The 56365-nt window shown below is 59.8% G+C and carries 56 protein-coding genes (2 of these 56 cut by a window edge); 16 read left to right on the top strand and 40 right to left on the bottom strand.

Features of this window, described 5'->3' with window-relative positions:
- From nuoL to LRO94_RS17260, 20 genes are all read right to left on the bottom strand, one after another.
- A protein-coding gene (gene nuoL, locus LRO94_RS17355; protein ID WP_099601015.1) for an NADH-quinone oxidoreductase subunit L crosses the window boundary here: on the bottom strand, positions 1-1270 show its 5' portion. Its footprint begins 584 nt before the window's first position; only the first 1270 of its 1854 coding nucleotides appear in the window; its start codon is at positions 1268-1270; its stop codon lies beyond the left edge, outside the window.
- The gene (nuoK, locus tag LRO94_RS17350) at positions 1267-1575 is read right to left on the bottom strand and encodes an NADH-quinone oxidoreductase subunit NuoK (RefSeq protein ID WP_003174727.1); all 309 of its coding nucleotides are present in this window, start codon (positions 1573-1575) and stop codon (positions 1267-1269) included. Before nuoK ends, nuoL begins: the two co-directional genes overlap by 4 nt.
- 2 nt (positions 1576-1577) lie before the next feature.
- A complete protein-coding gene (gene nuoJ / locus LRO94_RS17345) occupies positions 1578-2081 on the bottom strand; it encodes an NADH-quinone oxidoreductase subunit J (protein ID WP_017527176.1) in 504 nt (167 codons plus the stop codon).
- 9 nt (positions 2082-2090) lie between these two features.
- Entirely contained in the window at positions 2091-2639 is a 549-nt protein-coding gene (nuoI, locus tag LRO94_RS17340; RefSeq protein ID WP_003174725.1) for an NADH-quinone oxidoreductase subunit NuoI, read from the bottom strand.
- A gap of 11 nt (positions 2640-2650) precedes the next feature.
- On the bottom strand, positions 2651-3658 hold the full coding sequence (gene nuoH, locus LRO94_RS17335; RefSeq protein ID WP_003174724.1) for an NADH-quinone oxidoreductase subunit NuoH: 1008 nt from the start codon (positions 3656-3658) through the stop codon (positions 2651-2653).
- Positions 3655-6369, bottom strand: a complete 2715-nt coding sequence (gene nuoG / locus LRO94_RS17330) for an NADH-quinone oxidoreductase subunit NuoG (protein ID WP_032889693.1) — start codon at positions 6367-6369, stop codon at positions 3655-3657. The genes nuoH and nuoG overlap by 4 nt, the downstream gene beginning before the upstream one ends.
- 135 nt (positions 6370-6504) lie before the next feature.
- Positions 6505-7860: an NADH-quinone oxidoreductase subunit NuoF gene (nuoF, locus tag LRO94_RS17325; RefSeq protein WP_003174722.1), complete on the bottom strand. Its 1356-nt coding sequence runs from the start codon at positions 7858-7860 to the stop codon at positions 6505-6507.
- Positions 7857-8354 (bottom strand): NADH-quinone oxidoreductase subunit NuoE, encoded by a 498-nt coding sequence (nuoE, locus tag LRO94_RS17320; RefSeq protein WP_179178796.1) that lies wholly within the window; start codon positions 8352-8354, stop codon positions 7857-7859. Before nuoE ends, nuoF begins: the two co-directional genes overlap by 4 nt.
- Positions 8355-8356: 2 nt before the next feature.
- A complete protein-coding gene (nuoC, locus tag LRO94_RS17315) occupies positions 8357-10141 on the bottom strand; it encodes an NADH-quinone oxidoreductase subunit C/D (RefSeq protein WP_095184439.1) in 1785 nt (594 codons plus the stop codon).
- 71 nt (positions 10142-10212) lie between these two features.
- Positions 10213-10887 (bottom strand): NuoB/complex I 20 kDa subunit family protein, encoded by a 675-nt coding sequence (locus tag LRO94_RS17310; protein ID WP_003174719.1) that lies wholly within the window; start codon positions 10885-10887, stop codon positions 10213-10215.
- Between the two features lie 10 nt (positions 10888-10897).
- The gene (locus LRO94_RS17305; protein WP_003219575.1) at positions 10898-11311 is read right to left on the bottom strand and encodes an NADH-quinone oxidoreductase subunit A; all 414 of its coding nucleotides are present in this window, start codon (positions 11309-11311) and stop codon (positions 10898-10900) included.
- Between the two features lie 656 nt (positions 11312-11967).
- A complete protein-coding gene (gene aceA, locus LRO94_RS17300) occupies positions 11968-13293 on the bottom strand; it encodes an isocitrate lyase (RefSeq protein ID WP_010458877.1) in 1326 nt (441 codons plus the stop codon).
- Between the two features lie 485 nt (positions 13294-13778).
- A complete protein-coding gene (locus tag LRO94_RS17295; RefSeq protein WP_032889688.1) occupies positions 13779-14516 on the bottom strand; it encodes a secretin N-terminal domain-containing protein in 738 nt (245 codons plus the stop codon).
- Between the two features lie 211 nt (positions 14517-14727).
- Positions 14728-15150 carry a GNAT family N-acetyltransferase gene (locus tag LRO94_RS17290; RefSeq protein ID WP_032889687.1) on the bottom strand — a complete coding sequence of 141 codons (423 nt, stop codon included), beginning with the start codon at positions 15148-15150 and terminating at the stop codon, positions 14728-14730.
- Entirely contained in the window at positions 15143-16309 is a 1167-nt protein-coding gene (locus LRO94_RS17285) for a ribosomal protein uL16 3-hydroxylase (protein ID WP_032889686.1), read from the bottom strand. Before LRO94_RS17285 ends, LRO94_RS17290 begins: the two co-directional genes overlap by 8 nt.
- An 83-nt stretch (positions 16310-16392) precedes the next feature.
- Positions 16393-17763 carry an adenylosuccinate lyase gene (gene purB / locus LRO94_RS17280; RefSeq protein ID WP_032889684.1) on the bottom strand — a complete coding sequence of 457 codons (1371 nt, stop codon included), beginning with the start codon at positions 17761-17763 and terminating at the stop codon, positions 16393-16395.
- A gap of 125 nt (positions 17764-17888) precedes the next feature.
- Positions 17889-18512: a high frequency lysogenization protein HflD gene (hflD, locus tag LRO94_RS17275; protein WP_027606331.1), complete on the bottom strand. Its 624-nt coding sequence runs from the start codon at positions 18510-18512 to the stop codon at positions 17889-17891.
- On the bottom strand, positions 18509-19633 hold the full coding sequence (gene mnmA, locus LRO94_RS17270; RefSeq protein ID WP_032889682.1) for a tRNA 2-thiouridine(34) synthase MnmA: 1125 nt from the start codon (positions 19631-19633) through the stop codon (positions 18509-18511). Before mnmA ends, hflD begins: the two co-directional genes overlap by 4 nt.
- Positions 19634-19692: 59 nt before the next feature.
- Entirely contained in the window at positions 19693-20139 is a 447-nt protein-coding gene (locus tag LRO94_RS17265) for an NUDIX hydrolase (protein WP_032889681.1), read from the bottom strand.
- A gap of 220 nt (positions 20140-20359) precedes the next feature.
- Positions 20360-22585 (bottom strand): NADP-dependent isocitrate dehydrogenase, encoded by a 2226-nt coding sequence (locus tag LRO94_RS17260; protein ID WP_032889680.1) that lies wholly within the window; start codon positions 22583-22585, stop codon positions 20360-20362.
- A gap of 494 nt (positions 22586-23079) precedes the next feature.
- Between LRO94_RS17260 and icd the strand changes: the two genes are divergently transcribed.
- Positions 23080-24336 carry an NADP-dependent isocitrate dehydrogenase gene (gene icd / locus LRO94_RS17255; protein ID WP_179178797.1) on the top strand — a complete coding sequence of 419 codons (1257 nt, stop codon included), beginning with the start codon at positions 23080-23082 and terminating at the stop codon, positions 24334-24336.
- A gap of 85 nt (positions 24337-24421) precedes the next feature.
- Here the strand turns inward: icd and cspD are convergent, their stop codons facing one another.
- Positions 24422-24700, bottom strand: a complete 279-nt coding sequence (cspD, locus tag LRO94_RS17250) for a cold shock domain-containing protein CspD (RefSeq protein ID WP_032889679.1) — start codon at positions 24698-24700, stop codon at positions 24422-24424.
- Between the two features lie 226 nt (positions 24701-24926).
- On the opposite strand from cspD, the gene clpS reads away from it, so the two are divergent.
- Positions 24927-25295, top strand: a complete 369-nt coding sequence (clpS, locus tag LRO94_RS17245; protein ID WP_010567912.1) for an ATP-dependent Clp protease adapter ClpS — start codon at positions 24927-24929, stop codon at positions 25293-25295.
- A 29-nt stretch (positions 25296-25324) separates the two neighbouring features.
- On the top strand, positions 25325-27595 hold the full coding sequence (gene clpA / locus LRO94_RS17240) for an ATP-dependent Clp protease ATP-binding subunit ClpA (protein WP_032889678.1): 2271 nt from the start codon (positions 25325-25327) through the stop codon (positions 27593-27595).
- Between the two features lie 183 nt (positions 27596-27778).
- Here clpA and infA read toward each other — a convergent pair whose 3' ends face one another.
- The 3 genes from infA to aat form a co-directional block, all read right to left on the bottom strand.
- Positions 27779-27997, bottom strand: coding sequence for a translation initiation factor IF-1 (gene infA, locus LRO94_RS17235; RefSeq protein WP_002553999.1), 219 nt, complete (start codon positions 27995-27997; stop codon positions 27779-27781).
- Positions 27998-28097: 100 nt separating this feature from the next.
- Entirely contained in the window at positions 28098-28805 is a 708-nt protein-coding gene (locus LRO94_RS17230; protein ID WP_032889677.1) for an arginyltransferase, read from the bottom strand.
- Positions 28806-28861: 56 nt separating this feature from the next.
- Positions 28862-29542, bottom strand: a complete 681-nt coding sequence (gene aat / locus LRO94_RS17225) for a leucyl/phenylalanyl-tRNA--protein transferase (protein ID WP_032889676.1) — start codon at positions 29540-29542, stop codon at positions 28862-28864.
- Between the two features lie 497 nt (positions 29543-30039).
- Here aat and LRO94_RS17220 point away from each other — a divergent pair, with 497 nt between their 5' ends.
- Genes LRO94_RS17220 through cysG form a run of 6 tightly spaced genes read left to right on the top strand, consistent with a single transcriptional unit; the run spans position 30040 to position 37538 of the window.
- Positions 30040-32448, top strand: coding sequence for a DNA translocase FtsK (locus LRO94_RS17220; RefSeq protein WP_032889675.1), 2409 nt, complete (start codon positions 30040-30042; stop codon positions 32446-32448).
- A gap of 54 nt (positions 32449-32502) precedes the next feature.
- A complete protein-coding gene (gene lolA / locus LRO94_RS17215; RefSeq protein ID WP_032889674.1) occupies positions 32503-33126 on the top strand; it encodes an outer membrane lipoprotein chaperone LolA in 624 nt (207 codons plus the stop codon).
- Between the two features lie 23 nt (positions 33127-33149).
- Positions 33150-34472 (top strand): replication-associated recombination protein A, encoded by a 1323-nt coding sequence (locus tag LRO94_RS17210; protein WP_032889673.1) that lies wholly within the window; start codon positions 33150-33152, stop codon positions 34470-34472.
- Entirely contained in the window at positions 34472-34846 is a 375-nt protein-coding gene (gene crcB, locus LRO94_RS17205; RefSeq protein ID WP_032889672.1) for a fluoride efflux transporter CrcB, read from the top strand. Before LRO94_RS17210 ends, crcB begins: the two co-directional genes overlap by 1 nt.
- A gap of 16 nt (positions 34847-34862) precedes the next feature.
- On the top strand, positions 34863-36143 hold the full coding sequence (gene serS / locus LRO94_RS17200) for a serine--tRNA ligase (RefSeq protein ID WP_032889671.1): 1281 nt from the start codon (positions 34863-34865) through the stop codon (positions 36141-36143).
- A complete protein-coding gene (gene cysG, locus LRO94_RS17195) occupies positions 36144-37538 on the top strand; it encodes a siroheme synthase CysG (protein ID WP_179178798.1) in 1395 nt (464 codons plus the stop codon). It begins immediately after the preceding gene.
- Between the two features lie 116 nt (positions 37539-37654).
- Here cysG and LRO94_RS17190 read toward each other — a convergent pair whose 3' ends face one another.
- The 6 genes from LRO94_RS17190 to tusD all read right to left on the bottom strand — a co-directional run bounded on the left by LRO94_RS17190 (position 37655) and on the right by tusD (position 41091).
- Positions 37655-38650 (bottom strand): glutathione S-transferase family protein, encoded by a 996-nt coding sequence (locus LRO94_RS17190; protein ID WP_179178799.1) that lies wholly within the window; start codon positions 38648-38650, stop codon positions 37655-37657.
- Positions 38651-38738: 88 nt separating this feature from the next.
- On the bottom strand, positions 38739-39740 hold the full coding sequence (locus LRO94_RS17185) for a glycosyl transferase family protein (protein ID WP_032889668.1): 1002 nt from the start codon (positions 39738-39740) through the stop codon (positions 38739-38741).
- A complete protein-coding gene (locus LRO94_RS17180) occupies positions 39737-40072 on the bottom strand; it encodes a TusE/DsrC/DsvC family sulfur relay protein (RefSeq protein ID WP_032889667.1) in 336 nt (111 codons plus the stop codon). Before LRO94_RS17180 ends, LRO94_RS17185 begins: the two co-directional genes overlap by 4 nt.
- Positions 40069-40347, bottom strand: a complete 279-nt coding sequence (tusB, locus tag LRO94_RS17175; protein ID WP_032889666.1) for a sulfurtransferase complex subunit TusB — start codon at positions 40345-40347, stop codon at positions 40069-40071. Before tusB ends, LRO94_RS17180 begins: the two co-directional genes overlap by 4 nt.
- Positions 40347-40697 (bottom strand): sulfurtransferase complex subunit TusC, encoded by a 351-nt coding sequence (gene tusC, locus LRO94_RS17170; protein WP_032889665.1) that lies wholly within the window; start codon positions 40695-40697, stop codon positions 40347-40349. The genes tusB and tusC overlap by 1 nt, the downstream gene beginning before the upstream one ends.
- Before the next feature lies 1 nt (position 40698).
- The gene (gene tusD / locus LRO94_RS17165) at positions 40699-41091 is read right to left on the bottom strand and encodes a sulfurtransferase complex subunit TusD (protein WP_032890039.1); all 393 of its coding nucleotides are present in this window, start codon (positions 41089-41091) and stop codon (positions 40699-40701) included.
- Between the two features lie 157 nt (positions 41092-41248).
- Between tusD and LRO94_RS17160 the strand changes: the two genes are divergently transcribed.
- Entirely contained in the window at positions 41249-42424 is a 1176-nt protein-coding gene (locus LRO94_RS17160) for a CaiB/BaiF CoA transferase family protein (protein WP_179178800.1), read from the top strand.
- A gap of 96 nt (positions 42425-42520) precedes the next feature.
- On the opposite strand, the gene LRO94_RS17155 is transcribed toward LRO94_RS17160, so the two are convergent.
- Both LRO94_RS17155 and LRO94_RS17150 read right to left on the bottom strand, forming a co-directional pair.
- On the bottom strand, positions 42521-43015 hold the full coding sequence (locus LRO94_RS17155) for a SprT family zinc-dependent metalloprotease (protein WP_179178801.1): 495 nt from the start codon (positions 43013-43015) through the stop codon (positions 42521-42523).
- 128 nt (positions 43016-43143) lie between these two features.
- The gene (locus LRO94_RS17150; RefSeq protein ID WP_032889661.1) at positions 43144-43746 is read right to left on the bottom strand and encodes a Yip1 family protein; all 603 of its coding nucleotides are present in this window, start codon (positions 43744-43746) and stop codon (positions 43144-43146) included.
- 266 nt (positions 43747-44012) lie between these two features.
- Between LRO94_RS17150 and ttcA the strand changes: the two genes are divergently transcribed.
- Both ttcA and LRO94_RS17140 read left to right on the top strand, forming a co-directional pair.
- Positions 44013-44837: a tRNA 2-thiocytidine(32) synthetase TtcA gene (gene ttcA, locus LRO94_RS17145; RefSeq protein ID WP_122753670.1), complete on the top strand. Its 825-nt coding sequence runs from the start codon at positions 44013-44015 to the stop codon at positions 44835-44837.
- Between the two features lie 67 nt (positions 44838-44904).
- The gene (locus LRO94_RS17140) at positions 44905-45576 is read left to right on the top strand and encodes a DNA-3-methyladenine glycosylase I (RefSeq protein WP_032889657.1); all 672 of its coding nucleotides are present in this window, start codon (positions 44905-44907) and stop codon (positions 45574-45576) included.
- A gap of 71 nt (positions 45577-45647) precedes the next feature.
- Here LRO94_RS17140 and LRO94_RS17135 read toward each other — a convergent pair whose 3' ends face one another.
- Genes LRO94_RS17135 through arsC form a run of 3 tightly spaced genes read right to left on the bottom strand, consistent with a single transcriptional unit; the run spans position 45648 to position 47003 of the window.
- Positions 45648-46055: a DUF2069 domain-containing protein gene (locus LRO94_RS17135; RefSeq protein WP_179178802.1), complete on the bottom strand. Its 408-nt coding sequence runs from the start codon at positions 46053-46055 to the stop codon at positions 45648-45650.
- Positions 46039-46653, bottom strand: coding sequence for an NAD(P)H:quinone oxidoreductase (wrbA, locus tag LRO94_RS17130; RefSeq protein ID WP_032889655.1), 615 nt, complete (start codon positions 46651-46653; stop codon positions 46039-46041). Before wrbA ends, LRO94_RS17135 begins: the two co-directional genes overlap by 17 nt.
- Positions 46650-47003 (bottom strand): arsenate reductase (glutaredoxin), encoded by a 354-nt coding sequence (arsC, locus tag LRO94_RS17125; protein WP_032889654.1) that lies wholly within the window; start codon positions 47001-47003, stop codon positions 46650-46652. The genes wrbA and arsC overlap by 4 nt, the downstream gene beginning before the upstream one ends.
- A gap of 115 nt (positions 47004-47118) precedes the next feature.
- On the opposite strand from arsC, the gene LRO94_RS17120 reads away from it, so the two are divergent.
- Entirely contained in the window at positions 47119-47580 is a 462-nt protein-coding gene (locus LRO94_RS17120; RefSeq protein ID WP_032889653.1) for a TlpA disulfide reductase family protein, read from the top strand.
- A gap of 130 nt (positions 47581-47710) precedes the next feature.
- Here the strand turns inward: LRO94_RS17120 and LRO94_RS17115 are convergent, their stop codons facing one another.
- From LRO94_RS17115 to LRO94_RS17100, 4 genes are all read right to left on the bottom strand, one after another.
- Positions 47711-48115, bottom strand: coding sequence for an META domain-containing protein (locus tag LRO94_RS17115; RefSeq protein WP_032889652.1), 405 nt, complete (start codon positions 48113-48115; stop codon positions 47711-47713).
- Entirely contained in the window at positions 48112-48552 is a 441-nt protein-coding gene (locus LRO94_RS17110) for a hypothetical protein (RefSeq protein ID WP_032889650.1), read from the bottom strand. The genes LRO94_RS17115 and LRO94_RS17110 overlap by 4 nt, the downstream gene beginning before the upstream one ends.
- A 71-nt stretch (positions 48553-48623) precedes the next feature.
- On the bottom strand, positions 48624-49613 hold the full coding sequence (locus tag LRO94_RS17105) for a 2-hydroxyacid dehydrogenase (RefSeq protein WP_099601038.1): 990 nt from the start codon (positions 49611-49613) through the stop codon (positions 48624-48626).
- A 48-nt stretch (positions 49614-49661) separates the two neighbouring features.
- Positions 49662-52415, bottom strand: a complete 2754-nt coding sequence (locus tag LRO94_RS17100; protein WP_032889648.1) for a response regulator — start codon at positions 52413-52415, stop codon at positions 49662-49664.
- A 203-nt stretch (positions 52416-52618) separates the two neighbouring features.
- Between LRO94_RS17100 and LRO94_RS17095 the strand changes: the two genes are divergently transcribed.
- Together LRO94_RS17095 and LRO94_RS17090 are read left to right on the top strand one after the other, a co-directional pair.
- Positions 52619-53347, top strand: a complete 729-nt coding sequence (locus tag LRO94_RS17095) for a response regulator transcription factor (RefSeq protein WP_179178803.1) — start codon at positions 52619-52621, stop codon at positions 53345-53347.
- Entirely contained in the window at positions 53337-54704 is a 1368-nt protein-coding gene (locus LRO94_RS17090) for a sensor histidine kinase (RefSeq protein WP_179178804.1), read from the top strand. Before LRO94_RS17095 ends, LRO94_RS17090 begins: the two co-directional genes overlap by 11 nt.
- A gap of 3 nt (positions 54705-54707) precedes the next feature.
- Here LRO94_RS17090 and LRO94_RS17085 read toward each other — a convergent pair whose 3' ends face one another.
- Positions 54708-55223: a DUF2062 domain-containing protein gene (locus LRO94_RS17085; protein WP_179178805.1), complete on the bottom strand. Its 516-nt coding sequence runs from the start codon at positions 55221-55223 to the stop codon at positions 54708-54710.
- Positions 55224-55358: 135 nt separating this feature from the next.
- On the opposite strand from LRO94_RS17085, the gene LRO94_RS17080 reads away from it, so the two are divergent.
- Positions 55359-56365, top strand: partial view of a DNA internalization-related competence protein ComEC/Rec2 gene (locus tag LRO94_RS17080; RefSeq protein WP_233896839.1) — the start only. Its footprint extends 1219 nt past the window's final position; only the first 1007 of its 2226 coding nucleotides appear in the window; its start codon is at positions 55359-55361; its stop codon lies off the right edge, out of view.

Raw genomic sequence — 56365 nt, 5'->3', positions numbered from 1 at the left:
CACCCACCAGGCCTGCGTAGAGCAGGTTCTGGTTACCGCTGGCAAAGGCTTCCCAGAGGATTTCGTCTTTCGAGTAGAAACCGGCGGTCACCAGTGGCAGTGCGGCCAGGGCTGCACCACCGACGATGAAGCTGGCGTAGGCCAGCGGCAGTTTCTTCCACAGGCCGCCCATCTTGAAGATGTTCTGCTCGTGGTGGCAGGCAACGATCACCGCACCGGAGGCAAGGAACAGCAGGGCCTTGAAGAAAGCGTGAGTCATCAGGTGGAAGATCGCCGCGTCCCAGGCGCCAACGCCCAGGGCCAGGAACATGTAGCCGATCTGGCTCATGGTCGAGTAGGCGAGGATACGCTTGATGTCGGTCTGCACCAGCGCGGCAAAGCCGGCCAGCACCAGGGTCACGCCGCCGACGATGCCCACCAGGTGCAGGATGTCCGGCGCCAGGGTGAACAGGCCGTGGGTACGGGCGATCAGGTAGACACCCGCAGTTACCATCGTAGCGGCGTGGATCAGTGCCGACACTGGGGTAGGACCGGCCATCGCATCCGCCAGCCAGGTTTGCAGCGGCAGTTGCGCAGATTTACCCACGGCGCCACCCAGCAGCATCAGGGTCGCCAGAGTGATCCAGAAGTCGCCGACCTGGAATTTCTGTGGTGCCAGCACCAGCAGTTCCTGGATGTTCAGCGTGCCCACCTGTTGGAACAGGATGAACAGGCCGATGGCCATGAACACGTCGCCGATGCGGGTAACGATAAATGCCTTGAGTGCCGCGTTACCGTTGTTGCGGTTGCTGTAGTAGAAACCGATCAACAGGTACGAGCACAGGCCCACGCCTTCCCAGCCGAAGTACAGGAACAACAGGTTATCGCCGAGCACCAGGAACAGCATGCTGGCGATAAACAGGTTGGTGTACGAGAAGAAGCGCGAGTAGCCCGCTTCACCGCGCATGTACCAGGACGCGAACAGGTGGATCAGGAAGCCCACGCCGACGACCACGCCGAGCATGGTGATCGACAGGCCGTCGACGTAGAGGGCGAAGTTAGGCTTGAAGCCTTCCACCGACATCCACTGCCACAGCACCAGGGTGTAGTGACCACCTTCCGGCGGCGCTACGTTGAATTGCCAGATGACGTAGGCGGCCACGATGGCCGACAGGCCAATGGAACCCACGCCGATCAGGGCCGAGAGGTTTTCCGACCAGCGTCCACGGGAGAACGACAGCAGCAGGAAACCGATCAGGGGAAATACGAAAGTCAGAAAGATCATGTTCATCCGCGCATCTCACTGGCAGCGTCGATATCAAGCGTGTGGAAGCGACGATACAGTTGCAGCAGGATCGCCAGGCCGATACTGGCCTCGGCGGCTGCCAGGCTGATCACCAGGATGAACATGACTTGTCCATCGGGCTGGCCCCAACGTGCACCTGCAACGATGAACGCCAGTGCCGCAGCGTTCATCATGATTTCCAGGCTCATCAACACGAACAGAATGTTACGGCGAACCATTAGGCCGACCAGGCCAAGGCAGAACAGGATGCCGGCAACCGCCAGACCATGCTCCAAAGGGATAGCAGGCATCGTCATTGCTCCTTGGCTTCGTTGCGGCCCAAGTGGAAGGCGGTGATGGCTGCCGCGAGCAGCAGCATCGAAGCCAGTTCGACCACCAGCAGGTACGGGCCGAACAGGCTGACGCCCACGGCTTTCGCGTCTACGGTGGTGTGGCCGATGGCCTGGCCGCTCTGGTGAGCGAACAGCACATACAGCAGCTCACCCAGCAGCAGCGCTGCGAGGACAACCGGGCCGAGCCAGATGCCGGGCTTGAGCCAGACGCGTTCCTGGGCGACCGAAGCCGGCCCAAGGTTGAGCATCATCACCACAAACACGAACAGCACCATGATGGCGCCGGCGTAGGCGATCACTTCGAGCACACCGGCGAACGGTGCGCCGAGGCTGAAGAACGTCATGGCCACGGCGATCAGCGAAATGATCAGGTAGAGCAGGGCGTGCACGGGGTTAGTGTTGGTGATCACACGAAGCGTGGACACCACTGCAATACCCGATGCGAAATAGAAAGCGAATTCCATCTTTCTTCCTTAAGGCAGCAAGCTCTTCACGTTGATCGGCTCGGCTTCGTTTTGTGCGGCGCCTTTCGGCTTACCGGCAACGGCCATACCTGCAACACGATAGAAGTTGTAATCAGGGTTTTTACCGGGACCAGAGATCAGCAGATCTTCTTTCTCGTACACCAGGTCCTGACGTTTGAACTCGGCCATCTCGAAATCCGGTGTCAGCTGGATTGCGGTGGTCGGGCAAGCTTCCTCGCAGAGGCCGCAGAAAATGCAGCGCGAGAAGTTGATACGGAAGAAGTCCGGGTACCAGCGACCGTCTTCGGTTTCAGCTTTCTGCAGGGAGATGCAACCCACCGGGCACGCTACGGCGCACAGGTTGCAGGCTACGCAACGCTCTTCGCCATCGGGGTCGCGGGTCAGCACGATACGGCCGCGATAGCGCGGCGGCAGGTACACCGCTTCTTCCGGGTATTGCAGGGTGTCGCGTTTGCGGAAACCGTGACCGAATACCATCACCAGGCTTCGCAACTGGGTACCGGTACCCTTAACGATGTCGCCAATATATTTGAACATGGGTCAAATCCTCACTGAACCGCGGCCGCTGGCGTGTTCAACAACACAACGGCAGCAGTCACCAGCAAATTGATCAGGGTCAGTGGCAGGCAGAAGCGCCAGCTGAAATCCATCACCTGGTCGTATCGTGGACGCGGAATGGAAGCGCGCAGCAGGATAAACAACATGATGAAGAACGCGGTCTTCAGGAAGAACCAGAAGAACGCCAACTGCGGCAGGATGCCGAACGGACCGTGCCAGCCGCCGAAGAACAGCGTCACCAGCAGGGCAGAGATCAAGATGATGCCGATGTACTCACCGACGAAGAACATGCCCCATTTCATGCCGGCATATTCAATGTGGTAACCGTCGGCCAGTTCCTGTTCTGCTTCAGGCTGGTCGAACGGGTGACGGTGAGTCACGGCGACGCCAGCGATGAAGAAAGTACAGAAGCCGAAGAACTGCGGAATGATGAACCACAGGTTCTGCGCCTGGTACTCGACGATGTCGCGCATGTTGAACGAGCCGACCTGCACCACGATGCCCATCAGCGCCAGGCCCATGAACACTTCGTAGGACACGGTCTGCGCCGAGGCACGCAAGCTGCCCAGCAGGGCGAACTTGTTGTTACTCGACCAACCGGCGAACAACACCGCGTAGACCGACAGACCGGCCATGGCGAAGAAGAACAGCAAGCCGATGTTCAGGTCCGCCACGCCCCAGGTCGGGGTGATCGGGATGATCGCGAAGGCAATCAGCAAGGCGCTCATGGCCACGACCGGCGCCAGGGTGAAGATCACCTTGTCGGCAAACGGTGGGGTCCAGTCTTCCTTGAAGAACATTTTCAGCATGTCGGCAGCGATCTGGAACATGCCGAATGGGCCAACGCGGTTCGGACCGTAACGGTCCTGCCACCAGCCCAGCAGGCGACGTTCGACGAAGCTGAGCAGGGCGCCCGCAACGACCACGGCCAACAGGATCACGATGGCCTTGACGACCGAGATGATCACGTCGATCACTTCAGGGGTGAACCAGGTCATTGCGCTGCCTCCTGCAGACCGTCAACGGTTTTGCCAAAGATCGCAGGCGGAATGCCGGCGAGGCCTTTAGGCAGTGCAACCAGGCCAGCACCCAACGCTTCGTTGATACGCAGCGGCAGACGCAGAGTCTGGCCGGCCACGTTCAGGCTGAGCACGGCACCGTCGTTGACGCCGAGACGGTCGGCTTCGGACTTGGCCACGGACACGTACGCTTCTGGGATGCGGCTTTGCACCGGCGCGGCCTTGGAAGAGTTCTCTTCGCTGCCGAACAGATGGAAGAACGGCACAACTTGCCAAGTGCCCTGGGCCGGGTTGAACGGGCGCGGTACTGCTGCGAACCAGTTCAGCGAGTCACCGGTGCTTTCGATCAGGCGGGTGCCTGGGTCGCCAGCGCGGATGTGACCACCGACTTCGTCCTGGAACTTGTTCCAGGCTTGTGGCGAGTTCCAGCCCGGCGACCAGGCAAACGGCACCTGCTGACGCGGCTCGACTGACCCCGAGTAACCTTCCATGGAGAAGGCGAACGCGGTGTCGTTGTCTTGTGGGGTACGCGGTTCGTGCACGCTGATGTCGGCGCGCATGGCGGTACGACCGGAGTAACGCAGCGGTTCACGGGCCAATTTCATGCCCTTGATGCGGAACGCGGCGGACGGTGCGGCATCGACGATACGCGCAAGCTGCGGTGTGCTGCCGGCGACGGCTGCGGTCACGTGGTCCAGTTGGGTCCAATCGATCGGTTGGTTCAACAGGGTCGCGCGCAGGGCATGCAGCCAGCGCCAGCCTTCGTGAACCAGGATGCTGGCGTCCATGTACTTCGGATCGAATACCTGGAAGAAGCGCTGGGCGCGGCCTTCCTGGCTGACCAGGGTACCGTCGCCTTCGGCAAAGCTCGCCGCTGGCAATACCAACTGAGCGCGGTCGCTGGTGGCGGTCTTCTGGTGGTCGGCCACGATCAGAACTTTGGCGGCGTTCAGTGCAGCGTCAACCTTGGCGGCGTCGGTGCGTGTGTACAGGTCGTTTTCCAGCACCACCATGGCGTCGGCGTTGCCGTCGATCACGGCTTGCAGGCCAGCGTCCAGGGACTCACCACCCAGCATGGCCAAGCCTAGGCTGTTGGCTTCCGGCACGACCAGGCTGATGGAGCCGTTCTTGTCGCGCAGCTTCAAGGCCTTGGCGATGTTGGCGGCGGCTTCGATCAATGCTTTGGAACCCAGCGAGGTACCGGCAATGATCAATGGACGCTTGGCTGCCAGCAGGGCGTCGGCAATGCGTTGGGCCAATTCGACGGCTTCTGTGTCCAGGCCTTCGACGGCAGGCGCGCTGGCGTCCAGGGCGTGGGCCACGGCGAAACCGATGCGGGCGAGGTCGTCCGGTGCAGCGTGGACGCATTCTTCGGCGATGTCGTCGAGCTTGGTTTCAGCGATGCTGGCGATAAACAGCGGGTTCAGCGCGTGCTGGCCAATGTTTTTCACCGCAGCGTCCAGCCATGGCTGTACGCGCATGGCGTCGGCCATCTCTTCAGCCTTGCCTTTGACCGACTGACGCAGGGACAGCGCGATACGCGCGGCGGTCTGGGTCAGGTCTTCACCGAGCACGAAGATGGCATCGTGGTCTTCGATGTCGCGCATGTTCGGCACTGGCAGCGGGCTGTCGTTCAGCACTTGCAGGACCAGACGGATGCGTTCCAGCTCACCAGCTTCGATGCCGGAGTAGAAGTGCTCGGCACCGACCAGTTCGCGCAACGCGTAGTTGCTTTCGAGGCTGGCGCGAGGCGAACCGATACCGACGATATTACGACCGCGCAGCAGGTCGGCGGCTTTATCCAGCGCGTCGTCCAGGCTCAGCTTAGTGCCGTCGGCCAGCAGTGGTTGGCGCGGGCGATCCTTGCGGTTGACGTAGCCATAGCCGAAACGGCCACGGTCGCACAGGAAGTACTGGTTGACCGAACCGTTGAAGCGGTTTTCGATACGACGCAGTTCGCCGTAGCGTTCGCCCGGGGAAATGTTGCAACCGCTGGAGCAGCCGTGGCAGATGCTCGGGGCGAATTGCATGTCCCACTTACGGTTGTAGCGCTCGGAGTGGGTCTTGTCGGTGAACACACCGGTCGGGCAGACCTCAGTGAGGTTGCCGGAGAACTCGCTTTCGAGCACGCCGTCTTCAACGCGACCGAAGTACACGTTGTCGTGGGCGCCGAAGACACCAAGGTCGGTGCCGCCAGCGTAGTCTTTATAGAAACGTACGCAGCGGTAGCAGGCGATGCAGCGGTTCATCTCGTGGGAAATGAACGGGCCGAGGTCCTGGTTCTGGTGGGTACGCTTGGTGAAGCGATAACGGCGCTCGTTGTGGCCGGTCATCACCGTCATGTCTTGCAAGTGGCAGTGACCGCCTTCCTCACAGACTGGGCAGTCGTGGGGGTGGTTGGTCATCAGCCATTCGACAACGCTGGCGCGGAACGCCTTGGATTCTTCATCTTCGATGGAGATCCAGGTGTTGTCGGTGGCTGGGGTCATGCAGGACATGACGATACGACCACGGGTGTCGTTCTCGTCGGTGTATTGCTTGACCGCACACTGGCGACAGGCACCGACGCTACCGAGTGCGGGGTGCCAGCAGAAATACGGGATGTCGAGGCCTAGTGACAGACATGCCTGTAACAGGTTGTCCGCCCCATCGACTTCGAGCGCTTTGCCGTCTACGTGGATAGTGGCCATGGTTCAAAGTTCTTCGTTGGCCCGTTGTCAGCGGGCGTGGCTAATGGAATCTTGTTATTCATGGGCATCAACACAGCCTTTACGGCGTCAGCCCATGAGAAGACGAAGGGCACGGACCCTTCGCCTTTTAAAGCGTTACGCGCCGACTACGATCGGCCTTGCCAGAGGCGGGACGGCGGCGCTGGTAGGCGCAATACCGGCTTCGAACTCCGAGCGGAAGTATTTGATTGCGCTGCCCAATGGCTCCACGGCGCCCGGTGCGTGAGCACAGAAGGTCTTGCCTGGGCCGAGGAAACCGACCAGACCCAACAGGGTCTCGATGTCACCCTCACGGCCTTCGCCATTTTCCAGGGCCATCAGCAGCTTGACGCTCCACGGCAGACCGTCGCGGCATGGGGTGCAGAAGCCACAGGATTCACGGGCAAAGAACTGCTCCATGTTGCGCAGCAGCGAGACCATGTTCACGGTGTTGTCCACCGCCATCGCCAGGCCAGTACCCATCCGGGTGCCCACCTTGCCGATGCCGCCGGCATACATTTGTGCGTCGAGGTGCTCGGGCAACAGGAAACCGGTACCAGCGCCGCCTGGCTGCCAGGCCTTCAAGGTGTAGCCGTCGCGCATGCCGCCGGCGTAGTCCTCGAAAAGCTCGCGTGCGGTAACGCCGAATGGCAGCTCCCACAAGCCAGGATTCTTGACCTTGCCGGAGAAGCCCATGAGCTTGGTGCCCATGTCTTCGCTGCCTTCACGGGCCAACGATTTGTACCAGTCCACGCCGTCGGCGATGATCGCCGGCACGTTGCACAGGGTCTCAACGTTGTTGACGCAGGTCGGCTTGCCCCATACGCCCACGGCGGCGGGGAAGGGGGGCTTGGAGCGCGGGTTGGCGCGGCGCCCTTCGAGGGAGTTGATCAGTGCGGTTTCTTCACCGCAGATGTAACGCCCGGCGCCGGTGTGCACGAACAGTTCGAAATCAAAGCCGGAACCCAGGATGTTCTTGCCCAACAGGCCAGCAGCCTTGGCTTCTTCCACGGCACGGTTGAGGTGCTTGGCGGCGGTGGTGTATTCGCCACGCAGGAAGATATAGCCACGATAGGTTTTCAGCGCGCGGGCACTGATCAGCATGCCTTCGATCAGCAAATGGGGCAGTTGCTCCATCAGCATGCGGTCTTTCCAGGTGTTCGGCTCCATTTCATCCGCGTTGCACAGCAGGTAGCGGATGTTGATGGACTCGTCCTTGGGCATCAGGCCCCACTTCACGCCCGTGGGGAAGCCTGCACCGCCGCGGCCTTTGAGGCCGGCGTCTTTCACGGTCTGGACGATGTCGTCCTGGGCCATGTCGGCAAAGGCTTTGCGCGCAGCGGCGTAGCCGTTCTTGGCCTGGTACTCGTCGAGCCATACCGGCTCGGCATCGTCACGCAGGCGCCAGGTGAGAGGATGGGTCTCAGGCGAACGCTTGATCAGGTTGGCGGGGCCGAAAGATGTAAGGGTCATGGGTAGCCCTCAAGCAATTGGGTCACGCCAGTAGGCTGCACGTCACCGAATGTGTCGTCGTCGATCATCAACGCCGGCGCCTTGTCGCAGTTGCCCAGGCAGCACACCGGCAGCAGCGTGAAGCGGCCGTCCGGAGTGGTTTGGCCCAGGCCGATGCCCAGTTTGTTCTGGATCTCGCTGACCACGGATTCGTGACCACCGATGTAGCAGACCATGCTGTCGCACACGCGAATGATGTGACGGCCCACCGGTTGGCGGAAGATCTGGCTGTAGAACGTAGCCACGCCTTCAACGTCGCTGGCAGGGATGCCGAGAATCTCGCCGATGGCGTAGAGGGCGCCGTCCGGCACCCAGCCACGTTCCTTCTGAACGATCTTCAGGGCTTCGATCGACGCCGCGCGCGGGTCTTCGTAGTGATGCAGCTCGTGCTCGATGGCCGAGCGCTCGGTTTCACTCAGGGTGAAACGGTCTGTCTGGATAAGCGTGCTGTTCATGCTTAGCGGTCCACGTCGGCCATAACGAAATCGATACTACCCAGGTACGCAATCAAGTCCGCGACCATCTCGCCTTTGATCACCGAAGGGATCTGCTGCAAGTGCGGGAAGCTTGGAGTACGAATCCGGGTGCGGTAGCTCATGGTGCCGCCATCGCTCGTCAGGTAATAACTGTTGATACCCTTGGTCGCTTCGATCATCTGGAAGGATTCGTTGGCCGGCATGACCGGGCCCCACGAAACCTGCAGGAAGTGCGTGATCAGGGTTTCGATGTGCTGCAGCGTGCGTTCTTTGGGCGGCGGCGTGGTCAGCGGGTGATCCGCCTTGTACGGGCCGGCCGGCATGTTGCGCATGCACTGTTCGATGATCTTCAGGCTCTGGCGCATTTCTTCGACGCGCACGATGCAACGGTCGTAGGCATCGCCATTGGCGGCCACCGGCACTTCGAACTCGAAGTTCTCGTAGCCGGAGTATGGGCGCGCTTTACGCAGGTCGAAGTCGCAGCCAGTCGAGCGCAGGCCTGCACCGGTGACGCCCCATTCCAGGGCCTCTTTGGTGTTGTAGGCGGCGACGCCGATGGTACGGCCCTTGAGGATGCTGTTATCGAGCGCGGCTTTTTGGTACTCGTCCAGACGCTTGGGCATCCAGTCGATGAACTCCTTGACCAGGCGCTCCCAACCATTCGGCAGGTCGTGGGCCACGCCGCCGATGCGGTACCAGGCCGGATGCAGACGGAAACCGGTGATGGCTTCGATGACCTTGTAGGCGCGCTGACGGTCTGTAAATGTGAAGAACACCGGGGTCATGGCGCCGACGTCCTGGATATAGGTACCCAGGAACAGCAGGTGGCTGGTGATCCGGAAGAACTCGGCCATCATGATGCGGATGGTGTCGACGCGGTCCGGGACCTTGATGCCGGCCAGCTTCTCGACCGAGAGCACGTACGGCAGGTTGTTCATCACGCCGCCGAGGTAGTCGATACGGTCGGTGTACGGGATGAAGCTGTGCCACGACTGACGCTCGGCCATCTTCTCGGCGCCACGGTGGTGGTAGCCGATGTCCGGCACGCAGTCGACGATTTCTTCGCCATCCAGTTGCAGGATGATACGGAAGGCACCGTGAGCCGAAGGGTGGTTCGGGCCCAGGTTGAGGAACATGTAGTCCTCGTTGGTGCCGGAGCGTTTCATGCCCCAGTCTTCCGGACGGAAGCGCGCAGCCTCTTCTTCAAGCTGTTGCTTGGCGAGGTTGAGGCTGAACGGGTCGAATTCGGTGGCGCGGGCAGGGAAGTCCTTGCGCAGCGGGTGACCTTCCCACGTGGGCGGCATCATGATGCGCGTCAGGTGCGGGTGGCCGGGGAAGTCGATACCGAACATGTCCCACACTTCACGCTCGTACCAACTGGCGTTCGGCCAGATACCGGTTACGGTCGGGACGCTCAGGTCGCTCTCGGAGAGGGCAACCTTGATCATCACGTCGCTGTTACGTTCCAGCGACATCAGATGGTAGAACACCGTGAAATCGGCACCGCTTGGCAGGCCCTGGCGCTTGGTGCGCAGACGCTCGTCCACGCCATGCAGGTCATACAGCATGACGTACGGCTTGGGCAAGTTACGCAGGAAGGTCAGGACTTCGACGAGCTTGGCGCGCGCCACCCACAGCACCGGCATACCGGTACGTGTGGCCTGGGCGGTGAAGGCGTCAGGGCCAAAACGGTTATTGAGTTCGACGACCACATCCTGGTCGTCTGCCTTATAAGGCGGGATGTACAGAGCGCTGCCTGTAGTCATGGTTTTTTATCGCTTTCGGTCAACGTAAAGAATGAAGCCAGGTGTTCGTTCTATAAAAGAAGCGGGCTGGATCAGACTTCGTCAGGGCTGCGCAGGTTGGTGACTGCGATTCGCTGTTCGCGGCGCTGTTCCTTTTGCGAGGGCATCTCGGCGCGGTAAACGCCTTGATCGCCGACGACCCAGGAAAGCGGACGACGCTCCTTGCCAATCGATTCCTGCAACAGCATCAAGCCTTGCAGAAATGCTTCAGGGCGGGGCGGGCAGCCAGGCACGTAGACGTCCACGGGCAGGAACTTATCCACCCCTTGGACCACTGAGTAGATGTCGTACATGCCACCGGAGTTGGCGCACGAACCCATGGAGATAACCCACTTCGGTTCGAGCATTTGCTCGTAGAGACGCTGAATGATTGGCGCCATCTTGATGAAGCAGGTTCCGGCGATAACCATGAAATCCGCCTGGCGCGGTGATGCCCGGATAACTTCGGCGCCAAAGCGCGCGATGTCGTGGGGCGCCGTGAAGGCGGTGGTCATTTCCACGTAGCAGCACGAAAGGCCGAAGTTGTACGGCCACAGGGAGTTTTTACGCCCCCAGTTGACCGCGCCACTCAGCACGTCTTCGAGTTTGCCCATGTAGATGTTTTTGTGGACTTGGTCTTCTAACGGATCGGAAACGGTTTCCCGTTCGCCGATGGGGTACTGCTCGTTAGGAGCATCCGGGTCGATCCTGGTGAGATTGTATTGCATCGCCAAAGCCTCATTGTTTCAGCTTCGCTTGCCGCTTACGACGAGCTTCCGGAGCCCAGTCAAGGGCGCCCACTCGAAATAGGTAGACAAGGCCTGCCAACAGAATTGCTATGAAAACGAGAGCTTCGACGAATCCGGTCCAGCCGCTTTCGCGGACGGACACAGACCAGGCAAAGAGAAAGAGGGCTTCGATATCGAAGATCACGAACAGCATCGCGACCAGATAGAATTTGGCTGAGAGCCGCAGACGGGCGCCACCTGTAGGTAGCATGCCCGACTCGAACGGTTCGTTTTTGCTGCGGCCCCAGGCTTTTGACCCGAGGAGGCTGGAAACACCGAGCATGAAGGCGCAAAGGCCGACAACACCGAGGAGGAAAATGGCAAAGCCCCAGTTGTGGGCCATGAGTCCTGTCGCTTCGGTCATGCTGGAAATCCTTAACAGAGAGCAAAGGTCTCTGAGCTCGAAAAAGTAATGATGCAGTGACGATATGTCGCAGCGCAGTCAATCGCGGTGATTTTATGGCTAAACACCGGGCAAGTAAAATTCCTATAGCGAAATTATTCGATGGAATAAGGACATAGTGCACCTTCTTGGGGCTGTAGCCCTTGCGGGGCGGGGATTAGCGGGCATTTGATCAATTATGTTTTGTTTAACCAGTAACGAAGTTTTCATGGTCTAAATGATAATGAATATTGTTTGCGCGGGGTTTAAGCGATTGTTTCTCATGTGGCGGGGTAAGTTGCCGTTACTTGTTTGATTGGCGCAAGTTGCCGGAGCGGATCTTTTAACCGATTTATCCGCAGCGAATACCGCTCTGGATCAAGGTTTTGTACAAAATCTTCAGGTTGCGTGCGTTCCCTTGTGGGAGGGGGCTTGCCCTCGATGGCTGAGTGTCAGTCAATAACGCTGTTGCTGATCCACCGTTATCGGGGGCAAGCCCCCTCCCACATTTGGATTCTCATTGGCCCGGGGCAGATATCTCAGGCAAAAAAACGCCCCGAACCAGTCGGGGCGTGATTGTCGTGCAGCACTGCGGTTAGCTCTTTAACGGGTCCGCAGTGGCTGTGTACTCACATCGATCAGTGGAACTGCTCTTCTTCAGTCGACCCGGTCAGCGCGGTCACGGACGAGGTGCCGCCCTGGATCACGGTGGTCATGTCATCGAAGTAGCCAGTACCCACTTCCTGCTGGTGCGCCACAAAGGTGTAGCCTTTGGAGGCGTCAGCGAATTCCTGCTCCTGCAGCTTCACGTAGGCGGTCATGTCGTTGCGGGCGTAGTCGTGCGCCAGGTTGAACATGCTGTGCCACATATTGTGAATGCCGGCCAGGGTGATGAACTGGTGCTTGTAGCCCATGGCGGACAGTTCGCGCTGGAACTTGGCGATGGTCGCGTCGTCCAGGTTCTTCTTCCAGTTGAAAGAAGGCGAGCAGTTGTAGGACAGCAGTTGGTCCGGGTATTCCTTCTTGATCGCTTCGGCGAAACGACGCGCTTCGTCCAGATCCGGCTTGGCGGTTTCGCACCAGATCAGGTCGGCATACGGTGCGTAGGCCAGACCGCGGGCGATGGCCTGATCGAGGCCGGCGCGTACCTTGTAGAAACCTTCCTGAGTGCGTTCGCCGGTAACGAATGGCTGGTCGTACGGGTCACAGTCCGAGGTCAACAGGTCTGCTGCGTTGGCGTCGGTACGGGCCAGGATGATGGTCGGCGTGCCGGCAACGTCAGCCGCCAGACGGGCAGCGGTCAGCTTCTGTACAGCTTCTTGGGTCGGAACCAGTACCTTGCCGCCCATATGGCCGCATTTCTTCACGGAAGCCAGTTGGTCTTCGAAGTGAACGCCCGCGGCGCCTGCTTCGATCATGCTTTTCATCAGCTCATAGGCGTTCAGTACGCCGCCGAAGCCGGCTTCGGCGTCAGCTACGATTGGCGCGAAGTAGTCGATGTAGCCTTCATCGCCTGGGCCTTTGCCAGCTTTCCACTGGATCTGGTCAGCACGACGGAACGAGTTGTTGATGCGCTTAACTACGGTCGGCACGGAATCAACCGGGTACAGCGATTGGTCGGGGTACATGGATTCAGCGGAGTTGTTGTCCGCTGCCACTTGCCAGCCGGACAGGTAGATCGCCTGGATGCCGGCTTTTACCTGTTGGACTGCTTGGCCGCCAGTGAGGGCGCCCATGCAGTTGACGAAATCTTTGTCGGGGCGGAAGGAAGGCTTGGCACCTTGGGTGACCAGGTTCCACAGCTTCTCGGCGCCGAGTTTTGCAAAGGTGTGCTCAGGTTGAACCGAGCCACGCAGGCGGACGACGTCAGCAGCGGAATAAGCGCGGGTTACGCCTTTCCAGCGTGGGTTTTCAGCCCAATCTTTTTCAAGGGCTGCAATTTGCTGTTCGCGTGTCAGTGCCATGGGGAAAAACCTCGTCGCATAGGTCTAGGTGGAAAGATCCATTTGCCAGCCGCGCAATCGTTGCGGGGTATGGCTGCTCGCTGACCAGAAGCATAGGTGGTCAAGTCAGGTTCGACGGGGAAGGCGACGGGATGAACGATGATCGAGAGGGGGCAGGTAAAGGCTGGCCGAGAACGGTCTTCGGGCATCGTGGGCCCTTGGGTATTCTGCAGCATGTTGCCGGGTTACCTGGTTAGCTTCCGTCCCTCGGGACAACTTCGTTCCAGTCGCAACCTCGTCAAACACACCTTGTGGGCGGTACAGACACGAATCGGCTCAGGTGGGTAGCTTAGAGCGACGATCCGAAGGCCCTTGCCAGGGCCCCTGATTAGCGGGAGCGAGGCCATCATGCCCATGCTTTTTTGGATCGTCAAATGTTTTGTAGTGCTTTTTTTATAGCACTACATCTTTAGTCTAATACGACTCATCAGTCAGTTTTTGGTGCTTCAGTTCAGGGTGTCGACCTTGACCCGCAACGTCAGGTCATCACGGCCCTGGGTAGAGTAGCTGCGGGTTGTAGAGGATTTATCGGCTTGGGTTTCACGGTTGATGCCGGCCAGGGGGATCCATTCGCCAAGGCGCCCGCTGACGGTTGTGTCGGTACTTTGTACATTCACTACATCGGGACGTTCCTGGCTCATGCGGTCACGGTTGGTACTGATCGCCAGATGCACGGTCTCGCCGGTGACGCTGGCAGTGACGTAGAAGCCCTGGGTGACGTTGCGGTATTGGGTCTGGTTCTGCGGGCGGCCGTAGGCGTCTGGTTGGGTGGTGGTCAGTGGCACGCTCTGGCCGACCTGGATCAGCGCGGGCACGCCTTCGCTGGCCTGGATCTGCTGGATGCCGCCGTCGCGACTGGCAGTGCCGTAGTTGATGATGCGGGTTTGGCTATCGCCACTGTTCTGTTGGTTGTTTTCGTTGGTGTCTACAGTAATCAGCAGGCGCTTGGCCGGTGTGTCCAGTTGTGCAATCAGTGCGCGCAGGTCCTGGAGCTTGCCGGGATCGGCGTTAACAATAAGTTGGTTGCCGTAGGCGCTGACGGTGCCGTCCTTACCGATGAAATTCTGCGCCACCGGCAATAGATCGGCGCTGGTGCGGTTGTTCAGGTTGACGACTTCGGTGTCGGCCATTGTCGAGCAACTGACGGCCAGGAGGAGGGCGGTGAGCAGGGTGCGTAGGGACATGTCCGTTATCTCTGCGAGTCATTTAGGCTTGATAGTGCCAGTTTGTCGGCCTGGCGTGTAGTGAGCGGGCTTGCCCTGCGCTGGGCTGCCTAGCGGCCCCTATAAAAAACGCCGCGTTCTTTCAGAAAGAACGCGGCGTTTGGTTTTGTGGCTGCTAAGCAGCCCAGCGCGGGGCAAGCCCGCTCACCACAGACAAGCCCTTAAGCAGGGATCAGCCCCCACGCACCATATCAACATGGGGAATCCCGACTTCCAGGAACTCATCGCTGACGATCTTGAAGCCCAACCGCTCATAAAACGGCGCTGCATAGACCTGCGCGCTGAGGAACTGTTTGGTCTGGCCGCGTTGCTCGGCCACGCCAATCACCGCTTCCATCAGCTTGTCGCCAACCTTCAGGCCGCGCCAGTCCTTGAGGACCGATACGCGGCCGATCTCGCCGCTGGGCAGCAGGCGAGCGGTGCCGATTGGAAAGTCGCCTTCGAACGCCAGGAAGTGCATCGCACCAGCGTCATCCGCGTCCCACTCCAGCTCGGGCGGAACCGATTGTTCAGCGATAAATACCGCTTCACGAATGCGCCGAATCTCGGCGATATCCTTTTGCCAGTCCGCGACACTTACGTGAATTTTATTCATCGGCAAATCCCAGGCTGCCTTGCTTGACCAGCTCGCACAGCAGGTCGCGGCCGTCTTCGTCGGCGAGCCACTCACCCAGGTTTTCGCTGTGCAACGCATCGGCGGAGCACACCAGTTTCAACAGTTCACGCAGCTTGCCGGGCAGGTAGCGGCTCTGGCCGCTGGCAAACAGCAGCACGTCGTCGTCCACTTCCGACCACGCCATGCGCGCGCTTGGGTTGCGTACCAGAATCGCGCCGTCTTGCAGGGTGCTGATGAAGTCTTCTTCGCCCAGCTCTTCGCCGGCCACGAGTTCTGGGTAGCGCGGTTCGGTCATGAACTGGCCGAACCAGGTCAGCAGCATGCGTTCGTCGCTCATGTGCTCGGCCAGCAGGCTCTTGAGGCGGTCGAGGGCGTCGCGCTGGATCTGATGCGGGTCGCTGACCGGCTGCGCGTCGGCGTCGGTGTAGCGCTCTTCATCCGTCAGGTATTGGGCGAGGAAATCGGTGAAGTGGGTGAGCACTTCGGCGGCGCTCGGCGCACGGAAGCCGACCGAGTAGGTCATGCAGTCGTCTTCGGCGATGCCGAAGTGCGCCAGGCGTGGCGGCAGATAGAGCATGTCGCCCGGTTCGAGTACCCATTCGGCGGTTTCTTCGAATTCGGCGAGGATGCGCAGGTCGGCGTGTTGCAGCAGCGGGCTTTCGGAGTTGCACATCTGGCCGATCTTCCAGTTGCGCTTGCCTTGGGCTTGCAGCAGGAACACATCGTAGTTGTCGAAGTGCGGACCAACGCTGCCGCCAGGCGCGGCGAAGCTGATCATCACATCGTCGATGCGCCAGCTTGGTAGAAAGCGGAACTGCTCCAGCAGCTCGGCCACTTCCGGAACGAACTGGTCGACCGCCTGCACCAGCAGGGTCCACTCGCGCTCAGGCAGGCTGCCGAAGGCGTCTTCGGCGAACGGGCCGCGACGCAGTTCCCACGGGCGCTCGCCGTGTTCGATCACCAGGCGCGATTCGACTTCTTCTTCCAAGGCCAGGCCGGCCAGTTCGTCGGCGTCGATCGGGCTTTCGAAATCAGGGATGGCCTGACGGATCAGCAGTGGTTTTTTCTGCCAGTAGTCACGCAGGAATTCCCGTGCCGTGATGCCGCCCAGAAGTTGAAGAGGGATGTCAGGATTCATGTGTAACCTATTGAAAGAAAGCACTTTTCAGACTGGAATAAAAACGCCCGGCGCGGCCGGGCGTCTCAAGGGTCTTGCGATGATCAGATGCGCTTGGCTTGCTCTACCGCGTTGCCGATGTAGTTGGCCGGGGTGAGCAGTTTCAGCTCGGCCTTGGCGGCGGCTGGCATGTCCAGGCCGTCGATGAAAGTTTGCAGCGCTTCAGGGCTGATGCCCTTGCCGCGCGTCAACTCTTTCAGCTTCTCGTACGGGTTTTCGATGTTGTAGCGACGCATCACGGTCTGGATCGGCTCGGCCAGCACTTCCCAGCATGCGTCCAGGTCAGCGGCGATTTTCTGCGCGTTGAGCTCCAGCTTGCTGATGCCTTTGAGGCTGGCTTCGTACGCGATCACGCTGTGGGCAAAACCCACGCCGAGGTTGCGCAGTACGGTCGAGTCGGTCAGGTCGCGCTGCCAGCGTGAGATTGGCAGCTTGCTGGCCAGATGCTGGAACAGGGCGTTGGCGATGCCGAGGTTGCCTTCGGAGTTTTCGAAGTCGATCGGGTTGACCTTGTGCGGCATGGTCGACGAACCGATTTCACCGGCAATGGTGCGCTGCTTGAAGTAGCCCAGGGAGATGTAGCCCCAGATATCGCGATCGAAGTCGATCAGGATGGTGTTGAAGCGCGCAATGGCGTCGAACAGCTCCGCGATGTAGTCGTGGGGCTCGATCTGCGTGGTGTAAGGGTTGAAGCCCAGGCCCAGCTCGTCTTCGATGAAGGCGCGGGCGTTGGCTTCCCAGTCGATCTCAGGGTAGGCCGACAGGTGCGCGTTGTAATTGCCGACGGCGCCGTTGATCTTGCCCAGCAATGGTACGGCAGCGACTTGAGCAATCTGACGCTCCAGACGATACACCACGTTGGCGAGTTCTTTGCCCAGGGTGGTCGGCGAAGCTGGCTGGCCGTGGGTGCGCGACAGCATTGGCACGTCAGCGAAACGGATGGCCAGTTCGCGGATAGCTTCGGCGGTCTGGCGCATCAGTGGCAGCATCACGTCATCGCGGCCTTCGCGCAGCATCAGGGCGTGGGACAGGTTGTTGATGTCCTCGCTGGTGCAGGCAAAGTGGATGAACTCGCTGACCTGGGCCAGTTCCGGCAGCTTGGCCGCCTGCTCTTTGAGCAGGTATTCAATGGCTTTGACGTCGTGGTTGGTGGTGCGCTCGATCTCTTTCACACGCTCGGCGTGCTCCAGGGAGAAATTTTCCGCCAGGGTGTTGAGCACAGCGTTGGCTTCGGCAGAGAACGCCGGCACTTCGCTGATGGCGGGATGAGCGGCCAGGCGCTGGAGCCAGCGCACTTCAACCAGAACACGAGCACGGATCAAGCCGTATTCGCTGAAAATAGGGCGCAGGGCCTGGGTTTTGCCGGCGTAGCGGCCGTCAACAGGGGAAACCGCAGTGAGCGAAGAGAGCTGCATGGGGTGTTCTCGGACAGTCGGGCAACGAAATGGGGCGCGTATCATACATGAAAAAATCCGCCGGTCCGTCGCCAACTGACCGGCGTATTACGCGTAACGGCTTGAAAAAAGCCCTTTGCTGCGACTTATTCGTTGCGCATCAACGGGTAAAGCTCTTTGAGCAATTTTCGACGGCTGATCACCAGCTGCCAGCGATGGCCGCCCAACTGACGCCACAACCGCGCCGAGCGAATACCGGCCAGAAGCAGGGCGCGGATTTTCGAGGCGTTGTTCGGTTGCTGCAGGTTGCGCATGTCGCCGTGAACCTGGATCCGCTGGCGCAAAGTGCTCAAGGTGTCTTGATACAGCGCACCACAGGCGGCGATCACGTTTTCGTGGGCCGGGCCGAAGTGTTCTACCTGGGACTGGATTTGTGGCAGGCGTTTGCCGATGGTTTCCAGCATGTCCTCGCGCTTGGCCAGTTGGCGCTCGAGGCCGAGCATCGACAGGGCGTAGCGCAGCGGCTCGCGCTGCAAGGTGCTGGGGTCGCGCTCCAGGGCGCCGATCAGGGCGCGGTAACCTTCACGCAGTGCGAGGTCGTCGCCGCCGTAGACTTCCAGAGTGTCCTTGGGGTCGCGGATCAGCAGGCTGCCGAGCATGCAAGTCAGGCCGGCTTCGGTGACCTGGCCGGTCTTGGCGATCTTGTCCACGAGCACGGCGGAGAGAAATACCCCGCCGAGTGCCGTCAATTGCTCTTGGGTAGGGCTCATGCCGGGTTGCTCCAGGCTTGCGCGACTTCAATCACGCCGCCGCCCAGGCAAATTTCGCCGTCATAGAACACCACCGACTGGCCGGGGGTGACCGCGCGTTGCGGGTCATCAAAGGTGGCGCGGTAGCCTGTCGCGGTTTTTTCCAGGGTGCAGGGCTGGTCGCTTTGGCGATAGCGCACTTTGGCAGTCAGGCGGCGCGGGGTGCTCAGGTCGATCGGGTTGACCCAATAGATCTCCGAGGCCAGCAGCGCGCCCGAGAACAGCAGCGGGTGTTCATTACCCTGGCCGACGATCAGCACGTTGTTTTCCAGGTCCTTGACCAGCACATACCACGGCTCTTCACCGGCGTCTTTCAAACCGCCGATGCCCAGGCCCTGGCGTTGGCCAATGGTGTGGTACATCAGGCCATGGTGACGGCCGATCACTTCACCTTCGGTGGTCTTGATCTCACCCGGTTGCGCCGGCAGGTATTGCTTAAGGAAGTCGCTGAAGCGGCGCTCGCCGATAAAGCAAATCCCGGTGGAATCCTTTTTCTTCGCGGTAGCCAGGCCGTGTTTCTCGGCGATCCTGCGCACTTCGGGTTTTTCCAGCTCGCCCACCGGGAACAGGGTCTTGGCGATCTGTTCACCGCCAACAGCGTGCAGGAAGTAGCTCTGGTCCTTGTTCGGGTCCAGGCCCTTGAGCAGTTCAGTACGGCCATCGATGTCGCGGCGGCGCACGTAGTGGCCAGTGGCAATCAGGTCGGCGCCAAGGATCATGGCGTAGTCGAGGAACGCCTTGAACTTGATTTCGCGGTTGCACAGGATGTCCGGGTTCGGCGTGCGACCGGCCTTGTATTCAGCCAGGAAGTGCTCGAACACATTGTCCCAGTACTCGGCGGCGAAGTTGGCGGTGTGCAGCTTGATACCGATCTTGTCACACACGGCCTGGGCATCTGCCAGGTCGTCCATGGCGGTGCAATATTCCGTTCCATCGTCTTCTTCCCAGTTCTTCATGAACAGGCCTTCCACCTCATAACCCTGCTCCATGAGCAGAACGGCGGAAACGGAAGAATCCACGCCGCCGGACATGCCGACGATGACGCGCTTCTTTTGTGTGTCAGAAGGGGCTGGATCACGCATAGGGTTTCAACGGGTGTCTTGAAAAAGGACGCGATTCTAGCAGGCCTGGGCCCGCAAGGCTAAAGAGAAGGGCGGATCAATTCCAGACTGTGACGCTGGCCGGCCAGATAATCATCGATGCAGCGGATGATCAGCTCGCTGCGCCAGTCCTCGCGCACGGCCATCAGCTCGTCACGGCTCAGCCAGCGGGCGCGCAGGATGCCTTCGTCGAGTTGGTAGTTCGGGTGGTGTTTCAGGGCTTTGGCAATGAAACAGACCCTTTGGTAGGTCACGCCATTGCTGGGTGCGGTGTACAGGTAGATGCCGACGATACCGGTGGCTTCAACGTCCCAGCCGGTTTCTTCGAGAGTTTCACGCACGGCGGCCTCGGTCAGGGTTTCGTCTGGGTCAAGGTGGCCGGCGGGCTGATTGAGCACGGCGCGACCGCCCTTGAGTTCTTCGACCATCAGGAAGCGTCCTTTGTCTTCGACGATGGTGGCGACGGTAATGTGGGGTTGCCAGGTCATGGGATGCCTCGATTCAAGATATGACGCGGTGTTTGGACAGAATTACGGCCAGTGTGGGAGGGGGCTTGCCGCCGATGACGCTTTGTCAGTTACCAATAGCTCGACTGATCCATCGCTTTCGGGGGCAAGCCCCCTCCCACATTTGATCCGGTTTCTTCCGTTGAGCGGTAGAAACAGAAACCCCGGCACAGGGCCGGGGCTTCTTTGCATCCTTACAACCTTACTTCAACTTGGCAATTGCCGCGTTGAGGGTGTTGCTTGGGCGCATGGCCTTGCTGGTCAGCTCTGGGTTCGGCGCGTAGTAGCCGCCGATGTCCACTGGCTTGCCCTGTACGGCGTTGAGTTCGGCAACGATGGTTGCTTCGTTCTCGGCCAGGGTTTTTGCCAGTTCGCCGAACTGCGCTTGCAGTGCAGTGTCCTCGGTCTGGGCGGCCAGGGCTTGAGCCCAGTACAGCGCCAGGTAGAAGTGGCTGCCGCGGTTGTCGATGTTGCCGACTTTGCGCGATGGCGACTTGTTGTTGTCGAGGAATTGGCCAGTGGCCTGGTCCAGGGTCTTGGACAGTACCAGGGCTTTCGGGTTGTTGTACGTCACACCCAAATGCTCAAGGGAGGCGGCCAGGGCCAGGAATTCGCCCAGGGAGTCCCAGCGCAGGAAGTTTTCTTCCAGCAACTGTTGCACGTGCTTCGGTGCCGAACCGCCGGCGCCGGTTTCGAACAGGCCACCGCCGTTCATCAGCGGCACGATCGACAGCATCTTGGCGCTGGTGCCCAGTTCCATGATCGGGAACAGGTCGGTCAGGTAGTCGCGCAGTACGTTGCCGGTCACCGAGATGGTGTTCAGGCCCTTGCGGGTGCGCTCCAGGGTGAACTTCATCGCGTCGACTGGCGACATGATGCGGATGTCCAGACCTTCGGTGTTGTGGTCTTTCAGATAGGCCTGAACTTTCTCGACCACGACGCCGTCGTGAGCGCGCTTAGGGTCCAGCCAGAAGATGGCAGGGGTGTTGCTGGCGCGCGCGCGGTTGACGGCAAGCTTGACCCAATCCTGGATCGGCGCGTCTTTGGTCTGGCACATGCGGAAGATATCGCCGGCTTCGACGTTCTGTTCCATCAGCAGGTTGCCCTTGCTGTCGGTGATACGGACTACGCCGTCAGCCTTGATCTGGAAAGTCTTGTCGTGGGAGCCGTACTCTTCTGCTTTCTTCGCCATCAGGCCAACGTTTGGCACGCTGCCCATGGTGGTTGGATCGAAAGCGCCATTGGTCTTGCAGTCTTCGATGACCGCTTGGTAGATAGTGGCGTAGCAGCGATCCGGGATCACGGCCTTGGTGTCGTGCAGCTGGCCGTCGGTGCCCCACATCTTGCCGGAGTCACGGATCATGGCTGGCATCGAGGCGTCGACGATGACGTCGCTCGGCACGTGCAGGTTGGTGATGCCTTTGTCGGAGTTGACCATCGCCAGGGAAGGGCGAGCGGCGTAGACCGCCTGGATGTCAGCTTCGATCTGCGCTTGCTGCTCGGCCGGAAGAGTCTTGATGCGAGCGTACAGGTCACCGATGCCGTTGTTCAGGTTGAAGCCGATCTGCTCCAGTACCGTGGCGTGCTTGGCCAGGGCATCTTTATAGAACTCGGCAACGATCTGGCCGAACATGATTGGGTCGGAGACTTTCATCATGGTGGCTTTGAGGTGAACCGACAGCAGTACGCCTTGTTTCTTGGCGTCTTCGATTTCAGCGGCGATGAACGAGCGCAGTGCGTTTTTGCTCAGTACGGCGCTGTCGAGGATCTCGCCAGCTTGAGCGGTAGTTTTTTCTTTCAGGACGGTGGTGGTGCCGTCCTTGCCGACCAGCTCAATTTTGACAGCATCAGCGGCTTCGATCTGTACGGCTTTTTCGCTGCCGTAGAAGTCGCCATTGCTCATGTGGGCGATGTGGGACTTGGAGTCCGCAGCCCATGCGCCCATTTTGTGCGGGTGCTTGCGGGCGTAGTTCTTGACCGACAGCGGCGCGCGGCGGTCGGAGTTGCCTTCGCGCAGTACCGGGTTCACGGCGCTGCCCTTGACCTTGTCGTAACGTGCACGGGTTTCTTTTTCCGCGTCGGTGGTTACGGTTTCCGGGTAGTCCGGCAGGGCGTAGCCCTGGGCCTGCAGTTCCTTGATCGCCGCTTGCAGCTGCGGGGTCGAGGCGCTGATGTTAGGCAGCTTGATGATGTTGGCTTCAGGGGTAACGGCCAGGTCGCCCAGTTCGGCGAGGTGGTCCGGTATGGCCTTGTTGCCCAGTTGCTCGGGGAAGCTTGCGAGGATGCGCCCGGCGAGAGAAATATCGCGGGTTTCCACGGCAATATCAGCGGAAGCGGTGAAGGCCTCTACGATAGGCAGCAGTGAATAGGTGGCGAGGGCAGGGGCTTCGTCGGTGAAGGTGTAGATGATCTTCGAGCGGGTGGGCATATTCGGATTAACTCTCTTCTTTGCTGAAAGCGTGCGCAGAAACTCGAGATGCGCCGGGTGGAGCGCGTTCGTTCAAAGTCATCCATGAGCGAAATGTCGAGGTTTCTTCGCGGTGATGTTGGGTTGCATCAGTCGAGCGTCAAGCGGGTGGACTATTGTAATAGTCCGGCTTTGTAGCTGAAGGCACCTATTCTAGAGCGGTCAGCCGTCGTGACTCTTGGGTCAGCGGCGGCATTATACATAGGTCGCTATGCTTACGCCGAGCCTTCATACAAAAGGTGTGTCGTCCATTGGTCTAAAGGTCGCAGGTGCCGGGGTACGCCTAAAGTCGCATGATGTGCTCAAGATTGGCGCTTTTCCCTTTGCTTTCAGGCTTGTAGGCGACAAATTATGCTGTTTTCGATGCAAATGAACATGGCGTGAGGTTTCGGTCGTCATTTATCTGGAGTAGGCTCGAACGCAGCCAGATGTTTAATCCATAGATGGAGTTCAGCATGGGATACAAGAAGATTCAGGTTCCGGCAGTCGGCGACAAAATCACCGTCAATGCAGACCATTCTCTCAATGTTCCTGACCAACCGATCATCCCTTATATCGAAGGTGACGGTATTGGCGTCGACATCAGCCCGGTGATGATCAAAGTGGTCGACGCAGCTGTTGAAAAGGCATACGGCGGCAAGCGCAAGATCTCGTGGATGGAGGTGTACGCCGGCGAAAAGGCGACTCAGGTCTACGATCAGGATACCTGGCTGCCCCAGGAAACCCTGGATGCCGTCAAGGATTACGTGGTGTCCATCAAGGGTCCGCTGACCACGCCGGTCGGTGGTGGTATTCGATCGCTGAACGTGGCTCTGCGTCAGCAGCTCGACCTTTATGTGTGCCTACGCCCAGTGCGTTGGTTCGAAGGTGTGCCGAGTCCGGTCAAGAAGCCCGGCGACGTGGACATGACCATCTTTCGCGAAAACTCCGAAGACATTTACGCCGGGATCGAGTGGAAAGCTAGCTCGCCGGAAGCTATTAAAGTGATCAAGTTCCTCAAGGAGGAAATGGGCGTTACCAAGATCCGCTTCGACCAGGATTGCGGGATTGGCATCAAGCCGGTGTCCAAAGAGGGCACTAAGCGCTTGGCGCGCAAGGCCTTGCAATATGTGGTGGATAACGACCGCGAATCGCTGACCATCGTGCACAAAGGCAACATCATGAAGTTCACCGAAGGGGCCTTCAAGGAATGGGCCTATGAAGTGGCGGCCGAAGAGTTCGGCGCGACCCTGCTCGATGGTGGGCCGTGGATGCAGTTCAAGAACCCGCGCACCGGCAGGAATGTGGTGGTCAAGGATGCAATCGCCGACGCCATGCTCCAGCAGATCCTGCTGCGTCCGGCTGAATATGACGTGATTGCAACCCTTAACCTCAATGGTGACTACCTGTCCGACGCGTTGGCGGCGGAAGTGGGTGGTATCGGCATTGCGCCGGGTGCCAACCTGTCTGACACCGTGGCAATGTTCGAGGCGACTCACGGGACGGCGCCCAAGTATGCGGGCAAGGATCAGGTCAATCCGGGGTCTTTGATCCTTTCAGCGGAAATGATGCTGCGTCATATGGGTTGGATTGAAGCTGCCGATCTGATCATCAAGGGCACCAATGGCGCCATTTCGGCCAAGACCGTGACCTATGATTTCGAGCGCCTGATGGAGGGCGCCACGCTGGTGTCGTCGTCGGGCTTCGGTGATGCGCTGATCTCGCATATGTAACGTCTCACGCGGCAAGAAAAACGGCCATCCCAACTTGAGTGGGATGGCCGTTTTTCTTGCCGCAGACTGCATGCTCGGCGGCGGTTCAGGCCGGTTGCTTCTTCTCTTTATGAGCGTGTTTCTCCGTGGTCTTTTCCGGTGCTTGCGCGCTCACTGCGTCGATGTTCACGGCATGCAGTCCCTTGGGGCCTTGAATGATTTCAAAACTCACGGGCTGGCCCGCTTTCAGCGTTCTATAACCATCCATTTGGATTGCTGAATAGTGCGCAAAAAGGTCCTCGTTTTTCCCTTCCTCATTAACAAAGCCATATCCTTTGGCGTTGTTGAACCACTTGACCTTGCCATTGATCTTGACGCCGGACATACCCATTTCCCTCTGCACCAGACTCCATCACTGGAGTATCATCCAGTTTATCCGTCCTAACCCGAATAAATTAAGGTTGACTGCGCGGACCTTTTTTACCCACTGTGGGTTCTATTGGTTGTAACACCGATTCGCCGATAGTCAAGGCGACCGGCCAGTTGAGAGTTGAAATTCTGACAGGTCGCCCCCACCACTGTATTTGAACCACTGACGAACCTTTCTTTCCATGCATGCAATCAGCCAGATTCGACTAACATTCAATCAGGATCGACCGGATCACGAACACGATGACGACGGTTCTGCAGGCATTGCTGTTCAGGAGGCCAAGCCTGCTCTACAGGCGCCGCCGATGTACAAGGTGGTTTTGTTCAATGATGACTACACACCGATGGATTTCGTGGTCGAAGTGCTCGAGGTGTTTTTTAACCTGAACCGAGAGTTGGCGACCAAGGTAATGCTGGCCGTTCACACAGAAGGACGGGCAGTATGTGGAGTGTTTACCCGTGACATCGCCGAGACAAAGGCCATGCAGGTCAACCAGTACGCCAGGGAAAGCCAGCATCCGCTACTCTGTGAAATCGAGAAGGACGGTTAACGCCGACCACTTGGGTATGAGGTGAAGCTATGTTAAACCGCGAGCTCGAAGTCACCCTCAATCTTGCCTTCAAGGAGGCTCGTTCGAAGCGTCATGAATTCATGACAGTCGAACACCTTTTGCTGGCACTTTTGGATAACGAAGCTGCCGCCACCGTTCTGCGTGCGTGCGGCGCCAACCTCGACAAACTCAAGCATGACCTGCAGGAGTTTATCGACTCCACCACGCCACTGATCCCCGTGCATGACGAGGACCGCGAGACCCAGCCAACCCTGGGCTTCCAGCGGGTATTGCAGCGTGCTGTTTTCCACGTACAGAGCTCCGGTAAGCGTGAAGTCACAGGCGCCAACGTGCTTGTGGCGATCTTCAGCGAACAGGAAAGCCAGGCAGTGTTCCTGCTCAAGCAGCAGAGCGTTGCCCGTATTGATGTCGTCAACTATATCGCCCACGGTATCTCCAAGGTGCCTGGGCACGGCGATCATTCTGAGGGTGAGCAGGATATGCAGGACGACGAGGGCGGTGAGTCTTCTTCTTCAAGCAACCCGCTGGATGCCTATGCCAGCAATCTCAACGAACTGGCGCGCCAGGGTCGGATCGATCCGCTGGTGGGGCGTGAGCTTGAGGTTGAGCGTGTAGCGCAAATCCTCGCGCGTCGTCGCAAGAACAATCCGTTGCTGGTGGGTGAGGCGGGCGTGGGTAAAACCGCAATCGCCGAAGGCTTGGCCAAGCGTATCGTGGATAACCAGGTGCCTGACCTGCTGGCCAACAGCGTCGTCTACTCCCTTGATCTGGGCGCGTTGCTCGCCGGGACCAAGTACCGGGGCGATTTCGAGAAGCGCTTCAAGGCGTTGCTCGGCGAGTTGAAAAAACGCCCGCAGGCGATCCTGTTCATCGACGAAATCCACACCATCATTGGTGCTGGCGCGGCGTCTGGCGGGGTGATGGATGCGTCCAATCTGCTCAAGCCGTTGCTGTCGTCGGGTGATATCCGCTGCATTGGTTCGACCACCTTCCAGGAATTCCGTGGCATCTTCGAGAAAGACCGTGCGCTGGCGCGTCGCTTCCAGAAGGTCGACGTGTCCGAGCCTTCGGTTGAAGACACCATCAGCATCCTGCGCGGGCTCAAGGGGCGTTTTGAAGCGCACCATGGCATCGAGTACACCGATGAGGCGCTGCGTGCAGCTGCAGAGCTGGCGTCGCGTTACATCAATGATCGGCATATGCCGGATAAAGCTATCGACGTGATCGACGAGGCGGGGGCTTATCAGCGCCTGCAACCGATCGAGAAGCGTGTGAAACGCATCGACGTGCCTCAGGTCGAGGACATCGTGGCGAAGATCGCGCGAATTCCACCAAAGCACGTCAACAGCTCCGACAAAGAGCTGCTGCGTAACTTGGAGCGCGATCTCAAGCTCACTGTGTTCGGCCAGGATGCAGCCATCGACGCGCTGTCCACTGCGATCAAATTGTCGCGTGCGGGCCTCAAGTCGCCGGACAAACCGGTCGGCTCGTTCCTGTTTGCTGGCCCGACCGGTGTCGGCAAAACCGAAGCGGCGCGGCAGTTGGCCAAGGCCATGGGGATCGAGCTTGTGCGGTTCGACATGTCCGAGTACATGGAGCGTCATACCGTGTCGCGCTTGATCGGTGCGCCTCCTGGGTATGTAGGCTTTGATCAGGGCGGTTTGTTGACCGAAGCGATCACTAAGCAGCCCCATTGCGTATTGCTGCTCGATGAAATCGAGAAGGCTCACCCGGAAGTCTTCAACCTGCTGCTGCAGGTCATGGATCACGGGACCCTGACCGACAACAACGGACGCAAGGCGGACTTCCGCAACGTGATCGTGATAATGACCACCAACGCCGGTGCCGAAACAGCCGCGCGGGCTTCGATCGGCTTTACCCATCAGGATCACTCCTCTGATGCGATGGAAGTGATCAAGAAGAGCTTCACGCCGGAGTTCCGCAACCGGTTGGACACCATTATCCAGTTTGGTCGCCTCAGCCACGAGGTTATCAAGAGTGTGGTGGACAAGTTCCTCACCGAGCTTCAAGCGCAGTTGGAAGACAAGCGCGTGCAGCTGGATGTCACGGAAGCGGCGCGCAGTTGGATCGCCGAGGGTGGCTACGATGCCGCAATGGGCGCCCGCCCAATGGCGCGTCTGATCCAGGACAAGATCAAGCGGCCATTGGCCGAAGAGATTCTGTTCGGCGAACTCTCCGACCATGGTGGCGTGGTGCATATCGATCTGAAGGATGGCGAGCTGACCTTCGAGTTCGAAACCACGGCTGAAATGGCCTGATCGTTCTGCAGTAATGCAAAAGGCGCCGAAAGGCGCCTTTTTGCTGTCTTGAAATGCAGTTCTCAGAACAATGAAGATCCAGTGTGGGAGGGGGCAAGTCCCCTCCCACAGGAATCATCGGTGTTTGAAAATCCCATGCACACAAAAACGCCCGGCATAACCGGGCGTTTTGTATTGACTTGCTTAGCGAGCGCGGTAAGTGATGCGCCCTTTGCTCAAGTCATAGGGCGTCAGCTCGACGCGCACTTTGTCACCGGTAAGAATACGAATGTAGTTCTTGCGCATCTTGCCGGAGATATGCGCGGTTACGACGTGCCCATTTTCCAACTCCACACGAAACATGGTGTTGGGCAGGGTGTCGACGACAGTGCCTTCCATTTCGAAGCTGTCTTCTTTCGACATGCAGTAAAGCCCTCGGTATCCAGTGAATGGCCCGGTGCAACTGCGCCAGGCAAAAGCGGCGTGCATTGTGCCCGAAAAAGGGTGTTTAAGCCAAGGGGTTCTAGTTAAGCGTGACCCATCTTTGATTAATTAGCAGTTCTATGGGGCGATATTGGGTCTTGTAGCTCATCTTTTTGCAGTTCTTGATCCAGTATCCGAGGTAAACGGCCTCCAGTTCCAGGCGCAGTGCTTCGCCGATTTGCCAGAGGATTGCAAAGCGCCCGAGGCTGCGGCGCTCTTCGGCAGGTTCATAGAACGTGTATACCGCCGACAGGCCATTAGGCAGCAAGTCGGTCACGGCGACGGCCAGCAGGCGACCGTCCGCTCGAAACTCATAGAAGCGTGAAAAGGGTAGGTCACGCACTAGAAACGTGGAGAACTGGTCGCGGCTCGGGGGGAACATATCGCCGTCGGCGTGGCGTTGCTCAATATAGCGCTGGTAAAGGTCGAAATATTCTTCGGTAAATCGAGGCTTGCACGATGTCACCGTCAGGTCGGCGTTGCGCTTGAGGATGCGCTTCTGGTTACGATCCGGCAGAAATTGCGCCACGGGCAGGCGTGCCGGTACGCAGGCATTGCAGTTCTGACAATGGGGTCGGTAAAGGTGGTCGCCACTGCGTCGAAAGCCCATTTCCGAAAGATCGGCATACACGTGCACGTCCATCGGTTGGCTGGGGTCGAGGAACAACGTGGTGGCCTGCTCGTCTGGCAGATAGCTGCAAGAGTGGGCTTGAGTGGCATAAAACTTCAAACGCGCCAACTCGGTCATGATCAACCCTCGGGATAAGCTTTGAAATAAGTGTAAGCCAGGTGCGCGGATGTCGCCTAAGAAACCCATGGTCCGGTGTTGGGCTGGTCCAAGTGGTCGCGTAGAAAACCGGCGAACTCAGTGCGAGGAATGGCGCGGGCACCCAAGCTGTGCAAGTGATCGTTGGGCATCTGGCAGTCGATCAGCACAAAGCCCCAGGCCTGTAATTGTCGTGTCAGTGTGGCGAAGCCGAATTTTGAGGCATTGTCGGCGCGGCTGAACATGGATTCGCCAAAAAACAGTTGGCCCATCGCTAGGCCATACAGGCCTCCCACCAGCACCCCTTCGTCCCATACTTCTACCGAGTGTGCATGGCCGCGTTTGTGCAACTCCAGGTAGGCGCTCTGAATGCCTTCGGTGATCCAGGTGCCATCGGCATAGGCGCGCGGTGCGGCGCAGGCTTGGATGACTGCTGCGAAGTCCTGGTCGAATGTCACGCTGTAGCGCTGCTGGCGTAACAGCTTGCTCAGGCTGCGGGATACGTGCAGCTCGTCAGGGAAGATCACCGTGCGCGGGTCCGGAGACCACCAGAGGATCGGTTGACCCTCCGAGAACCATGGGAAGCAGCCATGCCGGTAGGCTTGGACTAGTCGCTCGGCCGACAGGTCGCCGCCGGCGGCGAGCAGGCCATTGGGTTCGCGCATAGCTTTGGCCAGCGGTGGGAAGGTCAGGGTATTGCGTTGTAACCAGGTCAGCATGGCATCCAGGCTTATGGAAGGGGAGGGGAGTGGCAGGTATGACACCCGCCTCGGCAGTGCTGATTATTGTCGACGCAGCGCCATCGGGCCAGCTTGAATCAGCCATTGATGCGTATTAGCGTGAGCGGGTGTTTCTGCAACTCTATGCCGGGGGTGTGGTCGTATTCGGGGCCGGCCCATGCAGGCCATTTGCCAAGCTTGTCTGGATTAGTAAAAACAGTTCATAAGCCTTTGTCAGCAAAGACAATGCATGCTCAAATTGAACATGTCGTGACACACAATTGGCTATGCTGCCTGAAGAAAGCCAAGTGGCGTGGCATCGGGGGTACAAACCCGTACAATGCGGCCATTGTGGCGTTATCGTCCTTTCATTCAGCAATTGCCCAGTGTTAAACGTAGATTCAACGACGATCGTTTATTTTTCAACTGCTCGGATTGGGCAGTATTTGCAGTCATTCAACAGATGGACGCGCTAAAGGCGCAGGAAAAGACCCGTTTTGAAGAAATCCGCCGCAACACCTAAAGCAGCAGTCGTGCCGGCTTGGCGCCAGCACCTGCATTATCGACTCAAGGAAGGCGCGCTGATCGCTATCGGCGCGCTGTGCTTGTTCCTGATGATGGCCTTGCTCACCTACGGCAAGGACGATCCGGGCTGGAGCCACAACAGCAAGATAGACGATGTGCAAAACTTCGGCGGTCCGGTGGGTTCCTACAGCGCCGATATCCTCTTCATGGTGCTGGGTTACTTTGCTTACATCTTCCCGCTGCTGCTGGCGATCAAGACCTGGCAGATCTTCCGTCAGCGTCACGAGCCGTGGCAGTGGAGCGGCTGGCTGTTCTCCTGGCGCCTGATCGGTCTGGTGTTCCTGGTGCTCTCCGGCGCGGCGCTGGCCCATATTCATTTCCATGCGCCCACCGGTTTGCCGGCGGGCGCGGGCGGGGCCTTGGGCGAAAGCCTCGGCGACCTGGCGCGCAAGACCCTGAATATCCAGGGCAGCACTCTGATGTTCATTGCGCTTTTCCTGTTCGGCCTCACGGTGTTCACCGACCTCTCGTGGTTCAAGGTGATGGACGTGACAGGCAAGATCACCCTCGACCTGCTCGAATTATTCCAGGGCGCCGCCAACCGTTGGTGGTCCGCTCGTGTTGACCGCAAACGCATGGTGGCTCAGTTGCGTGAGGTGGATACTCGCGTCAACGAAGTCGTAGCCCCAAGCACACCGGATCGCCGCGAACAGGCCAAGGTCAAGGAGCGCCTGATCGAGCGCGAACAGGCCCTGAGCAAGCACATGTCCGACCGCGAGAAGCAGGTGCCGCCTGTGATTGCACCTGCGCCGCCCAAGGCCCCCGAGCCAAGCCATCGCGTGCAGAAAGAGAAACAGGCGCCGTTGTTTGTCGATAGCGCTGTCGAAGGCACCTTGCCGCCGATCTCGATTCTCGACCCGGCTGAAAAGAAACAGCTCAACTATTCCCCCGAATCACTGGCGGCTGTCGGCCACTTGCTGGAAATCAAGCTCAAGGAATTCGGCGTCGAAGTGTCGGTGGACTCGATCCACCCTGGCCCGGTGATTACCCGTTACGAAATTCAGCCGGCCGCTGGTGTGAAAGTCAGCCGCATCTCCAACTTGGCCAAAGACTTGGCCCGTTCCCTGGCCGTGACAAGCGTGCGTGTGGTGGAAGTGATCCCCGGCAAGACCACCGTGGGTATCGAGATTCCCAACGAAGACCGCCAGATCGTGCGCTTCTCCGAAGTACTGTCGACGCCGGAATACGACAACTTCAAATCGCCGGTCACCCTGGCGCTGGGCCATGATATCGGCGGTAAGCCGGTTATCACTGACCTGGCAAAAATGCCTCACCTGCTGGTCGCCGGTACCACCGGTTCCGGTAAGTCGGTGGGCGTGAACGCGATGATCCTATCGATCCTGTTCAAGTCCGGCCCGGAAGACGCCAAGCTGATCATGATCGACCCGAAGATGCTTGAACTGTCGATCTACGAAGGCATTCCACATCTGCTGTGCCCAGTGGTAACCGACATGAAGGACGCCGCCAACGCCCTGCGCTGGAGCGTTGCCGAGATGGAGCGCCGCTACAAGCTGATGGCGAAGATGGGTGTACGTAACCTGTCTGGCTTCAACGCCAAGGTCAAGGAAGCCCAGGACGCCGGCACACCGCTGACCGACCCGCTGTACAAACGCGAAAGCATTCACGACGAAGCGCCGCTGCTGAGCAAGCTGCCGACCATCGTGGTGGTGGTCGACGAGTTCGCCGACATGATGATGATCGTCGGCAAGAAGGTTGAAGAGCTGATCGCGCGTATCGCCCAGAAAGCGCGGGCAGCAGGTATTCACTTGATCCTCGCCACCCAGCGTCCGTCGGTGGACGTGATCACCGGTCTGATCAAGGCCAACATCCCGACGCGCATGGCGTTCCAGGTATCGAGCAAGATCGACTCGCGGACCATTATCGACCAGGGTGGCGCCGAGCAACTGTTGGGTCACGGCGACATGCTCTACATGCCACCGGGCACCAGCCTGCCGATTCGCGTACACGGTGCCTTTGTTTCCGATGATGAAGTGCACCGCGTGGTGGAAGCCTGGAAGCTGCGCGGCGCACCCGAATACAACGACGACATCCTCGCCGGCGTCGAAGAAGCTGGCAGCGGTTTCGACGGTGGCAGCAGCGGTGGCGACGACGATGCCGAGACCGACGCCCTGTACGACGAAGCCGTGGCGTTTGTGCTGGAAAGCCGTCGCGCGTCGATTTCTGCAGTTCAGCGCAAGCTGAAAATCGGCTACAACCGCGCCGCCCGCATGATCGAAGCGATGGAAAACGCCGGCGTAGTCACCGCAATGAACACCAACGGCTCGCGTGAAGTCATTGCCCCTGGGCAGATGCGCGACTGATCCCGCGCCGCGTGGCAGCACGCGGCGCGCCCTTACGACTCAATGAGGACTCCCATGCGCTTTATCCGCATGCTGTTGTTGCCGGCACTGGCCCTGACTGCTGTTTCGGCTCACGCTGACCCGGCCTCTGTCGCCAGCCTGACCAACCTGCTGGACAAATCCAAGACCCTGACGGCGCGCTTCTCCCAACTGACCCTGGATGCCGGCGGTACCCGTTTGCAGGAAACGGCAGGCGAAATGGCTGTGCAGCGTCCGGGGCTGTTCTACTGGCACACTGAAGGCAAGGCCGAGCAGACCATCGTTTCCGACGGCCAGAAGGTCACGTTGTGGGACCCGGATCTGGAACAGGCAACTATCAAGAAGCTCGACCCGCGCCTGAATCAGACGCCTGCGCTGTTGCTGTCGGGTGATGTGTCGAAGATTAACGACAGCTTCGACATCACCTCCAAGCAAACCAGCAACGTGATCGAATTCACCCTCAAGCCGAAGTCCAAGGACACGCTGTTTGACAGCCTGCACCTGTCTTTCGGTAACGGCGTGATCAATAACATGCGCCTGATCGACAGCGTCGGCCAACGCACCGATATCCTGTTCTCCGGGGTCAAGGCCAACGAGCCGGTGCCTGCTTCCAAGTTCAAGTTCGACATCCCTAAGGGTGCCGACGTGATTCAGGAATAAACCAGAGGTTTCAAACGCTGCCCATGGATCTGTTTCGAAGTGACCCGATTGCCCAACCCCTGGCCGCGCGTTTGCGTTCGACCAACCTGGATGAGTACGTCGGTCAGGAACACCTGCTCGCTCGCGGCAAGCCTTTGCGCGAAGCCCTGGAGCAGGGCGCGCTGCATTCGATGATTTTCTGGGGCCCGCCGGGGGTGGGTAAAACCACTCTGGCGCGGCTGCTGGCGAAAGTCTCGGATGCGCACTTCGAAACGGTTTCCGCGGTGCTGGCTGGGGTCAAGGAAATCCGCCAGGCGGTGGAAGTGGCCAAGCAGCAGGCTGGGCAATACGGTAAGCGCACCATCCTGTTTGTCGACGAAGTGCATCGCTTCAACAAGTCGCAGCAGGATGCGTTCCTGCCTTATGTCGAAGATGGCACGCTGATCTTTATCGGCGCTACTACCGAAAACCCGTCCTTCGAATTGAATAACGCCTTGCTGTCGCGGGCGCGAGTGTATGTGCTCAAGAGCCTCGATGAAGCGGCGATGCAAAAGCTGCTGCACCGCGCGTTGAGTGAAGACAAGGGCCTGGGCAAGCGCCAACTGAGTGTCAGCGAAGAAGGCTTCAAGATCCTGCTCACCGCTGCCGATGGCGACGGTCGCCGTTTTCTCAACCTGCTGGAGAATGCGTCGGACCTGGCCGAGGATGGCAGCGAGATTGGCGTCGACCTGTTGCAAAGCCTGCTTGGCGACACACGTCGTCGGTTCGACAAGGGCGGTGAAGCGTTCTACGACCAGATTTCGGCGCTGCACAAATCTGTGCGCGGCTCCAACCCTGACGGCGCGCTGTATTGGTTTGCGCGGATGATCGACGGCGGCTGCGACCCCTTGTACCTGGCGCGCCGCGTGGTACGCATGGCCAGCGAAGACATCGGCAACGCTGACCCGCGCGCCTTGAGCCTGTGCCTGGCGGCGTGGGACGTGCAGGAGCGGCTCGGCAGCCCGGAAGGTGAGTTGGCGGTGGCCCAGGCCATCACTTACTTGGCCTGCGCGCCGAAAAGCAACGCGGTGTACATGGGCTTCAAGGCGGCGCTACGTGCTGCCGCCGAGCACGGCTCCCTTGAAGTGCCGCTGCACCTGCGCAATGCGCCGACCAAATTGATGAAACAATTGGGCTACGGCGATGAATACCGCTATGCCCACGATGAGCCGGACGCCTATGCCGCCGGCGAAGACTACTTCCCAGATGAGCTTGAGCCATTGCCGCTCTACCAGCCGGTGCCCCGTGGCCTGGAGCTGAAAATCGGTGAAAAACTCAATCACCTGGCCCAACTCGATCGCCTCAGCCCCAAACAGCGGAGAAAGTAGTGCTCAAGACGATTCTTGCCGTGTCCGCAGCCGGCATCGCTGGTACATTATTGCGTTTCGCCACCGGTACTTGGGTGAGCGCCAACTGGCCTAAGCATTTTTATGCCGCAACCCTCGCGGTCAACCTTGTTGGCTGCTTGATCATTGGGTTGCTGTACGGCTGGTTCCTGTTGCGCCCGGAAATACCGATTGAAATTCGTGCCGGCTTGATTGTCGGCTTTGTAGGCGGTCTGACGACCTTTTCATCCTTTTCACTGGATACGCTGCGCTTGCTGGAAAGCGGGCAGGCCCTGGTCGCCTTTGGGTACCTGGGCATCAGCGTGTTCGGCGGGCTGCTCGCCACCTGGGCTGGCCTGTCCTTGACCAAACTTTGATAAACGAGAGACCGACATGCTCGATTCCAAACTGTTACGTAGCAACCTTCAGGACGTAGCGGACCGCCTGGCATCCCGTGGCTTTGCCTTGGATGTTGCGCGCATCGAAGCGCTGGAAGAACAGCGCAAGACCGTCCAGACCCGCACCGAAGCACTGCAGGCTGAGCGTAATGCGCGTTCCAAATCCATCGGTCAGGCCAAGCAGCGCGGCGAAGACATCGCGCCGCTGATGGCGGACGTCGAGCGTATGGGCACCGAGCTGTCCGACGGCAAGGTCGAGCTGGACAAGATCCAATCCGAGCTGGATTCGATCCTGCTGGGCATCCCCAACATTCCGCACGAGTCTGTGCCCGTTGGCGAAGACGAAGACGGCAACGTCGAAGTGCGCCGCTGGGGCACGCCAAAAGCCTTTGATTTCGAGATCAAGGACCACGTCGCCCTGGGCGAATTGACCGGTGGCCTGGATTTCGAAACCGCCGCCAAGATGTCCGGCGCGCGCTTTGCGTTGCTGCGCGGTCCGATTGCGCGCATGCACCGTGCCTTGGCGCAATTCATGATCAACCTGCACACCGGCGAGCACGGCTACGAAGAGGCCTACACCCCGTACCTGGTTCAAGGTCCGGCGCTGATGGGTACCAGTCAGTTGCCGAAGTTCGAAGAAGACCTGTTCAAGATCAGCCGCGATGGTGAAGCCGATCTGTACCTGATCCCGACTGCTGAAGTGTCGCTGACCAATATCGTTGCTGGCGAGATCCTCGATGCCAAGCAACTTCCACTCAAGTTCGTGGCCCACAGCCCGTGCTTCCGCAGTGAAGCCGGTGCATCGGGTCGTGACACCCGCGGCATGATCCGCCAGCACCAGTTCGACAAGGTCGAGATGGTGCAAGTGGTTGAGCCGTCGACCTCCATGGAAGCCCTGGAAGGCCTGACCGCCAACGCCGAACGCGTGCTGCAGCTGCTGGAGCTGCCGTACCGAGTGCTGGCTCTGTGCACCGGCGACATGGGTTTCAGCGCCGTGAAGACCTACGATCTGGAAGTGTGGGTGCCGAGCCAGGACAAGTACCGCGAGATCTCATCGTGCTCCAACTGCGGTGATTTCCAGGCCCGTCGCATGCAGGCGCGTTTCCGTAACCCGGAAACCGGCAAGCCGGAACTGGTGCACACCCTCAACGGTTCGGGCCTGGCTGTAGGTCGTACCCTGGTTGCCGTGCTGGAAAACTACCAGCAGGCTGACGGTTCGATCCGCGTACCTGAAGTGCTCAAGCCTTACATGGCGGGCGTTGAGGTCATCGGCTAAATGGAATTTCTGCCGCTGTTTCATAACCTGCGCGGCAGCCGTGTGTTGGTCGTTGGTGGCGGGGAGATTGCTTTGCGCAAATCCCGGCTGCTGGCCGACGCCGGTGCGGTGCTGCGGGTGGTTGCTCCCCAGATCGAAGACCAGTTGCGTGAATTGGTACTGGGCAGTGGCGGGGAACTGATTGTGCGCGGTTATCAGGAGGCCGACCTTGACGGTTGCACCCTGATCATCGCCGCCACCGACGACGAGCCACTGAATGCGCAAGTGTCCAGTGATGCCAAGCGTCGCTGTGTACCGGTCAATGTGGTGGACGCGCCGGCCTTGTGCAGTGTGATCTTTCCGGCAATTGTCGACCGCTCTCCCTTGGTGATTGCGGTGTCCAGCGGCGGCGATGCGCCGGTGCTGGCACGCTTGATCCGCGCCAAGCTGGAAACCTGGATTCCGTCCACCTATGGCCAGTTGGCAGGGTTAGCGGCGCGTTTTCGTGCCCAGGTCAAGGGCTTGTATCCGGATGTGCAGCAACGTCGTGCGTTCTGGGAAGAAGTGTTTCAGGGCCCGATTGCCGACCGCCAGTTGGCCGGGCAGGGTGATGAGGCTGAGCGTCTACTGATTGAAAAGGTCAACGGCGCACCGCCGTATGCGCCGGGTGAGGTCTACCTGGTGGGCGCAGGCCCGGGCGATCCCGACCTGTTGACCTTCCGCGCGCTGCGTCTGATGCAGCAAGCGGACGTGGTGCTCTATGACCGCTTGGTCGCCCCGGCAATTCTTGACCTGTGCCGCCGCGATGCCGAACGTGTGTATGTCGGCAAACGTCGCGAAGACCATGCCGTGCCGCAGGACCAGATCAACCAGCAACTGGTGGACCTGGCCAAGCAAGGCAAGCGCGTGTTGCGCCTCAAGGGTGGCGATCCGTTCATCTTCGGGCGTGGTGGTGAGGAGATCGAAGAGCTGGCGGCCCATGGCATCCCGTTCCAGGTGGTACCAGGAATCACGGCGGCCAGCGGCTGCGCGGCCTATGCGGGTATTCCGCTGACCCACCGTGACTATGCGCAGTCAGTACGTTTTATCACCGGGCATTTGAAGAACGGGACGTCGGACCTGCCTTGGAGTGATCTCGTGGGGCCGTCGCAAACCCTAGTGTTCTACATGGGCTTGATTGGCTTGCCGATTATCTGCGAGCAACTGATCAAGCATGGCCGTGCTTCTGATACCCCGGCGGCGTTAATCCAGCAGGGCACCACCTCCAACCAGCGCGTTTTCACCGGCACGCTGGCGGACTTGCCGCGGATGGTGGCGGAGCATGAAGTGCATGCGCCGACGCTGGTGATCGTGGGTGAGGTGGTAGTGTTGCGTGAGAAGCTGAAGTGGTTTGAAGGCGCCCAGTCTCAGGTCTGAGCCTTTTAAAAACATCGGGAGCAAGTCCCCTCCCACATTTTTACTGTGTTCACAGTTCCAAATGTGGAAGGGGGCTTGCTCCCGATGAGGCCATCACACACAGCGCATTTCCTGAGTCAGCGCCAGACGCCTTCGCCACTCAACCGCTGGCGATCGTGCCCAGCATCAAACCTCTGCAACGGCCCCTTTGGCACAATCCCCGTCGGGTTGATCGTGCGGTGACTGGCATAGTAATGCCCCTTGATGTGCTCAAAATCCACCGTCTCGGCCACCCCCGGCCACTGAAACATCTCCCTCAGCCAATTCGACAGATTCGGATAATCCGCAATCCGCCGCAGATTGCATTTGAAATGGCTGTAATACACCGCATCAAAACGAATCAACGTGGTGAACAACCGCACATCCGCTTCGGTCAGGTACTCGCCGGCCAGGTAGCGATGGTCGCCCAAGTGCTGTTCCAGATGGTCCAGTTCAGCAAACACATCATCAAACGCGCTTTCATACGCTTTTTGTGAGGTGGCAAAACCTGCGCGGTACACGCCATTGTTCACGGCCGGGTAGATCCGCTCGTTCAGCTCATCGATAGTTGTACGTAGGGAGTCGGGATAGAAATCCAGGGTATTGCCAGTCAGTCCGTTGAAGGCGCTGTTGAACATGCGGATGATCTCCGCCGATTCATTGCTGACGATGCGTTTGAGCTTCTTGTCCCACAAGACCGGAACGGTCACGCGGCCGGTGTAGTCGGCTGTGTCGGCGGTGTAGCGTTGGTGCATAAATTCGAAATTATCCAGCTTATCGCCGGTCGAGCCGTGGGCCTTGTCGAAGGTCCAGCCGTTTTCCAGCATCAGCCAGCTGACTACGGACACATCGATCAGGCTTTCGAGGCCCTTGAGCTTGCGCAGGATCAGCGTGCGGTGCGCCCATGGGCAGGCCAGGGACACATAGAGGTGATAACGACCGGCCTCGGCCTTAAAGCCGCCTTCGCCGCTCGGGCCAGGTTGGCCATCGGCGGTCACCCAGTGGCGCCGCTGTGCCTGTTCCCGTTGGAAAGCGCCGTCTGCGCTACTTTCGTACCACTGGTCTTTCCAGTGTCCTTCGATCAGCAAACCCATGACTGGCTCCTTGGCTAATAAGCGTTGGAGCCCAGTCTAAAGGGATGAGTTCGAACTAAAAGCGCAAAGACTGCGGATGAATGATCGATTAAATCGATTTATCCCGTGCTTCCCAATATTGCTGCGCCAGTTCGAACGCCTGCTCCCGCGGGTGGCCAAGGCCGCGCAAGGCCAGGGCCATGGTGGCGATCAGCGCCAGCTGCGGGTAGCTGTCCTCTGCATCGCCGCGCCATACGGCCTTCAAGTGCTCAGGCTCCAGCGTTGCCGGCTTGACGTGGCGCTGGGCGGAGAGGGCGGGCCATTCTTCATCCCAGCTCTCGCCGCCGGTGGTGCCGTACAGGTGGCTGATAGTGTCGGGGTTGATCTCTATCTCGCCACCGTCGCCTTTCACCACAATCACGTTATCCCCGAGCAGCCCGCTGGCATCGCGGTGGACGCCCTGGTAGCCCGGATGAAAGATGCTTTGCAAGCCGCAACGGGCATTCAACGGGTTGAGCAGCCGCGCCAGCGAGTGGATCGGCGAGCGCAGGCCCAGGGTGTTGCGCAAATCGATCATGCGTTGCAGTTGTGGTGCCCAGTCGCCCAGCGGGATAAATGCGAGGTTTGCGTGCTCAAACGCCGTACCGACCTGTTGCCAGTTTCGGCACAGGGGAATGTGCAGGGTATCCAGCAGCTGCTCGGTGTACAGCCGGCCCGCCGTATGGGCGCCGCCGCCGTGTATCAGGATGCGCACACCGTTCTGCGCCAGGCATTTGGCTGCCAGCAGGAACCACGGCAGGTGGCGTTTCTTGCCGGCATAGGTGGGCCAGTCGACGTCGACATTCAGTGTGGGGGCATCCAGGCGCTCGCGCACGGCTTCTGTGAAACCGGCGAGTTCTTCCGGGCTTTCTTCCTTGTGCCGAAGCAGCATCAGGAAGGCGCCCAGTTGGGTGTCTTCGACTTTTTCGTCGAGCAACATGCCCATGGCTTCGCGGGCTTCTTCGCGGGTGAGGTTACGCGCGCCGCGCTTGCCTTTGCCCAGGATGCGTACGAATTGCGCAAACGGGTGCTCGGCAGGAGTTTGCAGGGTCAGTGGGGAGAAGTCGGTCATAAGCAATTCGTCGGCCGGGGCAGGCCCGCCAGTTTGGCGGCGAGTTTGGCGGGAGTGCCGTTGAACAATTGGTTGAGGTGCAGGCTGTTGCCTTTGTCCGGGCCTAGCTTCAAGGCGGTGTACTTGATCAGCGGGCGCGTGGCTGGGGACAGCTGGAATTCGGCGTAAAAGCCGCGCAACAGTTCGAGGATTTCCCAGTGCGCCGCAGTCAATACCAGGTTTTCGGCGGTGGCCAGGGCGTTGGCCACCTCGGTGGACCAGTCGTTCAGGTCGACGAGGTAGCCGTCCTTGTCCAGTTCGAGGCGGCGCTCGCCCACGGTCAGGGTGTTCATAGCCAGGTGTTGACCTTGTCGTAGTCGATCGACAGTTGCACGAAACCGGGATAGTCCACGCTGTCGGCCCAGTCCGGTAATGGCAGGTTGCGCGCCTGCATGTCTTCGGCCAGCACAAAGACCTTCACGCCCTTGGTTTGCAGGGCTGGGGCGTGCAGGCCGTAGGCGCCGTCGCCGCACAGCAGGATCGCGTCCTCGGCGCCGCAGATACGCAGGCAGCTGTCGAGGCGGCTATCGGTAAACGGGGAGTGAGACACCACGTGTAAAGTCGACATCAGAGGGTAATTACCTGGTCGTAACGGTCAATCAATTGGGAAATAGCGTCGTTGCTCAACGGTTGCGCTTCGGTTGGCGGCGTCAAGCCACGCACGGCCATGCTGTGGCGGCAGACAAACACGTCGTCGATGCCGAACAGCTCCAATGCCTGCAGGTTGGCACTGAGGTCCTTTTGTTGCACGGCCTTGGCGTTCTGGTGCGGCGCGAGCTGGAACACGCCGTCATCCATGAACAGCAAGCCGATGGGCAGATCAAAGGCGCCACCCGCCAGCACGATATCCAGCGCTTCCCGTGCGCTCGGCCCGGACCACGGCGCCTGACGGCTGATCAGCAATAAGGATTTGGACATTTCACGGCCCTCCAAAACAGATCAGGCGGTCGGCATCCTGGATTGCATCATGCAATTGCCCCAGGCCTGAAAGCGTCCACGGTGCATCCAGGTTCACTGCGCTGCGTTGATAGCGCGTGGCCTCTTCGCTGTTGAGCACGCCACGACGCAGGGCGGCGGCGATGCATACCACGCCGTCGAGCTGATGAGTGCTGACAAACTCACGCCATTGGCGGGCAATGTCCTGCTCATCTTGGGGCGCTACGAGGTTGTTGGACGCGCTGTAAACGCCATCCTGATAAAAAAACAACCGCACAATCTCATGCCCACCGGCCAACGCCGCCTGGGCGAAGAGCAAGGCGCGGCGCGAAGAGGGCGCGTGGGCGGCGGAATACAGGGCAATCGCGAACTTCATGGAACACTCGGCAAGCAAACGTAGGCCAATGATAAAGCCGCCGTCGCGAAAAAGCCCGCCGTGATCAAAACGGTCACTGTCGGTGATCGTTCTGACGATTGCCGGTAGGCGCAAGGCTGCCTAGTCTGTGGGCATTCGAACCGAAAGTGGAGTCCCCATGTCAGGTCCCTTGGCGTCCCTCAAAGTGCTGGATTTTTCCACCTTGCTGCCCGGCCCGTTTGCTTCGTTGATGCTGGCGGACATGGGCGCCGAAGTGCTGCGTATCGAATCGCCCACGCGCCTGGACATGCTGCGGGTCTTGCCGCCCCATGATCAGGGCACCTCGGCGAGCCATGCCTACCTCAATCGCAATAAACGCAGCCTGGCGCTGGACCTCAAGCAGGTCGAGGCCTTGGAGATTGTGCGGGCGCTGGTCAAAGACTACGACATCGTGCTCGAACAGTTTCGCCCCGGCGTGATGGAACGCCTGGGCCTGGGGTATGAGGCCTTGAAGGCGATTAATCCCCGGCTGATTTATGTGTCGATCACCGGTTATGGCCAGACCGGCCCGTATAAGGATCGCGCCGGCCACGATATCAACTACCTGGCACTGGCAGGCGTGGCCAGCTATACCGGGCGCCAGGACAGCGGGCCGCTGCCGTTGGGTGTGCAGTTGGCGGACGTGGGCGGGGGTTCGCTGCATGCGGTGGTGGGGTTGCTGGCGGCCGTTATCGCCCGCCAGCAAAGTGGCGTCGGGCAATACCTGGATGTAAGCATGACCGATTGCTCGTTCAGCTTGAATGCCATGGCTGGGGCGGGTTATCTCGCCTGTGGTGCGGAGCCGGAATGGGAAGGCCATGTGCTCAATGGCGGGAGTTTCTATGATTACTACCGCTCGCGCGATGGGCGCTGGATGTCGGTGGGCAGCCTGGAGCCGGCGTTTATGCAGCAATTGTGTGAAGCGTTGGGGCGCCCGGAGCTGGCCGCGCAGGGCTTGAAGCCAGAGCGGCAGCCGGCGCTTAAGAAGGCCTTGCAGGTGGAGTTCGAGAAGCGCAGTTTCGAGGAATTGTGCGAGCTGTTTGCCGGGGTGGATGCCTGCGTTGAACCTGTGCTGACGCTCAGCGAAGCCGTGGCCCATCCGCAGTTAAAGGCGCGGGCGCTGGTCAGCCAGGTGCCCAGGGGCGATGGCTCGAGCCAGGCGCAGATTGCCTGCCCGTTAAAGTTTTCGGACGGGTTGCCAGCGCCCCGGCACATTGGCGTCGCCGTGGGCGCGCACAGTGATGAAGTGTTGGCGGAGCTGGGCTTGAGCCCGCCGCGCATCAGCGAGCTGCGCAGCTCCAAGGTGATTATGTAGTGGCTGGGCGGACGCTATCGGGAGCAAGCCTCCTCCCACATTCAGGCCTGTGAATACGATCAAAATGTGGGAGGGGGGTTGCTCCCGATGAGGCCTTTATTCCACCCGGGTTTCGCCGGTAAACACCAATGCCTGCCGACAGCGCCGACACAGATACCGCCGCCCCTGAGCCACCATGCCATGGCGCTGCGACGAAAACGGAAAGTCGCTGTCGGCACATGGGCAGCGGTAGATATAGCGGGTCACCTGGCGCCGCTGCACGGCATAGGTATGGCAACGGTCCGGCGGCAGTTCGTAGACCCCGCGCATGATCAACTGCCATTCCTCGCCATGGGGCTGGATGCGTTCACCAAACAATTGGTGGGCGATCAGGTGCGCCACCTCATGGGCCACGGTCTGCTTGAGGAAGTGCTGGCTGTTTTCTCGGTACAACTGTGGGTTAAAGCGCAGCAGGTTCTCGTGCAAATGCGCGACACCGGCTTTCTGGCCCCGCAGCTTGAGGCTGACCTGGGGGCGTTTGAAGCTTCGTTTGAAAAAGGATTCGGCTTGCAGGAAACAATCTTCGACGCGGGTATTGAGTTGCTCGGGCATGCTGTACATATCTCCAGAGATGCCCAGTATGCCGCAAAGCTGAGTGTTTCCGAATCTGTCAGGCGCCGAATGGTCATGCATAACGCACAAAGCCACCTTGCGGTGGCCTTGCCTACGGTTTCAGCAGTTCAGTTGGTATAGATCGGCCCTACGCCCAGGCCCCAGACGATCACCGTAAACGCCATGATCGCCACCAGCACCACCAGGCCTACGGCCAGTACCGAGCTGGAAAACAGGAAGCCCTCGTCCGGATCGATGTTCATGAACGTCGGCAGCCCCACATACAACAGGTACACCGTGTAGCAGATCGCCGCTGTGCCCACGACCATACCCAGCCACATGTGCGGGTAGAGCGCCGCCAGCCCGCCGATAAACAGCGGCGTCGCGGTGTAGGTCGCAAAGGCCACGCAGCGGGCCATGCTGGGGTTGGCGTCGTAGGTACGGGCCATCCAATGAATGAACGCGCCCATCACCGCGACGCCGCCAAGCATGGCTGCGTATGACATGATGGTCATCCACAACGCACTTTCCTGGGTCAGCATCACCGGCGCGCGATTGCCGATGACCCAGCCCACCTGGGTGGTGCCGATAAACGCTGATATTGCGGGAATTGCCGCGAGAATCAGGGTGTGAGTGAGGTACATGTGGCCGATGCTTTCTTCTTTATCGCCACGGATTTCCCGCCATTCCTGGTCGGGATGGGTAAACAGCCCCACGACGTGATGGATCATGCCAGTCACTCCTGTCGTTGTTACCATCGCCCCCCATCGGAGCGCCCACGGGCCAATTGGCCTGAAAGGTCTGGATATAGATGTGCGACCTCACGTCGCAGTATAGGAAGGGATGACCGGAATAACTGTAGGGCCTTTAGAGCAAATCGCACTGTAAACAGTGGGCCTAATCGCAGATTGGAATGCGGGGCCACGTTGAATGTGTGGACTCGACATCGGTAAGATACCCGGCTTTTCGTCACACACCTCCAGCGGATCCAATCGCCATGGGCACTCTTACGGTCAACCAGAACAAACTGCAAAAACGCCTGCGTCGCCTGGCGGGTGAAGCAGTCGCCGATTTCAACATGATCGAGGATGGCGACAAGGTCATGGTCTGCCTCTCCGGCGGCAAAGACAGTTACACCCTGCTCGATGTGCTGCTGCACCTGCAAAAGGTCGCGCCGATCAAGTTCGACATCGTTGCCGTCAACATGGACCAGAAACAACCGGGGTTTCCCGAGCACGTGCTGCCGGCTTACCTGAAAGCGCTGGGCGTCGAGTACCACATCGTCGAGAAAGACACCTATTCGGTGGTCAAGGAGTTGATCCCGGAAGGCAAGACCACCTGCTCGCTGTGCTCGCGCCTGCGCCGTGGCACGCTCTACACCTTTGCCGATGAAATCGGTGCGACCAAGATGGCATTGGGTCACCATCGCGACGACATCGTCGAAACCTTCTTCCTCAACATGTTCTTCAACGGCTCTCTCAAGGCCATGCCGCCCAAGCTGCGCTCCGATGACGGACGCAACGTGGTAATCCGTCCGCTGGCGTATTGCAACGAGAAAGACATCCAGGCCTACTCCGACTTCAAGCAATTCCCGATCATCCCGTGCAACCTGTGCGGCTCCCAGGAAAACCTGCAGCGCCAGGTGGTCAAGGAGATGCTGGTGGACTGGGAGCGCAAGACGCCGGGGCGCACCGAAAGCATCTTCCGCAGCTTGCAGAACGTGCAGCCGTCGCAGTTGGCCGACCGCAACCTGTTCGACTTCACCAGCCTGAAAATCGACGAGACGGCCGCTTCGCGCTTCGTCAACGTAGTGAACCTCTGAAGCAGTTCAACGCTCTGAAAGACGGCGCTCAAGGGCGCCGTTTTCATTTCAATCCCCAGGAGAGGGCATGCGCGATTACAAGTGGCTGCACGAATATTGTCTGAACCGCTTTGGTTCAGCGGCTCAACTGGAAGCCCACCTGCCGGTACCCAAGACCCCGGCCCAATTGCGCAAGATCAGCGATGATCGCTACCTGTCGACCTTGGCGCTCCGGGTGTTTCGCGCCGGGTTGAAGCACAGCGTAGTGGACGCCAAGTGGCCGGCGTTTGAGCAGGTGTTCTTCGGCTTCGATCCGGAAAAAGTCGTGCTGATGGGCGCCGAGCACTTGGAACGCCTGATGCAGGACACGCGTATCATCCGTCACCTGGGCAAGCTCAAGAGCGTGCCGCGCAATGCGCAGATGATTCTGGATATTGAGCAAGAGAAGGGCAGCTTCGGCGCGTTTATCGCCGACTGGCCGGTGACGGATATCGTCGGGCTCTGGAAGTACCTGAGCAAGCACGGCCATCAGTTGGGCGGCCTGTCGGCGCCGCGATTCTTGCGGATGGTGGGCAAGGATACGTTTGTGCCGAGTGATGACGTAGTGGCTGCATTGAATGCGCAGAAGATCGTCGACAAGGCGCCGACCAGCCTGCGGGATCTGGCGACGGTTCAGGGCGCGTTCAACCAGTGGCATGCCGAGAGTGGGCGGCCGATGTGTCAGTTGTCGATGATGTTGGCTTACACCGTCAACCACTGACCCCAGTCGGCGCAAGTTCTTGTGTGGTGAGCTCGCTCGCCACACAAGCCGGATGCACTGCAAATCGTTGATCAGGCCTCAGCCAGCTGCCGATTCAACTGATGCCGCCACCGCACATAGAGCAGTGCGGTACAAAACACCGCCAGACTTGCCAGCATCTCAAGCACCCCGAACCACTGGCGGTTCGGGTCATACGCCGCCAGCGCGCCCTTGATGAAATACAGGTTCACCGCAAAGCACATCCATGAATGCCCCCGCGCACTGCCGCTGATCATGCCCGGCACCAGCAACAACAGCGGCACCAGCTCGATCAGCAGGATCACCCATGGGCGTGCGCCGTGCAGGTCGGCGACGAACAGGTAATACACGCAGAGCAAACCCACCAGGCTAAAAAACGCCAGCAGGCTCAGCGCGCGTGCCACCTTGACCCGCGGCTCCAGCCACGCTTGGGGCGGGAGAACTTTAGGCTTTTTGGCCACGACCATTCTCCAGCAGCGTGGCGGTGGTGGCGAGGCGCAACCCCAGTGCCCGGCACAGGGTGATTTCATGTTGATCGAGCATGCGCTTGCCGTCCGGCCCGGAATGGTGGCTGGCGCCATATGGCGTACCGCCGCCCTGGGTGTCGAGCAATGCCTGTTCGCTGTAGGGCAGGCCGGTGATCAGCATGCCGTGGTGCAGCAGCGGTAGCAGCATTGACATCAGCGTGGTCTCCTGGCCGCCGTGCAGGCTGGCGGTGGAAGTGAACACGCCAGCCGGCTTGCCGACTAGCGCGCCGGTGAGCCACAGGTTGCTGGTGCCATCGAGGAAGTACTTGAGCGGCGCAGCCATGTTGCCGAAGCGCGTCGGGCTCCCCAGGGCCAGGCCTGAGCAGTTCTTCAGATCATCTAGATTGGCATACAGCGCGCCTTCGTCCGGAATGCTCGGCGCCACGGCTTCGCATTCGGTGGAGATCGCCGGCACCGTGCGCAAGCGCGCCTCCATGCCGCCTTGCTCAATGCCCCGGGCAATCTGCCGGGCCATTTCGCTGACCGAGCCGTTGCGGCTGTAATACAGCACCAGCACGTACGGTGTGGTCACGGCAGAATCTCCAGCACGTTTTCTGGTGGGCGGCCGATGATGGCTTTGTCGGCGGTTTCCAGGATCGGACGCTCCATTAGCTTGGGGTGTTCGGCGATGGCGGCGATCAGATGGGCTTCGCTGAGGCTGGCGTCGGCCAGATTGAGAGTTTTGTACTCGTCTTCGCCGGTACGCAGCAATTGACGGGCGCTGAGGCCCAGTTTGGCCAGCAAGGCCTTGATTTGCGACGCATCCAGCGGGGTTTCCAGGTAGCGCACCACGGTTGGGGTGAGACCGCGGGCTTCAAGCAGTTCGAGCGCACCGCGGGATTTCGAGCAGCGCGGGTTGTGATAAAGCGTCAGATCGGTCATGTGCGGGTCGCATCTTGCGTAAGGTGGCGGGTATTCTACTCGCGCTGCACCCCGTCCTTAAACCGTAAGAGGCGATAGGTCGCAGCCAACGTTCATTTTTGCGAAGGATTACCCCATGACACGTCGACTGATCGGTGCATTGGCGATCATTACAACCCTGCTGCTCAGCGGCTGCGGGAATGACTATGGCGTTGACCAGTACGGCCAGAAAGTCGCGGCCGAGCGCTTGGACAAGCAATGGCTGGTGGTCAACTACTGGGCAGAATGGTGTGGCCCGTGCCGCACGGAAATCCCTGAACTCAATGCCTTGGCGGAACAGCTGAAGGGGCAGGGCGTGGGGGTGTTCGGGGTTAACTTCGACAATGTGCAGGGTGCAGAGCTGAAAGAGGCCAGCGACAAGCTGGGCATTAAATTCACCGTGCTGGCGCAAAACCCCGACGGGATCTTTGAGATTCCGCGCAGCGAGGCATTGCCGGTGACTTACATCATTGATGACAAGGGCAAGGTGCGTGAGCAGTTGATGGGCGAACAGACGGCGGAAGGGGTACTGGCCAAACTCAAGGCCTTGCGCGGTTAAAGCAACCACTCAAATCAAATGTGGGAGGGGGCTTGCCCCCGATTGCAGTGTTTCAGTCAATACATCCGTTGACTGTTACACCGCCATCGGGGCCAAGCCCTCTCCCACATTTGGACCGCAAGCAGCGTGATCAGCCTTCTTCCAGCCACAGGCGAATCGGCTTGCCTTCGGCCGGCCAGAAGCGGGTCTGCTCGATCGGCGAGATGTCCCAGCGTTGTACGCTTTGCAGGGCCTGGAAGAAGCGATGCTCCTGCTCCATCAAGGCCTCGGCGCAGAGCTTGCGGGTGCTGCCGATTTTGCCGAAGCTGAGTTTGTCGCCCTCGACCGTGTACGGCGCAAACCAGTGGTTGCAGCCGCCATTACCGTAGGCGCGGCCATCGGCGCCGAGGGTGACAGTCAGGTGTGCGTAGTCCATCAATGGCCGCTCACCAATCCACTCCACCACGTAACTGTGATCCTGCTTGAGCTTGACCGCATCACCGGCACAGCCGCTCAAGGCCACGCCGACGGCGGCGAGCAGAAGCAGGCCTTTCATTGCGCAGCCTTCTGGCATTTCGGGCAGCGGTGCTTGTCGCCTTCACTGGCCCAGCCCAACTCTTTGATGCGCGCGTTGGCGGCAGGCTGCAGCGGTTCTTTGGTCAGCTTGGTTTCTACCGCGAATTCAAACTCCAGCACGGTGTCGCAGCTGTCGCAGTTGACCTTCCAAGTGTGAATCTCCAACTCGCCGAATTTCGGCCCTTGAGCCATGGCGACCCATTGGCCCGCCGGGCGGATGGAGTAGCGCGCGTCACCTTCAACGGTCAGGCGCATCGACAGGGTTTTACTGCCGCGCAGGGTGACGATCAGGACGTCGCCATGCTTGATCGAACCACCGTTGCCGGTGACTTGGTAACGGCCCGGCACTAGGGCGCGGCATTCGATCAGGGTGTGTTGCGGGCTCAGCAAGCTGAAGCGGAAATCGTGTTCGGCCATGGATCCTCCAAATAGGCGCGGCATCCTATCACGGGTGCCTGCTCATCATGAGCTTGCTATGTGACCGCTGATCATCCTTCGACGAGGTTCTGCGCCCGACCATCGGCCCATGCAGCAATGTTGGCAAGGGTAGTGCCGGCAATGGCCGCCAGGGCCTCGCGGGTAAGGAACGCCTGGTGTGCGGTGATGATCACGTTGGGGAAGGTCAGCAGGCGTGCGAGCACGTCGTCTTGCAGTGGCAAGTCCGAGCGGTCCTCAAAAAACAGCTGGGCTTCTTCTTCGTAGACATCCAGCCCCAAGTAGCCGAGTTGGCCGTCCTTGAGGGCTTCGATCAATGCCGGGGTATCCACCAGGCCGCCACGGCCAGTATTGATCAGCATCGCGCCGGGCTGCATGTGCGACAGGGAACGGGCGTTGATCAGGTGCTTGCTGTCAGCGGTCAGCGGGCAGTGCAGGCTGATGATCTGCGCCTGGGCCAGTAACTCGGGCAGGCTCACGTACTTCGCGCCCATTGCCTGCACCTGTTGATTGGGGAAGGGGTCGTAGGCGAGCAACTCACAGCCGAACCCGGCCATGATCCTGGCAAATGTCGCGCCGATCTGCCCAGTGCCGACAACACCGACAGTCTTGCCCACCAGGTCGAAACCGGTAAGACCGTGCAAGCTGAAGTCACCCTCGCGGGTGCGGTTGTAGGCACGGTGCAGGCGGCGGTTGAGTGCGAGGATCAGCGCTACGGCGTGTTCGGCGACCGCATGGGGCGAGTAAGCGGGTACCCGTACGATCGTCAGGCCCAGGCGCTTGGCGACGGCGAGGTCGACATGGTTGTAACCCGCCGAGCGCAGTGCAATCAGTCGGGTGCCGCCCTTGGCCAGGTGTTCCAGCACCGGGGCGCTGAGGTCGTCGTTGATAAAGGCGCAAACCACCTCGTGGTGTTCGGCCAGGGCCACGGTGTCGAGATTGAGTCGGGCCGGCTGGAATTGCAGTTCCAGCCCAGGTGGCAGTGGCTCGCCGAGGAAACTATCGCGGTCGTAGGTCTGGCTGCTGAAAAGAATCACGCGCATTGAAAAGCTCCCTGCAATTTGTCAGTGGGTCAGCGCCATGAAATGGGGTCAGACACTGACCCGTGCTTCGCTGGCCAGTCGCGCGATGGCCATGTCCAGTTCGTCCAGCGCGGTCATCGCCTTGGCATCGTCCTGCTTGAGCAGGGTTTCGGCGCGCTGGCAGGCGGCGCGCAGTTGCGGTACGCCACAGTAGCGGGTGGCGCCGTGCAAGCGGTGGACGCGTTCGATCAGCGCCAGGTTGTCCTTGGCGTCGCGGGCGATGTGAATGGCTTGGCGGTCGGCTTCCAGGGAGGCCAGCAGCATGGCAAGCATGTCAGCCGCCAGATCGGTTTTACCCGCGGCCAGGCGTAGGCCTTCCTCATGGTCCAGAACCGGCAACTGCACCCCTGGGCCAAGACCTTCAGTGACACGCTCAGGCACTTGGTTGCGCAAGGCCAGGCCGGTCCACTTCAACACCACTTGGGCCAGTTGTCTTTCGCTGATGGGTTTGGTCAGGTAATCGTCCATGCCGCTTTGCAGCAAGGCGCGTTTTTCGTTAGCCATGGCGTGGGCGGTAAGGGCGACCACTGGCAAGGGTGTGCCATGGCGCTCACTTTCCCACTGGCGGATCGCCTCGGTGCTCTGGCGCCCATCCATGCCAGGCATTTGTACGTCCATCAGCACCAGGTCGAAGGTGTCCTGTTTTACCGCGTCGACTGCGGCATAACCGCTTTCTACCGCACGTACCTGGGCGCCCATGTCCTCCAGCAACGTTTGCACTAAGAGCAGGTTTGCCGGGTTGTCGTCGACACACAGCACACGCGGCGCGCGGCTGGACAGCGGCTCGCCCGGTTCGCTGCGCGACGGGCGCGGGCTGATCAGGTCGGAGAGGGCGCGGCGAAGCTTGCGGGTGCATGCCGGCTTGGCCTGCAACTGGCTGTTGGGGTTGGGCACCGACTGGTTGAACAGCATCTGTTCCGTGGTTGGGCACAGCACCAGCACTTTGCAACCCAGGCGTTCCAGGTCCCAAAGATGCTGGTTGAGGCGCTCGGGCGGGATGTCGTTGGCGGTGACGCCGAGCACCGCCAAGTCGATGGCTTGCTCGGTCTGATGGGCGCTGGTGATGCCGTTGGTCAGGTTTTCCAGGCTATTGAACGGCGTGACTTCCAGGCCGCAGTCTTCCAGTTGATGTTGTAAGGCCTGGCGCGCCAGTTCGTGGTTTTCCAGTACTGCCACGCGATGGCCCAGCAGCGGCGCGCAGGGCAGGTCTTCGATATCGTCGCGGGTTTTGGGCAGGTTCAGGCTGATCCAGAATTCCGACCCTTCGCCCGGCGTACTGTCGACGCCAATTTCACCGCCCATTTGCTCGATCAGGCGCTTGGAAATCACCAGGCCCAGCCCGGTGCCGCCCGGCTGGCGCGACAGAGAGTTATCGGCTTGGCTGAACGCCTGGAACAACGCCCGCACATCCTGGCTGGACAGGCCGATGCCGGTGTCCTGCACGCTGATGCGCAGTTGCACGCTGTCTTCCTGTTCCTCCTCGATCATCGCCCGGGCCACGATAGTGCCCTCACGGGTGAACTTGATGGCGTTGCTGATCAGGTTGGTCAGGATCTGCTTGAGCCGCAGAGGGTCGCCCACCAGTGCTAGCGGCGTGTCGCGGTACACCAGGCTGACGAGCTCCAACTGCTTGGCATGGGCAGCGGGGGCGAGGATGGTGAGGGTGTCTTGCAGCAAATCCCGGAGGTTGAACGGGATGCTGTCGAGCACCAACTTGCCGGCCTCAATCTTCGAGAAGTCGAGGATCTCGTTGATGATGCCCAACAGGTTGTCGGCGGATTTTTCGATAGTGCCCAAATAGTCCAACTGGCGCGGTGTGAGCTCGCTTTTTTGCAGCAGGTGGGTAAAACCAAGGATACCGTTGAGCGGTGTGCGGATTTCATGGCTCATATTGGCCAGGAACTCGGACTTGATACGGCTGGCCTCGAGTGCTTCTTTGCGAGCCAGGTCCAGCTCGATGTTCTGGATTTCGATGGTTTCCAGATTCTGGCGCACGTCTTCGGTTGCCTGGTCGATGCTGTGCTGCAACTCTTCCTGAGCGTTTTGAAGAGTTTCGGCCATGCGGTTGACGCCTGAGGCGAGTTGGTCCAGTTCCTGGCTGCCCAAAGGAGGCAAGCGGGTTTCCAGATTGCCGTCCTTGAGCTGGGCCACTGCTTGCTTGATCAGGCCAATCGGCTCGTTGATCGTGCGGCTGATGCGCAGCGCCAGGGCTGCTGTGCAGATCAGGCCAATGGCGATCAACAGCAGGCTGGCGAACAGACTGCGATAGCCGCGCAGCAACATACCGTTGTGGGACAGTTCTACTTCGACCCAGCCCAAGAGGCGGTCGGCTTCATCGGGGATCAAGTCGCCGGCAAGGTTGCGATGGCGGCCAAACACCGGCAGCAGATAGCGTGTGGCGTCATTGTCGGTGCGTTGCAGCAGGTGAGAGCTGTTGCCGGCCGGCGGCTGGTTGAGCATGGTCGGGCCAGCGTGGGCGAGGGGCGTACGGTCCGGCGCAAGGAACGACACGGTGCGCACGTCCAGTTGTTCCAGGGATTGAGTGGCGATGCGCTCCAGCAGGTCAGTGTTCTTGCTGCTTAAAGCAGGAGCCACCAGAGGCGCCAATTGCTCGGTGATCATTTCGCCGCGCTGCAGCAATTGGGTCTGCAACTCCGAGAGTTGCATCCAGGTGAAGTAGCCCCCCAACAATAAGGCCATCAGGCTGGTCGGTAATAAGCTCAGCAACAGTACGCGGCCTTTTATCCCCATTCTTCTAAGCACGCCACTCTCCTGCTACCACACTGAAATCAATCTTCCGCGCCGGCATCCGGCCCGCGCCACCTGCGCAGTGTAGCCATTTGCACGGCCTGGAATCTCGCAAATTGTTGAGAGAGGGCAATCTTCGGCTCGTTTGGCCCCGTAGCGATTGCCTGCGCCAGGGTAATCTTGAATAATCAGCGATTGAGAATGACTTGCAGACGCTAATGAATCCCGCAGCAGTTGGCCTACCCAATATCCTGACCATCGAAGATGATCCCGTGCTGGGCGCCTATGTCCACGAGCATCTGGGGCGCTGTGGCTTCCAGGTCACCTGGTGCCAGAACGGCCAGCAAGGGCTGGCGATGGCGCGCGAACAGGCGTTCGACCTGGTGTTGATGGATATCCTGCTGCCGGGGCTGGATGGTTTGTCGATCTTGACTCATCTACGCCAGAGCCATTCGATTCCGGTAATCCTGATGTCGGCATTGGGTGCCGAGGCCGATCGCGTCAGCGGTTTTCGCTTGGGCGCCGATGACTACTTGCCTAAGCCGTTCAGCATGGTCGAGTTGCGCGTGCGTATCGAAGCCATCCTGCGCCGGGTGGCCCTGGATCGACGCCCGCTGCCGACGCTTGCGGCGGTGCGTGGGGACGCTCGCACACTGCGTTTCGACGATCAGCTGTGCGATGTGTTTCATCAGGAACACTGGGCAGGCCTGACCCGCAGCGAATACCGCCTGTTGGAAACCCTGCACCGCAACACTGAAGAAGTCCTCAGCAAAGCATTCCTTTACCAACATGTGTTGCAGCGCGGCTATGCGCCCCATGACCGCAGCCTCGACATGCACATCAGCCAGATCCGTCGCAAGCTCAAGGCGATCGGCTACAGCGAGCGCGAAGTGCGCACGGTGTGGGGCAAGGGCTATTTGCTCAGTGGTCACGACGATGGGCTTTGAAAGGGCGCTGAAACGGCTGCCGGGCAAATATTCATTATTTTGGAAGCTCGCCTGCCTGTTGATTGCCTTCTGTTTGCTGATGATCTGGCTCAGTTGGTCCTGGGGCCGGTACATGGAGCAAAAGAACGCGTATTTGTCCGACGAGGCGAGGGTCACGCTGAGTGGTTATGCGGTGAGCGCCGAGCAGGCCTGGAACCGTGGCGGCCATGCCGGTATTGATGCGTGGCTGCAGGCGATGGGCAAACGGGAAAGCACGTGGATCGGCGTAATAGGCAACGACTTGCAGTCGTTGAGCAGCTACCCACTGACCGCTACGGAAAGCCAGCGCCTGACGTTCTTGCGGGGCCTGGATTGGCCGGTCAGCCGCCACGTCAAGGGCTTGCCGTGGCTCAAGATCCCGTTTGCGGTAGATCCGGGTGCCGGTTCGCTGGTCATTGAATTGCCACAGCGTTTTATGCCGGGGCGTTATCAAGTGGTCTGGCGCGTGGTGACCAATGGTGTGATTCCAGGCCTGTTTACCTTGTTGCTGTGCGTCGGCTTGTACCGGCTGCTGATCATGCCTCTCAATCAACTGCGCGAGCAGGCCAATGCCTGGCGTGCCGATCAATTGAACACGCGGATGCCCCTTGACGCCACCAGTCGACAGGACGAATTGGGCGAGTTGGGCCGTGCGTTTGACCACATGTCTGAGCGTTTGCAGGGCACTGTTGTATTGCAACAACAACTGCTGCGGGACATGTCCCATGAACTGCGCACTCCGTTGAGCCGCTTGCGCGTGGCCTGCGACAGCGAGCAGGATCTTGCTCAGTTGCGTGAGCGGTTGGGCCGAGAGATTGACGCTATGCAGCGCCTGGTGGAAGACAGCTTGCAGCTGGCCTGGCTGGACACCGAGCGGGCGCCACTGCCCAAGGAGGATCTTCAGGTACAGGCGTTGTGGGACATGCTGCGGGAGAATGCCTGCTTTGAAAGCGATTGGTCCGCATCGAGACTGCCGTGCCTGCTGGGCGCTGACTGTTGGGTGCGCGGTAATCTAAACGCCCTGGCCCAGGCCTTGGAAAATATCTTGCGCAACGCCATACGCCACTCTCCGGAAAACGGGGTTGTGTGTCTGGATGGGCGACGCGATGGGGAGTACTGGCACCTGTGGTTGGAGGATCAGGGCGGGGGGATTGATGAGCGTGATCTGGAGCGGATTTTTGCGCCGTTCACGCGCTTGGACGGCTCACGGCCCGGTGATGGTGGTTTCGGCCTGGGCCTGAGCATCGCGCGTAATGCCGTACAGCGTCAGGACGGCAGCCTGTGGGCGCAAAACACCGGTCAGGGCTTGCGTGTACACCTGCGGTTACCGGCGCGCTAGGGCTCAGCCCCGGCGCAGCTTGCGCTTCTTCCATTGGCGCGCGACCCACCAGCGCCAATAGCCCATCGTCAGGAAATAGGCCAATGCGCCCAGCACCAGCCCCAACACCACTGAGCCGAGCAAGAAGGGTTGCCACAGCGTACTCAACTGGCCGCTGATCCATTCCCAGGTCAAGTCATCGGGCAGGCTGCGCGGGGGCACGTTCATCAACCAGGCGCCGGTCATGTAAGTACAAACAAATACCACTGGCATCGTGATCGGGTTTGTCAGCCAAACCAGGCTGACGGCGATGGGCATATTGCCGCGCACGGTAATTGCCAGCACCGCAGCCAATAGCATCTGCAACGGAATGGGGATAAATGCTGCGAACAGACCCACCGCCATGGCGCGCGCCACCGAGTGCCGATTCAGATGCCAGAGGTTCGGGTCATGCAGCAGCGTGCCAAGAAACTGTAATGACTTGTGTTCCCTGATACTGGTGGGGTCGGGCATGTACCGTTTGAATAAGCGCCGTGGCATAAGGGGTCCAGGTCAGTTCGAGGGGCAAGTATGCCCGCATTCTATAAACAGAAAATTCAGACTTTGTGACAAAACATCATAGGACGTACCGAGCACCCAGCTAAGACTGAGTGGATCACTTGAAAAGGATGATTCATGAAGACAGGGATGTTCGCGCTGGCGCTGGGCTTGCTTGCCCTGCGTTTCCTACCTGAGTTACCGACCACTGGATGGCTGATAGCCATGCTGGTGCTGGTTTTGATGCTGCTGCCATTTCGTACGTCTCCCTTGGCGTTTTTCCTGCTGGGCTTGAGCTGGGCGTGCATCAGTGCGCAATGGGCGCTGGATGATCGCTTGCCACCGGCGCTCGATGGCCAGACGCGATGGTTGGAGGGGCGCGTCATTGGGTTGCCACAACAGACCGGCACCGGGGTGCGTTTCGATCTGGCCGACAGCCGGTCGCGTAACGCCCGGTTGCCCAAGCGCATCCGTGTGTCCTGGCACGGTGGGCCCGAGGTACGCAGCGGGGAGCGCTGGCGCCTGGCAGTCACGCTTAAGCGGCCGTCCGGGCTGCTCAATTTTCACGGTTTTGATCAAGAGGCATGGTTGCTGGCACAACGCATTGGCGCCACTGGCTCGGTAAAAGACGGTGAGCGCCTGTCGCCGGCCCGCCATGCCTGGCGCGACACGGTCCGCCAACGGTTGATTGCCGTCGACGCTCAAGGTCGCGAGGCGGGCCTGGCAGCTTTGGTGCTGGGGGACGGTTCCGGGCTGGCAGCCGAGGATTGGCAGGTGTTGCAGGACACCGGCACGGTGCACCTGCTGGTTATTTCCGGCCAGCATATCGGCCTGCTGGCGGGGCTGGTCTACGGGTTGGTCGCGCTACTGGCACGCTACGGTTTCTGGCCTCGAATGTGGCCATGGCTGCCGTGGGCGTGTGGCTTGGCGTTTGCGTCCGCGCTGGGTTATGGCCTGTTGGCGGGGTTCGGTGTGCCGGTCCAGCGGGCCTGCGTCATGGTGGGCCTGGTGCTGCTGTGGCGTTTGCGCTTCCGTCATCTGGGGTTCTGGTGGCCGTTGTTGCTGGCGCTCAATGGTGTACTGATCCTTGAACCATTGGCCAGCCTGCAACCGGGGTTTTGGCTTTCTTTTACGGCTGTTGCCGT

It is taken from the genome of Pseudomonas sivasensis (genome assembly GCF_021391435.1).
GTDB classification, from domain to species: Bacteria; Pseudomonadota; Gammaproteobacteria; order Pseudomonadales; family Pseudomonadaceae; genus Aquipseudomonas; species Aquipseudomonas sivasensis.
This window is presented reverse-complemented; position numbering and strand designations above follow the sequence as displayed.

Coding starts and splice junctions, on each gene's coding strand:
- nuoE (WP_179178796.1), bottom strand. CDS start 8,354: ATGAACAGCACGCTTATCCAGACAGACCGTTTCACCCTGAGTGAAACC.
- LRO94_RS17110 (WP_032889650.1), bottom strand. CDS start 48,552: ATGGCCGAACACGATTTCCGCTTCAGCTTGCTGAGCCCGCAACACACC.
- nuoH (WP_003174724.1), bottom strand. CDS start 3,658: ATGACCTGGTTCACCCCTGAAGTGATCGACGTGATCATCTCGGTCGTC.
- LRO94_RS17140 (WP_032889657.1), top strand. CDS start 44,905: ATGCGCGATTACAAGTGGCTGCACGAATATTGTCTGAACCGCTTTGGT.
- LRO94_RS17265 (WP_032889681.1), bottom strand. CDS start 20,139: ATGACCTGGCAACCCCACATTACCGTCGCCACCATCGTCGAAGACAAA.
- cspD (WP_032889679.1), bottom strand. CDS start 24,700: ATGTCCGGCGTCAAGATCAATGGCAAGGTCAAGTGGTTCAACAACGCC.
- tusD (WP_032890039.1), bottom strand. CDS start 41,091: ATGAAGTTCGCGATTGCCCTGTATTCCGCCGCCCACGCGCCCTCTTCG.
- tusB (WP_032889666.1), bottom strand. CDS start 40,347: ATGTCGACTTTACACGTGGTGTCTCACTCCCCGTTTACCGATAGCCGC.
- lolA (WP_032889674.1), top strand. CDS start 32,503: ATGCGCTTTATCCGCATGCTGTTGTTGCCGGCACTGGCCCTGACTGCT.
- LRO94_RS17150 (WP_032889661.1), bottom strand. CDS start 43,746: ATGATCCATCACGTCGTGGGGCTGTTTACCCATCCCGACCAGGAATGG.
- LRO94_RS17160 (WP_179178800.1), top strand. CDS start 41,249: ATGTCAGGTCCCTTGGCGTCCCTCAAAGTGCTGGATTTTTCCACCTTG.
- LRO94_RS17310 (WP_003174719.1), bottom strand. CDS start 10,887: ATGCAATACAATCTCACCAGGATCGACCCGGATGCTCCTAACGAGCAG.
- clpA (WP_032889678.1), top strand. CDS start 25,325: ATGTTAAACCGCGAGCTCGAAGTCACCCTCAATCTTGCCTTCAAGGAG.
- LRO94_RS17095 (WP_179178803.1), top strand. CDS start 52,619: ATGAATCCCGCAGCAGTTGGCCTACCCAATATCCTGACCATCGAAGAT.
- nuoC (WP_095184439.1), bottom strand. CDS start 10,141: ATGACTACAGGCAGCGCTCTGTACATCCCGCCTTATAAGGCAGACGAC.
- LRO94_RS17085 (WP_179178805.1), bottom strand. CDS start 55,223: ATGCCACGGCGCTTATTCAAACGGTACATGCCCGACCCCACCAGTATC.
- LRO94_RS17185 (WP_032889668.1), bottom strand. CDS start 39,740: ATGACCGACTTCTCCCCACTGACCCTGCAAACTCCTGCCGAGCACCCG.
- infA (WP_002553999.1), bottom strand. CDS start 27,997: ATGTCGAAAGAAGACAGCTTCGAAATGGAAGGCACTGTCGTCGACACC.
- serS (WP_032889671.1), top strand. CDS start 34,863: ATGCTCGATTCCAAACTGTTACGTAGCAACCTTCAGGACGTAGCGGAC.
- clpS (WP_010567912.1), top strand. CDS start 24,927: ATGCATGCAATCAGCCAGATTCGACTAACATTCAATCAGGATCGACCG.
- hflD (WP_027606331.1), bottom strand. CDS start 18,512: ATGAGCCCTACCCAAGAGCAATTGACGGCACTCGGCGGGGTATTTCTC.
- LRO94_RS17305 (WP_003219575.1), bottom strand. CDS start 11,311: ATGACCGAAGCGACAGGACTCATGGCCCACAACTGGGGCTTTGCCATT.
- ttcA (WP_122753670.1), top strand. CDS start 44,013: ATGGGCACTCTTACGGTCAACCAGAACAAACTGCAAAAACGCCTGCGT.
- nuoF (WP_003174722.1), bottom strand. CDS start 7,860: ATGACCCTTACATCTTTCGGCCCCGCCAACCTGATCAAGCGTTCGCCT.
- LRO94_RS17115 (WP_032889652.1), bottom strand. CDS start 48,115: ATGAAAGGCCTGCTTCTGCTCGCCGCCGTCGGCGTGGCCTTGAGCGGC.
- LRO94_RS17190 (WP_179178799.1), bottom strand. CDS start 38,650: ATGGGTTTGCTGATCGAAGGACACTGGAAAGACCAGTGGTACGAAAGT.
- aceA (WP_010458877.1), bottom strand. CDS start 13,293: ATGGCACTGACACGCGAACAGCAAATTGCAGCCCTTGAAAAAGATTGG.
- purB (WP_032889684.1), bottom strand. CDS start 17,763: ATGCAGCTCTCTTCGCTCACTGCGGTTTCCCCTGTTGACGGCCGCTAC.
- arsC (WP_032889654.1), bottom strand. CDS start 47,003: ATGACCGATCTGACGCTTTATCACAACCCGCGCTGCTCGAAATCCCGC.
- LRO94_RS17180 (WP_032889667.1), bottom strand. CDS start 40,072: ATGAACACCCTGACCGTGGGCGAGCGCCGCCTCGAACTGGACAAGGAC.
- LRO94_RS17105 (WP_099601038.1), bottom strand. CDS start 49,613: ATGCGCGTGATTCTTTTCAGCAGCCAGACCTACGACCGCGATAGTTTC.
- LRO94_RS17210 (WP_032889673.1), top strand. CDS start 33,150: ATGGATCTGTTTCGAAGTGACCCGATTGCCCAACCCCTGGCCGCGCGT.
- LRO94_RS17090 (WP_179178804.1), top strand. CDS start 53,337: ATGGGCTTTGAAAGGGCGCTGAAACGGCTGCCGGGCAAATATTCATTA.
- LRO94_RS17295 (WP_032889688.1), bottom strand. CDS start 14,516: ATGTCCCTACGCACCCTGCTCACCGCCCTCCTCCTGGCCGTCAGTTGC.
- nuoJ (WP_017527176.1), bottom strand. CDS start 2,081: ATGGAATTCGCTTTCTATTTCGCATCGGGTATTGCAGTGGTGTCCACG.
- LRO94_RS17230 (WP_032889677.1), bottom strand. CDS start 28,805: ATGACCGAGTTGGCGCGTTTGAAGTTTTATGCCACTCAAGCCCACTCT.
- aat (WP_032889676.1), bottom strand. CDS start 29,542: ATGCTGACCTGGTTACAACGCAATACCCTGACCTTCCCACCGCTGGCC.
- nuoK (WP_003174727.1), bottom strand. CDS start 1,575: ATGCCTGCTATCCCTTTGGAGCATGGTCTGGCGGTTGCCGGCATCCTG.
- LRO94_RS17120 (WP_032889653.1), top strand. CDS start 47,119: ATGACACGTCGACTGATCGGTGCATTGGCGATCATTACAACCCTGCTG.
- nuoI (WP_003174725.1), bottom strand. CDS start 2,639: ATGTTCAAATATATTGGCGACATCGTTAAGGGTACCGGTACCCAGTTG.
- mnmA (WP_032889682.1), bottom strand. CDS start 19,633: ATGCGTGATCCAGCCCCTTCTGACACACAAAAGAAGCGCGTCATCGTC.
- icd (WP_179178797.1), top strand. CDS start 23,080: ATGGGATACAAGAAGATTCAGGTTCCGGCAGTCGGCGACAAAATCACC.
- LRO94_RS17290 (WP_032889687.1), bottom strand. CDS start 15,150: ATGAATAAAATTCACGTAAGTGTCGCGGACTGGCAAAAGGATATCGCC.
- LRO94_RS17260 (WP_032889680.1), bottom strand. CDS start 22,585: ATGCCCACCCGCTCGAAGATCATCTACACCTTCACCGACGAAGCCCCT.
- LRO94_RS17155 (WP_179178801.1), bottom strand. CDS start 43,015: ATGCCCGAGCAACTCAATACCCGCGTCGAAGATTGTTTCCTGCAAGCC.
- nuoG (WP_032889693.1), bottom strand. CDS start 6,369: ATGGCCACTATCCACGTAGACGGCAAAGCGCTCGAAGTCGATGGGGCG.
- cysG (WP_179178798.1), top strand. CDS start 36,144: ATGGAATTTCTGCCGCTGTTTCATAACCTGCGCGGCAGCCGTGTGTTG.
- tusC (WP_032889665.1), bottom strand. CDS start 40,697: ATGTCCAAATCCTTATTGCTGATCAGCCGTCAGGCGCCGTGGTCCGGG.
- LRO94_RS17285 (WP_032889686.1), bottom strand. CDS start 16,309: ATGAATCCTGACATCCCTCTTCAACTTCTGGGCGGCATCACGGCACGG.